We start from the raw sequence: 42,316 nt of genomic DNA, 5'->3' as shown, positions 1-42,316 counted from the left end.
GCGTGAGCTTGTCAAAGATTTACATGAATATACAGGATGGCGCATTGCACTCTGCTTGCGACGTGGTCATGCAGGTTTACCTATGCCTGTCCCGCGTATTTCCTTGTTCGGATCGACGAGTGATCTTCGGGAACAGTTACTGCATATTCAAAGTTTATTTCCTCAAACAGAACTATATGCGGTTGGCTCATCTGCGGGAACTGGATTATTGGTTCGGTACTTGGGAGAACAAGGCTGTGACACACCTTTCAAAGCAGCTTTTGCTATGTGTCCTGGTTACAACACGGAAATTGGATTTAAAAATGTTCACCCATTTTATAGCAGAATGATGACTAAAAAATTATTCAAATATTTTATTCAACCCTATCAAGATATGTGGAATCAGGTTTCTTCAATTCAGAAAGTTCTTGCAACTACGAATTTAGAGGAATTTGAAAAAGTTTATTTTGAAATGGCGGGATATCAAGATTATCAGAGTTATTGCCAAGCCATAAATCCAATCTATGTTTTTGAGAATATCAAAATTCCGTTGATGATTCTAAATGCTGAAGATGATCCTGTGTGTTCAATTAAAAACTTAGAACCTTATAAAGATGCGATTCAGCAGATGGATAATATTGCGGTTGTAACTACGAAGAAAGGTAGTCATTGTGGTTTTTACGAAAGCTTTAGTGCTAAATCTTGGGCTTCGCGTTTAATTGCAGACTTCTTTAAAAGTACAACTTAAGAGAATGAGTGAATAAAAAAGCCAGTTGGAGGCAACTGGCTTTTCAATCTAATGAATAGATTAATTATTTAAAGCAGGTGTTGCTGCCGCAATAGCAGCAGCTACAGCATCATCTTCAGTTTGAGATGGACCAGTAGAGCTTTGAGTTTTTACAGGTTGTTCTACTTTGGCTGGTTTTGGCTGTTCAGTATGTGGAGTTTCTTGAGTAGCTGTTTCATTAGAAGTTTGTGCTGGACGAATTTCAGTCGTTGTCTTTTCAGTTTCTTCACGAGTTGTTTCAATTACAGGAGCAGGAGACTCTTGTGTATCTGCGCTTTCTAAAGCTTGAAACTCTTGAGCTTTTTCTGGTTCAGGTTGTTGAGTTTCTTGAGTCTCAGTCGCCTGTTCTTGCTGCTCTTCGTTTTTAGGTTCTTCTTTTTTCACACAAGCCGTCAATAAAAGACCTGCCGCAAGTGCTGCACAAATTAAAAGTTTTTTATTCGCCATTGCCAAAACAACATATTAAATTAGGACAGCGGAATTATAGCAGTAAAATTATTAGAGTGAATCACTGATCATTATTCAGTTTGTTGATATTTTATAAATGCTTAAAAGATTATCTCCGCTAAAGATCTATCGAGTAGCCTATTTAAGAGATAATTTTCTGACGGATTTAGTGTTTTGGGGGCAAGAAAACTAAATTAAGTATGAAAATTCCACAAATCCCATAAATTTTTATCAAAAATGCTGATAGAATAACCAGTTGTTTATAGTTCTTTGAATTGATGCGGTTTGACTTTGCTTTATAGGGGCAGAGTACAGTAAAATTGCCCAACATTGTAGGCCGATTTCGGCTCGATTGTACGAGAAACTCAATGACCCATTTTATTTTTGTCACTGGTGGTGTTGTTTCATCACTAGGTAAAGGTATTTCTGCTGCTTCTGTTGCTGCACTTTTGGAAGCTCGTGGCTTAAAAGTCACTATGGTAAAAATGGATCCATACATTAATGTCGATCCAGGTACCATGAGCCCATTTCAGCACGGTGAAGTTTTCGTCACAGAGGATGGTGCTGAAACTGACTTAGATTTGGGATATTACGAACGTTTCTTACGTCGTGCAAAAATGACTAAGTTGAATAACTTTACAAGTGGTCGTGTATATCAAGACGTTTTAAATAAAGAACGTCGTGGTGACTATCTTGGTGGAACTGTTCAAGTTATTCCACATATCACAGATAATATTAAAGAGCGTGTGCTTCGTGCAGGCGAAGGTTATGACGTTGCGATTGTAGAGATTGGTGGTACTGTAGGTGATATTGAATCACTTCCATTTATGGAATCAGTACGTCAGTTAATGGTTGAATTAGGTCATAAACGCACAATGCTTATGCATTTAACTTTATTGCCATATATCAAATCTGCGGCAGAGTTAAAAACAAAACCTACACAACATTCTGTGAAAGAACTCCTTTCTATTGGTATTCAACCAGATATTTTGATCTGCCGCACAGAATATGATGTAGATGCTGATACAAAACGTAAAATTGCATTGTTTACGAATGTTGAAGCGCGTGCAGTTGTTGTATGTAAAGATGCAAAAACAATTTATCAAATTCCTCGTAACTTCTCCGAACAAAAGGTTGACGATTTAATTTGTGAACGTTTTGGTTTTAATGATCTTCCTGAAGCAAATCTTGAAGATTGGGACAATGTGGTAGAAGCATTATTAAATCCTGAATATACCGTTCGCGTTGCGATGGTTGGTAAATACGTTGAATTGCCAGATGCATATAAATCTGTCAATGAAGCGCTTTTACATGCAGGTATTCAAAATCGCGTTAAAGTTCAAATTGACTACGTTAATGCTGAAGATCTAGAACAACAAGACATCAATGTTTTGAGTACAGCTGATGCAATTCTTGTACCGGGTGGCTTTGGCGAACGCGGTACAGAAGGGAAAATGCGTGCGATCCAATATGCTCGTGAAAACAAGATTCCTTTCTTAGGTATCTGTTTAGGTATGCAATTGGCTGTAATTGAATATGCTCGTAATGTTGCTGGTATTCCCGAAGCAAGTTCTACTGAGTTTAATCGTTCTACAAAGTCTCCATTAATTGGCTTAATTACTGAATGGTTAGATGAACGTGGTGAATTACAACAGCGTAGTCTTGAATCAGACTTAGGCGGAACGATGCGTTTAGGTGCTCAAAAGTCTGAACTTGTTGAAGGCACAAAAACACGCGAAGTTTATGGTAAAGCTGAAATTACTGAACGCCATCGCCATCGTTATGAAATGAATGATCGTTTCATTCCTACGCTTGAAGAAGCTGGTATGAAAATTTCAGGTTATTCTTCAGTACAACATTTAGTTGAAACTGTAGAAATTTCTGAACATCCGTGGTTTATTGCTGTACAATTCCATCCAGAATTTACAAGTTCACCACGAGATGGACATCCATTATTTGCTGGTTTCATTGACGCTGCAAAAAAACAGCACCAACAGAGTAAATAAGGCAGTTCTTTAAATAAACTGGGAAGTTTAAATGTCACAATTAAAACCACAAGAGGTTGTACGTTTAGGCGATATACAAATGGCAAATCATTTGCCATTTGTATTATTTGGCGGAATGAACGTACTCGAGTCAAAAGATTTAGCATTTGAAATTGCTGAAACTTATATTGATATCTGTAAACGCTTAGAAATCCCTTACGTGTTCAAGGCAAGTTTTGATAAAGCGAACCGTTCAAGCTTAACTTCTTTCCGTGGACCGGGTTTAGAAAAAGGGATTGAATGGCTTGCGGATATTAAAAAACAATTTAATGTTCCAATCATTACTGATGTACATGAACCACATCAAGCTGCGCCAGTTGCTGAGGTAGCTGACATCATTCAGCTTCCAGCATTTCTAAGTCGTCAGACTGATTTAGTTGAAGCAATGGCGAAAACTCAAGCTATCATCAATATTAAAAAAGCACAATTTTTAGCTCCACATGAAATGCGTCATATCTTGCATAAATGTTTAGAGGCTGGAAATGACAAGCTTATCCTTTGTGAACGTGGCTCAGCATTTGGTTATAACAACTTAGTTGTTGATATGCTCGGCTTCGATATCATGAAAGAAATGAATGTTCCTGTATTCTTTGATGTGACTCATGCATTACAAACACCAGGTGGTCGTGCTGATTCAGCAGGTGGTCGTCGTGCTCAAATTACGACTTTAGCCCGTGCTGGTATGGCGACTGGACTTGCTGGTTTGTTCTTAGAAGCACATCCAGATCCTGAAAAAGCGAAATGTGATGGGCCTTGTGCTTTACGTTTATCACAGCTTGAGCCTTTCTTGGCACAATTAAAAGAATTGGATACTTTAGTTAAAGGATTCAAAAAGTTAGACACTCATTGATGCAGCTATTTGCATCTTGTTATTCAATCAACAGAGGAATTGTTCATGAGCCAAATCGTTGACATTCGTGCACGCGAAATTTTGGATTCTCGTGGTAACCCAACCATCGAAGCAGATGTAATTTTAGAATCTGGTGTTGTTGGTCGTGCATGTGCACCATCTGGTGCTTCAACTGGTTCTCGTGAAGCTTTAGAACTTCGTGACGGTGATAAATCTCGTTACCTAGGTAAAGGCGTTCGTACTGCTGTTCAAAATGTAAATAGTTCAATTCATGAATTACTTGTTGGTCAAAATGTTTTTGAGCAAAAATTGCTTGATGACAAAATGATTGCATTGGATGGTACTGAAAACAAAGAGAAATTAGGTGCAAATGCAACTTTAGCAGTATCTTTGGCTGCTGCTCGTGCTGCGGCATCTGAACAAAAACTTCCATTGTTCCAATACATTGCAAACTTACGTGGTCAAACAACTTTGACCATGCCTGTTCCAATGATGAACATCTTAAATGGTGGTGAACACGCTGATAACACTGTTGATATTCAAGAGTTCATGATTGAGCCTGTAGGTTTTACTTCATTTGCTGAAGCATTACGCTCAGGTGCAGAAGTTTTCCATGCTTTAAAATCTGTACTTAAAAAACAAGGTTTAAATACTGCAGTTGGTGATGAGGGTGGTTTCGCACCGAACTTACGTTCTAACGAAGAAGCTATTCAAGTTATTCTTCAAGCGATTGAGTTGACTGGTTATAAAGCTGGTTCAGATATGATGCTTGCTTTAGACTGCGCATCTTCAGAATTCTATAAAAATGGCCAGTACGTTTTAGAAGGTGAAGGTAACCGTGCATTTACAAGCCATCAATTTGCTGATTATTTAGCGGGCCTTGTAAATCAATATCCTATTATCTCAATTGAAGATGGTCTTGATGAGTCTGATTGGGAAGGTTGGAGCTACTTAACATCAATTCTTGGCGATAAAATCCAATTGGTTGGTGACGATTTATTCGTGACGAATCCTAAGATTTTACAACGTGGTATTGATGAGAAAGTAGGTAACTCTATCCTTATCAAATACAACCAAATTGGTACATTAAGCGAAACCTTAGATGCAATTTACCTTGCTAAAGCAAATGGTTATTCAACTGTAATCTCTCATCGTTCTGGTGAGACAGAAGATTCAACAATTGCTGATTTAGCTGTTGGTACAGCAGCGGGTCAAATTAAGACTGGTTCACTTTGCCGTTCTGACCGTGTTGCGAAATATAACCAATTGCTTCGTATTGAAGAATTAACGAAAGCAGCTTACCGCGGTAAGGCTGAATTCAAAGGTCTAAAATAAGGTCAATTTATCTATGTTGAATACTTTTGATCATCTTTCTTTACAAAAGAGAGAAACTCTGCAAATTCATAATCCTATAGAATTTGCGGATAATCTTCCTTTGAGAAAGATGTAGAGAGTTTTTCATGATAGAGATGTTTCGATCTACTTCAAGTAAGTTGATTCTGTTGCTTGTAATCGCATTGGTTACAAGCTTACAGTACCAATTTTGGTTTGGTGAGGGAGGCTATCTTGCTCACCAAGCGCTTACACAGCAAATTACCCAACAATCAGAAATAAATACTGAGCTTAAAGAGCGAAATCGTATTTTAGCGGCCGAAGTTTTTGACTTAAAAAATGGCACAGAAGCGATTGAAGAACATGCTCGTCTTGATTTAGGTTTAGTTAAACCTAATGAAACTTTTGTTCAAATGAGCACAATTAGCACGCATTACAAGCCAATTTATATTGATCCAAATGCAAAAGTAGATACAGCGACTAATGAAAACCCAGACTAAACTGTGGGCGGTTGTACCAGCAGCAGGTTCTGGCAGTCGTTTTTCTAAAACAGAATTAAAGCAATACCAATATATTCATGATCAGACTGTACTTGAACATACAGTTAATCGCCTTAACTCTCTCGATTTAGCTGGTTGCGTGCTTGCGATAGGCGAACAAGATAACTTTGCAAAAACGCTCTCTTTTCAAAAGCAAAACAAAGTACATTTTTGTTTAGGTGGAAAGGAGCGTGTTCATTCGGTTTTAAATGCCTTAATCTATTTATCTGAGATAGCGGCAGATGATGATTGGGTGCTTGTTCATGATGCAGCAAGACCTTGTATAACTCAGCAGAATTTAGAGCAATTGGTTGTATCTGCGATTAATGCAGATCAAAGTACTATTTTAGCAATACCTGTTCGTGATACTTTGAAATTGGTTCAAAGCAATAATCTGATTGCAAAGACTGTAAGCCGTGACTTGTTATGGCAAGCACAAACGCCTCAAATGGCTAAATTAAAAACATTAAAATCTGCAATTGAAACTGCTTTGGCAGACAATGTTTTAATTACTGATGAAGCAAGCGCTCTTGAATATGTAAATGAACCCGTACAAGTTGTACAAGGTCGTTCTGATAATATTAAAATTACTTATAGTGATGATTTAGAGCTTGCTCGTTTAATTCTTCAGTCGCAAAATCCATAGTTAAAGCGTAAATACAGGTCATATCAACCATAGTATCTCAGATAAATAAGTTGAAAATTAAAGCTTTTAACATCAATATAAATGACAACTATTTCACTATTTGTTAAATTTGAAGAACATACTTTATAACGGATCAACAAATGAAAAAATTATTACTTGCAGGTCTTTTTACATTTTCTTTAGTCGGCTGTGCAACGACACCCGACCAACCACAAGATACCATGCAAGAAACTATACGTTATTCTTCTAGTCCTTGTTTTGGCGCTTGCCCAATTTATTCTGTAGAGGTTTCGCCATATGGGGCTGTGCACTTTGATGGTAAGCAATATACGAAAGTTATTGGTACTCAAGATCTTACAGTTGATCCTTCTGTTTATAAAAAGCTCCAACAGGAACTTAAGACATATCGTCCTGAAACTGGTGCGAATGTTAAAACAACAGGTTGTGTGCAAACTGCTACTGATCAACCTAGTGCTTATTTTTGGTGGAAACGCCCAGATGGTACTGTTACGCGTTTAAGCCATTATCAAGGTTGTATTTCTCCAGCAAATGCTGAGTTAAATAAGTTAATTGAGAAATTACCGACATTGATTGGAATTGAAGATTTAGTACGTTAACTGATGCTGTAAAATTAGACAAAATTCGCAGTTATGTTAGTATAACGATACAACGCAATAATGCGGAGGATTCACAAATGACAGCTTTTACAAACATGCAAATGACAATGCAAGAAGAAGATAATCTTCCAAATCTTGCTGTTCAAGCATTTCGTGATGCTTTTAAGCAAGCTAGTGAATCTTCTACTGTCGTTTTCGCAAAAGATCATCAATTAATTGAGAAGTTACCTTCTGGTAAGATTAATGTGATTAAAGATATTTCTGCGGCATATACGTCGATTACAGCAACTCAAAAAGTACTTAAGCGTAAGAGAAAACAGGCTTTTATATAATAAATGCGTCAACCTCGTATTCGTATGTTTGCTGGGCCAAATGGTTCTGGTAAAAGTACAATAAAAGACTATTTATTGCCCCGACATATCGGGGCATATTTAAATGCAGATGAATTAGAAAAAGTCTTAAATCAAACACAAGTTTTAGATTTAGAGAGCTATCATAATCACCTTGAGCCACTAAAACTGCTTGAGTTTTTACGAAGTAAGAAGAAAAAATTAAACCACAATACATTTGCTTTACTTAGTCAAGAACCTCAGCAAATAAGTGAAAAGAAAATACGTTTTGCTCATCAAGATGTTGATTCATATTTAGCGGCTCGAATTATTGATTTTATTCGTTTAGAGTTTCTAAGATTAAAAATAAGCTTTACTTTTGAGACCGTGATGTCTCATATCAGTAAAGTCGAGTTCTTGAAAGAAGCACAAGCTCAAGGATTCAAAACATACTTATATTTTGTCTCTACTGTAGATCCTGAGATTAATATTGCTCGAGTTAAATATCGAGTAAGCACAGGCGGGCACCCTGTACCAGAACAGAAAATTCGTGATCGATATTTTAGAAGTATGGATTTACTTATGCAGGCGGTAGAAGTTACAGACAGAGCATTTTTATTTGATAATTCATCGGATGGACAAAAAGCTGCCTTTTTAGCTGAAATAGAACATGCTGAAATCTTAAGATTAAATCAAGTGGTTACTGAATTTCCAATATGGTTTGCAGATAAAGTTCTTTCAGAGTTTGAATAATTTGTATCAAAATGAATAAATAGCTTTAATGATTATACTTAATAATATATTATAAAAATATATAATGTATTGGGCAAAGCAAATGTCTAGCGTCATCTCAGCTTTAATCGGTGGTGGAATCCTCGGAATCGCAGTCGTAGGCTACCTCTATGTAAACGGTCGGATTGCGGGTATTAGCGGTCTACTCGCACAAGTATTACAACCAAAATCACTTTTAGCGAATCCAGCATTTTGGTTCTTGCTTGGATTATTTCTCACGCCATTTTTGTATGGATTGTTTGTACAACCTGAAATTAAGATTAATGTAGCTCCATTTAGCTTGATCTTTGCAGGTCTTTTAGTTGGCTTTGGTACACGTTTAGGTTCAGGCTGTACAAGTGGGCACGGTATCTGTGGTATGAGCCGTCTATCAATACGCTCAGTGATTGCGACGATGACATTTATGCTTGCTGGCATTGTGACTGTGTATGTGATTCGTCATGTTTTAGGAGCGGTAATATGAAAAATGTATTCGCTTTTATCTTTGGAAGCTTATTTGCTCTAGGTTTAATGGTCTCGGGTATGTCGAATCCAGAAAAAGTTCTAGGATTTTTAGATATTTTCGGTCAGTGGGATATTAGTTTAATGTTTGTGATGGTTGGCGCAATTGCAATTGCGATCATTCCATTCCAAAAAGCAATCCGTAATCCTAAAACCTTGTTTGGTGAAAAAATTTCTTTACCTACAAATACCCAAATCGACAAAAAGTTGATTTTAGGAGCAGTCATATTTGGTGTAGGTTGGGGTATTGCAGGAATTTGTCCAGCACCAGCAATTACTTTAATTGGTTTAGGTTATTCTGAAGCTTGGTATTTTATTGCTTCAATGTTACTGGGTATTTTTATTCACCGTTTATGGGCTGAACGATAGGAGCGTAAACATGCAACATCCTCAAGTTAAAGCTTTCTTTGATGAAAACACCAATACTTTTAGCTATGTGGTCAGTGATCCACAGACATTACAATGTGCCATTATCGATAGTGTGTTGGATTATGATGCAGCATCAGCTTCAACATCGACACACAGCGCTGATCATATTATTAAGTTTATTCAAGAAAATCAGCTTAAAACTGAGTGGATTTTAGAAACACATGTCCATGCGGATCATCTCACAGCATCTCAATATCTAAAATCGCAACTTGGTGGAAAGATTGCCATGAGCGAAAAGATTAGTATTGTTCAAGAAACATTTAGCGCAATTTATAATATTGATATTAAAACGTTGAATAGCCATCAAACATTTGACTATCTTTTTAAAGATCATGAGCATTTTAAAATTGGCGATCTAGATGCATATAACATTCCGACACCAGGACATACGCCTGCGTGTCTAAGTTATGTCATTGGTGATGCAGTTTTTGTTGGAGATACGTTGTTTATGCCCGATTATGGAACTGCACGTTGTGATTTTCCTAAGGGCAGTGCGGATATTTTATTTGAGTCAGTGCATAAGCTTTACGAATTACCCGACCAGATGCGAGTTTTCTTGTGCCATGACTATAAGCCGATCGGACGAAATGAATATCAATATGAAACCAGCATTGCGGCGCAAAAACAGACAAATATTCATCTTAATCTGAATACTCAAAAGCAAGATTTTGTTCGCATGCGTAATGCTAGAGATGCAACGCTATCCATGCCAAAATTGATTTTGCCATCCATTCAAATCAATATGGATGCTGGTCGTTTTCCTGAACCCGAACCGAATGGTATTCGTTATCTGAAACTACCTTTTAACTATTTTAAGCACTAATTTTTTTAATAAATGTCATTTTTCGGAATGGCATTTTTATATTTCTAAAATAGCCTAAGCAAAATTAAGTTTTAATTTTAGAGATTCTCGATACCTCTTAATTAGCAAGAACAAAAAATCTCATTATTAAGAAACCAAAATCTAAGAACTTAAAAAAAAATCTTTGTATTCAATAAAAAAGCTATGCTACAAATAGATCTCATTTTAGAACTCGAAATATTATAAGGTAATTTAATGACCACCATCTATTTAGTCAGACATGGTCAAGCTTCTTTTGGCAAAACAAATTATGATGAGCTTTCAGAAAATGGAGAAGCTCAAGCCAAAATCTTAGGGCAGTACTTTAAAAAAACGATAACTGAACAGCCGCTGATTATTTCTGGAGCAATGAAACGTCACCAACAAACGACTCAAATCGCATTAAATGAGTGTTTTCCTCTGGCTGATTATCAAACTAATGCTTTATGGAATGAGTTTAATCATCAACAAATTTTTTCACGTTATGAACCTAAATTTGAGCAACCAGAGTTATTGAAACAAGAGATTCATAACGAAATAGATCCAAGAACTTATTTAGCACAAATTTTCGATCAAGCGATACAGCGTTGGACAGATGAATCCTATCATCATGAATATGACGAGTCATGGATTGTATTCAAAACTCGTGTAGAAGTTGCATTACAAAATTTATGTACTGAATTGCAGAACACGCCAGTAAAAGAAGCCATCGTATTTACTTCTGCTGGAGTTATTTCAGTGATTGTTGGCAAATTACTTGAGTTAAATGTACAACGTACTTTTGCCTTAAGCTGGTCGATTGCAAATACGAGTATCACAACTTTAAAGCTGTTAAATGATGAACCACAACTTTTTAGTATGAATGAACATCAGTTTATTAAATCACAAAATCCAGATCTTTTGACATGGTTATAATTGAGGTTTAAAGATTTTGATCAAAGTAGAAACACATCCATTAAAGCCATTTTTGCCTTCCAATGCAAAGTTGTTAATGTTGGGAAGTTTTCCTCCACCTCAAAGTCGTTGGAAAATGGACTTTTATTATCCAAATTACCAAAATGACATGTGGCGAATATTTGGTTTGATCTTTTTTAAAGATAAAAATTATTTTTTAGATTTAACCAATAAAAATTTTCAAGAGCAAAAAATTCGTGAATTTTTGACTGAAATTGGTGTGGGGATATTTGATACGGCGTTCCAAGTAAAACGTCTACAAGGTAATGCATCAGATAAGTTCTTAGAGATTGTTACACCAACTAACCTCGCTCAATTGCTTAAACAGATTCCGAAATGTCATACCATTATGACAACAGGAGATAAAGCTACCGATACATTGATGCTACATTTTCCTGAGCAAAGCAATAAGCCCATGATTGGTCAGTCGGTACAAGTGAATTTTGAAAGTCGTGAACTTAATTTATACCGTTTACCATCTTCATCGCGTGCATATCCATTGGCCTTAGAGAAAAAAGCAGAAGCTTATCAGCATTTTTTTGAGCGGATTGGTTTGGTTTAATTATAAAAGCAGGGGAAATTAATGAATGATGTCGCTAGCCCAATTGACTTACGTAATTATAAGGATGCTATGGAATGGCAAGATACGGCGAATGTGAAACGCCCGTGGAGAAAGGATTTCTTTGAGTATTACGCCAGTCTGATTAAGCGTCATGCTTTTGATTCATGTCATATTTTGGAGTTGGGAGCAGGCCCTGGTTTTTTAGCACAGCATTTGCTATCACAATTGTCTGATATTAAATATACAGCTTTTGATTTTTCTGAGGCTATGCATCAGCTTGCACAACAGAAGTTAACCTCTTCTGAACGAGCCAGAGCTAATTATTTGATTGGGAATTTTAAAGAGCCTGATTGGCAAAGCGCTATAAAGCAAAAATATGACTTTATTATTATCCATCAGGCATTGCATGAGCTTCGACATAAAAAATATGCTGCCGATTTCCATATAACAGTAAAAAAATTATTAAAACCTAAAGGTTATTACTTGGTCTGTGACCATTTATGTGCGCCTCATGCCATGCAAAATGATCAACTTTATATGAATAAACAGGAGCATATCGGTGCTTTAAAGGAGGCATCTTTTGAAAATATTAAGATGCCTTTAGAAATAGAAGGATTGTGTTTATTTGAGATGAGTTTAGATTAAATTTTCCATCATTCTTGGATATTTGATCCATCTAAAATCATTGATTTTGATGTCACGGACATGGCTAAAATCAGACCAGATCAGTTGACTGCCTTTTGTCCATTGCAGTGGTTTCATACGCTGTTCTACTGCTAATTTCTCTTGTTCAGTGGCTGGACGTAAATCCCCAATTTCGACATATAAACGAACGCCCGGATAATCACTAAAATTTCCTTGAATCAGTGAGCTTAGCCAGAAAAGCTTTCCGCTATTAACTGCTTGAATACAGGCTTTAGGATTTTGAATTAGATTTTCTGCTAATTTTTCGGTAAATGTATCAAATAAATAAGCAGTTTGATTCTCATTGAGAAAAACGGTGCCGATAGGCGTAATATTGGGTTGACCATATTGATCGACTGTAGCAATTGAAACATGCATTGATGTCTTTTGTTCAAGTTTAAAAATTTTTTGAATATTTCTCCAGTCTTTTTCTAGAATCATGTGCTTGTCCTTATTATTGTTTCTCAAGTTAATTTAGCACAACAAAGTTGAAATAATATCGCTATTTGATCTTTTCTTATTTGTCAATTCGGCAAATTTTACTATGTAGAAAAGTTGATTTACATCATCCATTCCACTGGAAAATAAGACACAAAGTGCATGGTAAAACGCTGAAATTTCGTGCTTTCAGGATCATGATCATGTTTTATCACTTCACCATCTGATCTATGTTCATACCAAACAATATTGCCATTTTCATCAAGTTTAAGTTGGTAAGCGACTTGTAATAAATGTTGATCAAGCAAAGCTGTAATTTGATCTTGTAAATGATCTGACTCAACTACTAAGCCAACTTCAGTATTTAAATGAGCAGAGCGAGGGTCAAAATTAAATGAGCCAATAAAAACTTTACCATCAACATCAAAAAACTTGGCATGTAAGCTAGAACGGTTTTTACCTTTTTTAGGAATTACGCTACCAGTAGCGATTTCGTACCACGTCCGTTTATTGCGTTCAATATTTGGCTTAAATTCATAGAGTTGTATACCATTTTTTAATAATGGTTTACGGTATTTACTATAAAAAGAATGCACAACAGCGACATCATTTGCCACCAAACTATTGGTTAAAACTCTTACTTTGATGCCATTCTGAGAAAGCTCACTGAGATATTGGGTACCACGTTGCGTTGGAACGAAATAAGCAGAGACAAGCTCCATATGCTGTGCAGGTTTGCCCATGATTTTTAAAACTTGAGAATACAATAATTCCTGATCTTTTGCTTTTCCCAAGGCTTTATTGGGATGATCCGCTACAAAATGTGCCTTTGCCCATTGAATAGGGTAGTTCTGTAGACGAATTTTTAAATAATCTTGAGCAGCCTCTAACTTTTCTTCTGTAGGTGTATTCACCTCATCCAAAGCTTGATAGGTTAGTTTCAAACTTTCCAATTGTTGTGGTTTACCATCACCCAAAAGTTGTTCTGTTGAATAACTGAGGGGATCATTCCAAAATTCTTCAAACACTTGTTCAGCACGATCTACGGCTTTGCCGTAGAAGAGAATGTCCATATCACTAAACTGGAACTGATCACTTGCCTCAAAATATTCACTACTAATGTTACGACCACCTGTTACTGCAATAGAAGCATCGGCAATCGTTAATTTATTGTGCATACGATGATTGATACGATTTAGTCTAAAAATATAGTCAATAAAACGTAAATGTCTAAATTTATATGGATTGAAAATTCTAATTTCAAAATTTGGATGTTGTGAAAGGGCTTTCAAGGTTTTATCGAGTTTAATGCCATTCTGGTCATCGATTAACAATCTAACTTTAACGCCTCGATCAGCTGCATTAAGCAATTCATGCAGCATCATGTTACCAATGGCATCGTCATTCCAAATGTAATATTGTAAATCGAGATGATGTTTTGCATTTCTAATGAGATGAATACGCGAGGCAATACTTAAAAAGGCATCATCTAATGCTAAAAAAGCTGTTAAACCGTTTTCAATATTAAGATCGGCTTGAGGATCGTTCATCCATTTTGTTTTTGTTTGCAAGGATTTACTCCGATCATGGATTTGATTGGGAGGCAATGAACAGCCACTTATTCCTAATATGATAACAAGCGTTGTAATCTTAAAATGGTATGAATTGTTTATCATTTTATTTATCAAGCGTATGAATCCAATAGCAATTTGCATGTGATTGATTTTGTTATATATCTAAACGCTTTTTGTTTCCATGGGTTAAATGTAATTGGTAATTTAATCAATGACTTATAGTTTTAATTCAACTAACTAAATAACTAGAATATTAAAGTATATAAATCAATAAATATTGAGGCAAAGTACTATACTGGTGTATAGTATATTTTTAGATTTAATGTGGTCGACATTATGCCTAAACAGATAGAGGATAAAAAAAAGATTCTCACACGTGTAAAACGAATTCAAGGTCAAGTTCAAAGTGTTGAGCGAGCTTTGGAAAATGACACAGAATGTGCTGATATTTTGCAGCAAATCTGTGCAGTTCGTGGAGCATTAAATGGTTTGATGACTGAACTTCTCGAAATTCATTTAAAAGATACATTGGTTGTCGGTGAATCTTCAGAGTTGCAACGCAGTCAAGAGCTAACTCAGGTCAGTAAAATTCTTAAATCTTATTTAAAGTAAAATTCAGGAGTGTCATCGTGATTAAATCTCGTGCAGCCGTTGCTTTTGCCGCTGGTGAACCATTACAAATCGTAGAACTTGATGTTGAACCACCTAAAGCAGGTGAAGTCCTCATTAAGATTAGCCATACTGGTGTATGCCATACGGATGCTTTTACTTTATCTGGTGATGATCCAGAAGGTGTTTTTCCAGCTGTATTGGGACATGAAGGTGCAGGTGTCGTTGTGCAGGTCGGTGAAGGTGTAACCAGTGTTGCTGTTGGTGACCATGTTATTCCACTATATACGGCAGAGTGTAAAGAGTGTTTATTCTGTAAGTCAGGTAAAACTAACCTTTGTGTTGCTGTACGTGCAACTCAAGGTAAAGGTGTGATGCCTGATGGTACAACACGCTTTTCTTATAATGGTCAACCGATCTATCACTACATGGGCTGTTCTACTTTTAGTGAATATACGGTTGTTGCTGAAGTATCTTTGGCCAAAATCAATCCAGAAGCCAATCACGAACAAGTGTGTTTGTTGGGCTGTGGTGTAACGACAGGTATTGGTGCGGTACACAACACAGCTAAAGTACAAGAAGGTGATAGTGTTGCTGTATTTGGTTTAGGCGGTATTGGTCTTGCGGTTGTACAAGGTGCTCGTCAAGCCAAAGCAGGACGAATTATTGTGATTGACACCAACCCTGAAAAGTTTGAACTTGCAAAACAGTTTGGCGCGACTGATTGCCTAAATCCAAAAGATTATGATCAACCAATCCAACAAGTGATTGTTGAAATGACAGGTTGGGGGGTAGATCATTCATTTGAATGTATTGGCAATACCAACGTTATGCGTTCAGCCTTAGAATGCGCACATCGTGGTTGGGGGCAATCTGTGATTATCGGTGTTGCTGGTGCTGGCCAAGAAATATCAACACGTCCATTCCAGTTAGTGACTGGTCGTAAATGGATGGGTACAGCATTTGGTGGCGTTAAAGGGCGTACACAATTACCAAAAATGGTTGAAGATGCAATGAAGGGTGAAATTCAACTTGAACCATTCGTAACGCATACTATGCCATTGGAAAATATCAATGAAGCATTTGACTTAATGCACGAAGGTAAATCGATTCGTACAGTAATTCATTTCTAAATCGTATTATTTAGAATAGATGATGCGCAATGTGTCATCTATTCTTTGGGTTTAAATCAATGTCAAAGCCTCGTTTAAAAATACATGTTCGAATATTGTCTAATGATGAGATTGCATTTGGTCCAGGTAAAGCTGAGTTATTAGAAGCAATTCAACGCACAGGTTCTATTTCTCAAGCAGCAAAGTCGATGAACATGAGTTATCGACGCGCATGGCAGCTTGTAGATACCATGAACCAATGTTTCGACTCAGCACTCGTTGAGACTCAAACGGGCGGAACGCATGGTGGTGGTGCAGTCGTAACTGAATTCGGTCAAACGATCTTAAAAAAATTTAGAGTAATGGAAAATCAAGCTGCGCAAGCGATTCAACAGGATTTTGATGAATTGTCAGGTTTATTAAAACGAAATGAATAACCCAGATATTGAAGATTTATAAAAATAATAATGCACAGTTTAGAAGCCAGTTTGCTTATGTCATTTTAAATTGCTGAATTATGGAGCAAGCAAAATTCATAGAAGCTCTTTTTCGTATCATCGCAAAGCAAAAATTTTTAATAAAAATTATAAAATAAAGATAAATTGTTATTTTTTATAACAAAAATAAGGTTGGCATACTTTCTGCATTTATTAATTCAAACTTGTATACAAGATAGGATTCATAAAGTGCGTGAGATAAAAACTTTAGGCTGGACAGTTTCTGAATGGCAAACAGCTTATTTAAAAAATGAAATCCAGTTAGATAACTTGAAAGAATTAGTGACAGCAATTCATCCACAAGATTGTGCGTGGATTTCAGTAGCAAGTACAGATTTAATTGAACAACAGATCCAAGCACTGAACGCTTTAACTCAAAACGCTGGAGACTTACAAAAACAATTTCCATTGTATGGCGTTCCGTTTGCAGTTAAAGACAATATTGATGTTACAGGCTTTGTGACGACAGCTGCATGTAAGGCATTGACTCAAATTGCCGACCAAGATGCTGAGACAGTTCGTTTGCTCAAACAAGCAGGTGCGATTGTGATTGGTAAAACCAATCTCGATCAATTTGCAACAGGGCTTGTTGGAACACGCTCTCCATTTGGTGCAGTGCCAAATACATTTAAATCTGAATATGTGAGTGGTGGTTCAAGTTCAGGTTCAGCAAGTGTTGTTGCACGAGGCTTTGTTCCTTTTGCTTTAGGAACTGATACGGCTGGCTCTGGTCGTGTTCCAGCGGGATTTAACAACATTGTTGGATTGAAACCAACCAAAGGCCGTTTTTCTAATCGTGGTTTATTGCCTGCATGTAAAACACTAGATTGTATTTCGATCTTCGCATTGACTGTGAGCGATGCTGAGCTTGTCGCCAATGTTGTTGAGGCATACGATGCACTCGATAGCTATTCAAGAAAACATCCTAAAAATGTTCCAGCACGCTTTTCGAGCAAAATGAAATTTGCTGTGCCAGCACAACTTAACTTTTTTGGTGATACTCAAGCCGAAACTGCATTTCAAAAAACAATTCAACTGCTTGAATCACTGAATGCTGAAATCACAAATATTGATTTCTCAGATTTTGAAAAACTTGCTGCTCAACTTTATCAAGGCTCATGGGTCGCGGAACGGACAGCAGCCGTTGAAGACTTACTAAAAACCAATGCTGATGATTTTGATCCAACTGTTTTAGAAATCATTCAACAAGGTGAAAAATATACGGCGATCGATGCATACAATGCTGAATATTTAAAACAAGATTTGGCACGAAAAATTCAAGAAACATTGGCTGAATTTGATGCCTTAATCGTACCAACAACACCGACGATTTATACCATTGAACAAGTACAGCAGCATCCGATCGAGTACAACGCACATTTTGGAACGTATACCAACTTTACCAATCTTGCTGATTTAAGTGCATTGGCTTTACCCGCAGGCTTTAGAGCAGATCATTTACCCTTTGGCATTACCTTGATTGCACCTGCTTGGCACGATGCTGCGCTCGCGCATTTTGGTAAAGCTTGGCAAAACTATTTAGCGCTGAAATTAGGTGCTTTAGACAAAAGTGTACCTTCAAATAGTTCAACTGTTATTTCACCACATCATATTCGCGTTGCCGTGGTTGGTGCACATCTAACGGGCATGCCACTGAATTTCCAACTCACCACGCGTGATGCGGTTCATGTTGAAACCACGAAAACCTCTAAGAATTATGCGCTTTACGCACTCAATGGAACGATTCCGCCTAAACCGGGCTTAGCACGTCAAGAGGATGGGCAAAGCATTATCGTTGAATTGTGGGATGTGCCAACAGCGCGTTTCGGCGAATTTGTAGCAGAAATTCCAACACCTTTAGGCATGGGGAATGTCGAACTAGAAGATGGTCGTTGGGTGAAAGGCTTTATCTGTGAGCCTTATGGCTTAGGTGATGCGGAGAATATTAGTCACTTTGGCGGTTGGAGAGCTTACATCCAGTACCGCAATAGCCAAACAGCAAATACAACACTTTAATTTTTTTGGGGAATCATCATGTTTAAAACAGTACTTATTGCAAACCGTGGTGAAATTGCTGTGAGAGCAATTCGAACGCTTAAAAAATTAGGTATTACCAGTGTAGCTGTATATTCAGACAGTGATCGTTACGCGCAGCATGTTGAAGATGCTGATATTGCTGTTGCTTTAGAGGGTTTGAAACCTGCTGATACCTATTTGAGCATTGAAAAGCTGATACAAGCTGCGAAACAAACAGGAGCAGAAGCCATTTTTCCCGGCTACGGTTTCTTGTCTGAAAGCGCTGATTTTTCACGCGCATGTGAAGAAAATAATATTGCTTTTATGGGGCCAACGGCGGAGCAAATTTTAGAGTTTGGGTTAAAGCATCGTGCGCGTGAGTTGGCGGCCGCTGCAAATGTGCCGATGACACCGGGAACAGGATTGCTGGATAGTTTGCAAGAGGCTTTAGCTTCGGCTGATCGAATTGGTTATCCGATCATGTTAAAAAGTACCGCTGGTGGAGGTGGTATTGGTTTAACACGTTGTGATACACCACAAGCATTAACGGATGCCTATGAAAGTGTAAAACGCTTAGGCGAGCAATTCTTTAAAGATGCGGGCGTATTTATAGAATGCTTTATTGATAAAGCACGTCATGTCGAAGTCCAAATTTTTGGTGATGGTCAAGGTCAAGTGGTTGCATTTGGTGAGCGTGATTGTTCATTGCAACGACGTAACCAAAAGGTAGTCGAAGAAACACCTGCTGCAAATCTACCAGAAGCAACCCGCAAAAAATTGCATCAGGCGGCGGTGGAACTCGGACAATCTGTAAACTACCGCAGCGCGGGTACAGTTGAGTTCATTTATGATGCAAAACGTGATGAATTCTATTTTCTGGAAGTCAATACACGTTTACAAGTTGAGCACCCTGTAACTGAAATGGTGACAGGCTTAGATTTAATCGAATGTATGCTTAAAGTTGCTGCTGGCGATGAACTGGACTGGAATTATTTAAGCAATATTCAGCCGCAAGGTGCCGCAATTGAGGTTCGTGTTTATGCCGAAGACCCAGCGAAAAACTTCCAGCCAAGTCCGGGTGTTTTGACCGAAGTTGCATTCCCTGAAGATATCCGTGTCGATACATGGGTGAAAACAGGAACGGAAATATCGCAATATTTTGATCCGATGATCGCCAAAATTATCGTCCATGCAGATGATCGTGCAGCTGCAATTGAAAAGTTAAAAACAGTATTGGCTGAAACTCGCTTAAATGGTATTAGTACCAACTTAGATTATGCACGTGCTATTGTGTCGGATGAGCGTTTTGAAAGTATGCAAATCTGGACACGGATGCTCGATGATTTTAACTATGCACCGAATGTGATTGAAGTCGTACAAGCAGGTACTTTGAGTTCGATCCAAGATTATCCAGGTCGTACAGGATATTGGGATATTGGCGTGCCGCCATCAGGGCCTATGGATGATTATGCATTTCAGCTTGCCAATCGAATCGTGGGTAATGACGCAAAAGCCGCAGGTTTTGAATTTACTCTTGTCGGGCCAACATTAAAGTTTCACGCAAATACAACGATTGCACTTACGGGCGCAAGCTGTAAGGTATTGCTGGATGAAACTGAAATTGATTTTTGGAAACCCATTACAGTTAAAGCAGGTCAAACTTTAAAAATTGGACAAGTTGAATCAGGTTGCCGTACTTACTTAGCTGTACGTGATGGTTTAGATGTTCCATTGTATTTAGGTAGTCGATCAACATTTGCACTGGGTAATTTTGGTGGTCATGCAGGGCGTACTTTACGCGTTGGTGACATGATCAAGTTAGTTGATCCTGCATTCGCCAGTGCCGAGCTACCTGTTGCAATTGATAGACCGCAAGCATTATCAACTGATTTAATTCCTGAATATGGCAATGAATGGGAAATCGGTGTCTTATATGGACCGCACGGCGCACCTGATTTCTTTAAATCTGAATATATAGAAGAATTTTTTGCATCTGAATGGACAGTACATTTTAACTCAAACCGTTTAGGTGTTCGTCTTTCTGGCCCTACACCAAGCTGGGCACGAGAAAATGGCGGTGAGGCAGGTCTACATCCATCCAATGTGCATGACTGTGAATATGCCATTGGTGCGATCAACTTTACAGGTGATTTTCCTGTCATTTTGGCAAAAGACGGCCCAAGCTTAGGCGGTTTCGTTTGCCCAGTCACTATTGCTAAAGCAGAGCTGTGGAAAGTCGGACAGCTCAAAGCAGATGATAAAATTCGTTTTTATCCGATGTCAGTTGAGCAAGCAAATGCGCTTGAGCTTAAACAAAAAGCCAATATTGAAAACTTTGCAAACGCTGAAAATGCTGCTGAAATTATTGAACCCACTGAAAATGTCAGTACCACCATTTTAGCGCAACGTGATGAAACAGACGTTTCCCCAAAAACAGTTTATCGCCAAGCAGGTGATAGTTATATCTTGCTTGAATACGGTGAAAATGTTCTGGATTTAGCATTGCGATTACGCGTACATCAATTGATTCAAATGATTCGTGATGCTGACATTGCAGGGGTATTGGAACTGTCTCCGGGTGTGCGTTCACTACAAATCAAATATGATGGTCTCGTGATTCTACAAGCTGATTTAATTAGCAAACTTCTTCAGCTTGAAGCAGAAATGGGCGATTTGAGTAACCTTAAAATCCCATCTCGTATCGTTCATTTACCTATGGCATTTGAAGATAGTGCAACACTAGGAGCTGTTGAACGTTATCAAGAAAGCGTATGTGCCAAAGCACCTTGGTTGCCAAATAACGTCGATTTCATCCAACGCATTAATGGTTTAGCACATCGTGATGAAGTCAAAGATATTATCTTTGATGCCAATTATTTAATTTTGGGTTTAGGCGATGTTTATTTAACTGCGCCATGTGCCGTACCAATCGATCCACGCCATCGTTTATTGAGCTCAAAATACAATCCTGCGCGTACTTTTACGGCTGAAGGCACTGTGGGTATTGGTGGGATGTACATGTGTATTTACGGTATGGATTCACCCGGTGGTTATCAATTGGTTGGACGTACTTTGCCAATTTGGAATAAGTTCAAGAAAAATAAACAGTTTGGTGACAAACAATGGTTTTTAAAATTCTTTGACCAAATTAAATATTTCCCAGTCACTGAGGATGAGCTGAATCAATGGCGTGCAGACTTTGAAAATGGTCGTGCTGAAATCAAAATCGAAGAGACTGAGTTTGATTATGCCTCTTATGTAAACTTCTTGGAAAATGAAGCAGAGAGTATCGCTGCATTTAAAGAGAAACAACAACATGCATTTACAACGGAAGTCAGTCGTTGGAAAGAAGAGTTCTCAACTCAAGCCGAGGAGCAAATAGAGCTTCCAAATGACGTGGACTATAGCCATCTTTCCTCACTTAATGCTTCTATGACAGGCAATATCTGGAAAATTTTTGTAGAAAGTGGGCAGGAGGTCAAAAAAGGTGAAACTGTTGCTATTATTGAAGCAATGAAAATGGAACTCCCTGTGTATGCTGAGGAAGATGGCATAGTGAAAGCAATTATTTGTCGCGCAGGGCAAACTGTTCACAGCGGTGAACCGTTGGTGTATATGGAATAGGTGCCAATGAAAGAGACAAAAATAACAACTAAAGGCTCAGACAGTTTGTCTGAGCTAGTTTACCAACGCATCAAGAATGATATCTTCGATTTCAAATTGATGCCCGGTGAACGCTTTACTGAGTCCGAAGTTGCAAAGGCCTATGATGTGAGTCGTACCCCAATCCGACAAGCATTGTATCGTTTGCAACAGGAAGGCTATGTTGATGTGAGTTTTCGCAGCGGTTGGCAAATCCGACCGCTGAATTTTCGTTATTACGAAGAGCTTTATGATGTGCGGATTGTGTTAGAAAAAGATGCTATTCGAAAACTTTGTTATATCGATCATCAAAACTCGGTTGAACTGTCCGTTTTAAAAGATTTTTGGATGGTTGAACCAAGCCAATATTTGAAAGATATCAAGCAACTTTCTCAGCAAGATGAAGATTTTCATTGTGCTTTAGTTCGTGCTGCTGGAAATAATGAAATGGCACGGATTCATCGAGACTTGAGTGAACGCATTCGTATCATTCGTCGCTTAGATTTTTCCAAAGATTATCGTGTTGAGGCAACTTATCAAGAGCATCAAAAAATTTTAGGTTTTATCTTTAATCGAAAAGTCGATGAAGCGATCAATGCAATCGAAGCGCACATCATGCAAAGCCGTGATGAAGTCAAAAAGATTACCTTGCAGATGTTGGATTCGAGTCAGTTTTATTAAACTTTTCCAATTTTCAAAAAGATTTATTTTTACGGAAACTGTTTTTGTTATGCCTAATTCTGCATAAAACTAACAGTTTCCATTGTTTTAATATTTAATAATAAATATCAAATTCTAACTCATCAGATCACCTATGATGAATCAACAACAGCTCATTCCTTTATTCCTTAAACTGGTTCGTAAAGAAGGCTTCTTTGCCACAGCGATTGATGGTATTACCTTGATGCGCGTAGATCACAACACACCTCCAATTTCGGTATTGCAAGAACCAACGCTTGTTTTCGTTTTACAAGGTAAAAAGCGCGGATATATAGCAAAAGAAACTTATTCATTTGAACAAGGTGAATGCTTAATCGTATCTGTTTCAATGCCATTTGATTGTGACACGATTGCAAGTTCAGAACAGCCGATGATTGCTGTTAGCATGAAGTTAGATGCCGATACCGTGAATGAATTGCTTGCTAAAACTTATTTTGAGAATTATCAATTTACCCCACTCACAACTGGGATGAGTGTCATTCAATACGATGAAACAATTTCATCTGTGCTTTTGAGACTATTAAATACCTTAACTTCCGAACAAGACATATTAATTCTCGGAGATCAAATTAAGCGTGAGCTGTTATACCGAGTTATTCAACACTCTGGGGCAGATGCTTTAAAGGGGCTTGTTGTACAGGGAAATCTAAGACCTATTTATAAGATTTGTGAATATATTCAACATCATTTTACTGAAAAATTGACAGTTGAAATGCTTGCTGAACAAGCAAATATGAGTACATCTGCCTTTCACAAAGCATTTAAACAAGTTACTCAACATTCACCATTACAATATTTAAAAGTTGTTCGGTTGCATAAGGCAAAACAATTGTTGCAAAACGCAGACCAAAGTGTTGCCCAAGCCGCTTATGCTGTTGGTTATCAAAGTTCTTCTCAATTTAGTCGAGAGTTTAAAAAACAGTTTGGTTTTTCTCCTAATCAGACTGAAGTAAATATAGATAAGGAATGATTAAATCATGAATCAGAATAGTAGAGAACAAATGCAATATATCGAAATTACTGAAGCAGGCGGTCCTGAAGTTCTAAAAGTTGTACAGGGTGAGAAACCTGAGATTAAAGAAGATGAAGTATTAATTGAAGTTTATGCAACGGGTATAAATCGACCAGATATTTTACAACGGCAAGGACTTTACCCAATGCCTAAAGGCGTAACGTTAATTCCCGGTTTAGAAGTTGCAGGTGTTATTGTCGAAATTGGTTCCAAAGTAGAAAAATTTAAAGTTGGTGACAAAGTCTGTGCGCTGACCAATGGTGGTGGTTATGCAGAATATTGTGCAGTACCCGCTAATCAAACCTTAACTATGCCCAAAAATTTAAGTTTTGTAGAAGCAGCCGCTATTCCAGAAACTTATTTTACAGTTTGGGCAAATTTATTTCAGATTGGTCATTTGAAAAAGAATGAAACAGTGCTTATTCATGGTGGAGCAAGCGGAATTGGCTCAACAGCAATTAGTCTATGTCATGCGATGGGTATCCAATCTTATTCTACAGTTGGACATGATGATAAAGTCGAAAAATTGGCTTCTATGTCAAATGTTATCAATTACAAAACCCAAGATTTTGAAAAGGAAGTTTTAGCATTAACTGATGGAAAAGGGGTTGATGTCATTCTCGATATCATTGGAGCAGCCTATTTCAATCAGAACTTGCGATTGTTAAAACGTGATGGTCGATTGGTCATTATTGGTTTTATGGGTGGTCGAAAAGTAGATGGTTTTGATATTCAAGAATTAATGTTGAAACGAGCTGTCGTGACAGGATCGACCATGCGAGCCAGAACAAATGATGAAAAAGCAAAAATTACTCGAGAGCTTGAGCAATTTGTTTGGCCATTGATTGAAGCAGGACAATGTAAACCAATTATTTATAAAACATTTGCTTTTGAAGACGTTGCTCAGGCACATCAGTGCCTTGAGAGCAGCCAGCATATTGGTAAAGTGGTATTAGAACTTAAATCTTAGTTTATGCCTAATTATGTTCATTCCATGCCTGTTTATATTTAAAACTTGAGCATGGCGAAGCCTTGAAGCAGTATGTGTTTATTAAACAATAACATATGATGAGGAATCTCAAAATGACTACAAATTTAGATGATCGTAATCCAACTCCAGATCTTGCTGAAGATAATGCTTTTTTTCCATCTCCATATTCACTCAGTCAATATACTTCAGCCAAAACAGATTATGACGGCACAACTTATCCTACTCCATATAAAGGCGATAAAAAAATCTTAATGATTGCAACGGATGAACGTTATATCTTGATGCAAAATGAGAAATTCTTTTCAACAGGAAATCATCCTGTAGAAATGTTATTGCCGATGTTTCATCTAGATAATGCAGGCTTTGAATTTGATATTGCTACACTTTCTGGAAATCCTGTAAAACTAGAAATGTGGGCAATGCCAAATGAAGAGCAAGTTGTGTTGGATACTTATAAAAAGTATGAAAAGCAATTAAAAGCACCGCTTAAACTTGCTGATATTTTAGAAAATGCATTAAGTGTTGATTCGCCATATGCAGGCGTATTTATCCCCGGAGGTCATGGTATACTGGCAAAAATACCACATAGCACAGAAGTAAAAGCGTTATTAAAGTGGGCAATGGATCATGATAAATATGTGATTACTTTGTGTCATGGTCCTGCATCTTTACTCGCCGCTGCTCTAGGTGAAGCACCAGAGGATTTTATCTTCAAAGATTATCAGGTTTGTGTATTCCCTGATGCTTTAGATAAAGGGGCAAACATTGATATTGGTTATATGCCAGGACAGCTTCCTTGGTTAGTTGGTGAAAACCTTGAAAAGTTAGGCGTCAAGATTTTGAATAAAGGGATTACAGGTCAGGTACATAAAGATCGAAAGCTTTTAACGGGAGATAGTCCGCTAGCGTCCAATAATTTAGGTAAGCTTGCTGCAACAACGTTATTGGCTGATCCAAATCTTTAATGAATACTACATAGTAAAAAGCTCAACTTAGTGTTGGGCTTTTTTATGAAAATTAAAACTTTGTAAAGTAAATGACAAACTGACCAATAAAAATTGTTTAAATTAATAAAAGTTGGAAATTAGAAGCCGAAGGGAAATGAATGAAAGTTTGTATTTACGGTACAGGGAGTATTGGTTGTTATCTAGGTGGGAGATTGGCTGCGGTAGGAGTTAATGTCGATTTTATCGTTCGTCCTTCAGTAAAACAGCAACTTCAACATCACGGTCTGACTGTCTCAGATTATTTAGGACGAAGACAAACAATTTCATTGGATGCGCTTCAGTTATACGATTCGGCGGATCTTGCTAATCAGGCAGACATCATTTTTGTTTGCGTAAAATCAGCAGCAACTCAACAAGTTGCAACTGAGTTAAATATGATTTTAAAGAAAAGAACCATTATTATTAGTTTCCAAAATGGTTTAAGCAATGTAGGTGTCTTAAAACAGTTTCTAGATGGTCATACAGTGCTAGAGGGTATGGTGCCTTTTAACGTTGCAGCTCTTGGAAATGGTGTATTTCATCAAGGTACTGAAGGAACTTTATCTGTTAAGAAAAATGATGGTTTAACTGAATTAATCCAAGCCTTTCAGCAAGCACATTTAGCAATAAAATTAGAACAAGACATGCAAGCGATTCAATGGGCAAAATTACTATTAAATCTAAATAATTCAATTAATGCATTATCACAATTACCATTAAAACAACAACTCTCTATTCGTGAGTATCGACAGTGTTTAGCAATAGCCCAACTAGAGGCATTAAGTTTGCTAAAAATAGCAAAAATAAAACCCGCCCAGTTAACCACGATACCGGCTCGCTTCATTCCAAATATTTTGAAATTACCAAATCCTATTTTTAATCTTGTCAGTAGGAAAATGTTGGAAATTGATCCCCATGCAAGATCATCAATGGCTGATGACTTACTCTCTGGAAAGAAAACAGAAATTGACTGGATTAATGGTGAAGTTGTAAAACTAGCAGAACAGCTAAATTTAAAAGCACCGATTAATCAGAAGTTAATTGAGTTGATTAAACAAGCTGAATCAACAATACAATCAAAAGCATGGTCAGGAGTAGAGCTTAAATCAGAGTTAATGTCTCTATAATCGCTTTCGCATAAAAAAGCGTATAACTTATATACGCTTATATTTAGATTAATATTGTATGTTTATTGGGCAATTACAGCATCTTTAGCGCTGAATTTAGTAATCAATATTCCAAATATAGTCGCAAAAATATACATGAATATTGAATACACTGCTGCTGGCATAGCAATGGTAGTACTTGCCATAATTGTAAGCGCAATGGTCATTGCTAAAGTACTGTTATGAATACCAATTTCAAATGCACATGCTCGTGCTTGATATGAGCTAATACCCATAATACGTGGTACAAAATATCCAACCATAAGACTGATCGCGCAGAATAGTGCTGTTGCAAGACCAATCTGGCCAAGATAATCAATTAAATTATTTCGCTCTTTAATAATCGCACCTAAAATAATAATTACGAGAAATACTACCGCGAAGATTCGGACAGGACAATTTAGCTTCTCAGCAATTTGTGGCGCATAGTGACGAATAATCATCCCAATACATACAGGCACTAAAATAATCAAAAAAACTTGTAAAACCTTAGTGAATTGTAGACCGACTTGCTGGCCTTCATTCATGAAATGCAAGATTGAAAAGTTCACAATAAAAGGCAGAAAAACGGCTGCAACAATTGCATTTATTGCAGTTAAAGTAATATTCAGTGCGATATCACCTTTATATAAATAGCTAAATAAATTGGCGGTTGTTCCTCCCGGTGAAGCTGCCAACAGCATTAATCCCACTGCTAAAAGTGGGGGAAGTGCTAATATTTTGCAAATTAAAAAAGCAATACCCACCAATAGAATCAACTGGCAGAACAAAGCGATTAAAACTGCTTTGGGATGTTTGCTAACTCTTGCGAAGTCTTTAAGTGTTAATTCTAAACCCATACCTGCCATGACGATCGCTAAAGCAATAGGCAAAAATATTGTGATCAATCCTGAATCCATAACCGTACTTTCCTAAGTCATATTCTTTTGATAAATAATTGCTGTTTTGTTTGATTTGGTCATTACCAAGAAAAATCTTGAATGATCTAAATTTGATTTAGTACTTTAAACATATATTTATTTGAAAAGAAAATCTGTCAACTACACGACAACTGATACTTTTACTGATCTTTTTGATTAAAATAAAAAGGCAAGTACGGCTTATGTACTTGCCTTGGTTTAAATTGACTTACCTAAAAAGTAAAAGCCTTTTAAGTTTTAAAAGAAACCTGCTGGTTTAGTTGAATAACTTACCAAAAGATTCTTAGTTTGTTGATAATGATCTAACATCATACGATGGTTTTCACGACCAATACCTGACTTTTTGTATCCACCAAAAGCTGCATGTGCTGGATAAATGTGATAGCAGTTAGTCCAAACACGACCTGCTTCAATTGCACGGCCTGCACGATATGAAATATGTGCTGAACGTGACCAGACACCTGCACCTAAACCATAAATGGTTTCATTTGCGATTTTGATCGCTTCGTCAAAGTCTTTAAATGTTGTTACTGAAAGTACAGGTCCGAAAATTTCCTCTTGGAAAATTTGCATGCTGTTGTGACCTTTAAAGACAGTCGGCTCGATATAAAAACCTTCACCCACTTCTTGACGAGCACTACCACCCGTGAGAACTTCTGCACCTTCTTCACGACCAGTGCTGATACAACGCAAGATTTTCTCTTGTTGCTCTAAAGATGCTTGAGCACCAATCATGGTTTCCGTATCTAAAGGATGACCTAATTTAATACGTTTAACACGTTCGATGGCTTTTTCTAAAAACTTATCCGCGATACTTTCTTGAACAAGCGCTCGAGAAGGGCATGTGCATACTTCACCTTGGTTTAAGGCGAACATTGCAAAACCTTCAAGTGCTTTATCAAGATAGTCGTCGTCTTGATCCATTACATCTTCAAAGAATAAGTTTGGAGACTTACCACCAAGCTCTAATGTAACAGGGATAATATTTTCAGTTGCGTACTGCATAATTAATTGGCCAACTTGTGTTGAACCAGTAAAGGCAATTTTTGCAATACGTGGGTTTGTTGCTAGTGGGCGGCCAACTTCTGCACCAAAACCATTAACTACGTTAAGTACACCAGCAGGTAGAATGTCTTGGATCAGTTCAAGTACTAATAAAATACCAACAGGCGTTTGTTCAGCAGGTTTTAATACCACACAGTTTCCTGCTGCTAGTGCAGGTGCAAGTTTCCATGCCGCCATGAGGATAGGGAAGTTCCAAGGAATGATTTGCCCCACCACACCTAAAGGCTCATGGAAATGGTATGCAATTGTATCTTCATCAATTTCAGAGATTCCGCCTTCTTGTGCACGAATACATCCTGCAAAATAACGGAAGTGATCGATTGCCAGTGGAATATCAGCTGCCAAAGTTTCACGAACTGGTTTGCCGTTGTCCCAAGTTTCTGCGACAGCAAGAAATTCCAAATTTTGTTCCATACGATCAGCAATTTTTAATAAAATATTTGAACGCGTAGTTGGAGAGCTTTTATTCCATTCTGCTTTCGCTTTATGTGCCGCATCGAGAGCAAGTTCAATGTCTTCAACTGAAGAACGCGGGATTTTTGTAAACACTTTGCCATCGACAGGTGAAACATTATCGAAGTATTCTCCTCTTACAGGAGCTACCCATTGACCGCCAATAAAGTTTTCATATTGAGCTTTAAACTGGACTTTAGAGCCAGCTTGATTAGGATCGATGTAACGCATATTAGATTCCTTTGCTTATAATTGATCTTAAATATCTACAGCTTTGGTATAAGGTACTTTTGTACGCTATTTCATTAGGATATAAATGAGAAGGTTGGAGAAAGGTTGGAAATCAGGGTCATGAGTGAGGGATACACAAATGTTTACAAAACAAGACCTGCTACAACAACGTAAGTCGGTAGATCAGCTAAAACGACAAAATAGTTTATCGCCGCAAAATGCTGAAAAACTTGGACAAAGTATTGCTAGTTCATGGCAGAGATCAGCTTCGTCTGCTATTCCTAAAGAGCGTTTAGCCGCACCTTTGTTGAATCAAAATAGTAAAAATAAAACCAGTTTAGATCTGGCTTTAGAAAGTTGCTCAAATGAACTGAGCCATATTGCTGATCAATCTTCAATGGTGATTGCAGTTGGTGATGTTGGAAGTACAATTATTTGGACAGCTTCGAGTTCGCAAATGCAAAGCGCAGCTGAAAAAGTCCATTTCATTGCTGGCGGACAATGGGCTGAAGATGTTGTGGGAACAAATGCATTGGCATTGTCACTGAAAACACAACAATCTAGCTGTGTATTTTCCAATGAACATTACATGGAATCTGTGCATGATTGGGTATGTTATGCAGCGCCGATCATTGATCCATATTCCAAACAAGTGCTTGGTGTAGTTGATTTATCTACGACTTGGAAAAAGCATAACACTTTGGGCATGTTAGCCGCTGAGCGTTGTGCATCAATTATTCAAACGGCTTTGATTGAGCAACAGCGTCAACGTTTATATATTCGTGCGTTCGCTACGCCACAAATTATTTTTAATCAAAAATCATTAGTTTTAACCCCACGTCAAGTCGAAATTTTGGTCATCCTTGCATTATGCCCAAACGGATTGAATCTTGAGAATCTTCATCAAGCTTTATATGGCGAACGCAAGGTGAGTATTGGCACTTTAAAAGCTGAAATGTCGCAATTAAGAGATATTTTAGGGGGAATGTTAGGTTCTCGACCATATCGATTATTGGCAGATGTTGAAGCAGATTTTTTATCGGCAGAACAAGCACTTGACTCAGGCTATGTAGCTTCTGCTTTGCAATTGTATAAAGGTGTTTTCCTTTCAAAAACTGAAAGCCCATTTTTATGCGCATGGCGAGATTGTTTGGAGTCTCGTTTAAGTGATGCGATTTTTAAGACCAAAGAAACTGATCTTTTACTGAAGCATGTTGCACATTTCCCAGAAGCAATTGATGCTGTAGAACGTTTGATGGAACTATTGCCAGAAGACCATCCAGCACATTTATCTCTGAATAAATTTAAAGATATTTACTAGAATCAGTTCGGGAAAATTTGATATGTGAAAGCTGATTACTTGAAATGAAATCTGAAAAATGATGAAGTTGATTAGTTATTAAATTTTAAACAATAATTCTTAAGATCATAATTTTTATAAATAAAAAAAGTGGGAATATAACCTTTTTAATATTCCCACAAAAAAGTAAGCCAATTTCTCGGAGTTTTGGCTTACTTTTGAGAGGAACTGTTATAACGCAGCTTTGAAAATTTCTACCACTTGAGCATATGTTGCTTTACGAGGGTTAGTCAACATACATGCATCTTTCTGAGCATTTTCAGACATGATTGCAAGATCTTCAGTCTTAACACCTAACTCAGTTAAACCAGATGGAATTCCAATTGATGAAGATAATTCACGGATAGCATCAATCGCGGCAAAAGCAGCTTCAGTTTCAGTGAATCCTTCAACATTAACGCCCATCAACTCAGCAATTTTAGCGTAACGATCTTGGCAAGCAATTAAGTTAAATTCACATACATGAGGTAATAAAACGGCATTACATACACCATGTGGAAGATTGTAGAAGCCACCTAATTGATGTGCCATCGCATGAACATAACCCAATGACGCATTGTTGAATGCCATACCAGCAAGATATTGTGCATAGCTCATTGCATCACGAGCTTCAATATTCTCACCATTGGCGACAGCAGGACGTAACCATTGACTGATCATCGTAATTGCTTTTTCAGCGCATGCATCGGTAATTGGGTTTGCCGCAGTTGATACATAAGCTTCAACAGCATGTGTTAATGCATCCATACCTGTTGCAGCGGTTAAACCAGCTGGTTTTGCAACCATAAGTTTTGGATCATCGATGGCGATCAAAGGCGTACAGCGCCAATCTACAATTGCCATTTTTACGTGAGTATCAGTATTGGTAATAATGCAGAAACGCGTCATTTCTGATGCTGTACCAGCAGTTGTGTTTACAGCAATCAGTGGAGTCATCGGAACAGTACTTTTGTCGATACCTTCATAGTCACGAATATGTCCGCCGCCAGCAGTTACAAGACCAATCCCTTTCGCACAATCGTGTGATGAACCGCCACCTAATGAAACGATAAAATCACATCCATTGTCGTTATAGGCTTTAACACCGTTGTGAACATTAATATCAGTTGGGTTGGGTTCAGCACCTGGGAAAACATGGCTATCTACACCAGCATCTTTTAAGTATGCTGAAATCGTATCTGCTACGCCAAATTTGAATAGACCTTCGTCTGTTACGATTAGTGCTTTCTTTGCACCAAGGTTCTGCGCTTTTATGCCAATCTCTTTAGCACAGCCGGGGCCAAAAAGTGAAACGCAAGGGATATAAAAACCGTTTGTTTGATCTGCAATATTTTTAAAAGCCATGGAGTGATTCCTTCTTCCATATTCCATAATTTGTTATACAGGTGGTCTAGCACCTTGGACTTAGTATGGAGTGCTTTAAAAAATTTCCTACCTACCAAAAACCTACCAAAGAAATTTTGTTTTTAATCATAAGGATATGGGTGCATTAGCACCCATAATTAAACATTTTTCTGAGATTAGAACCGCTTTGTATAGTTCACAAATAGACGATCTTCACCAAAATCATTACCGTGCTCTACATTGTAATCAATACGAATATATTGTAATGCTAAACCTTTAAGAAAGGGTTGTTGAAAAGCATAATTTAAAATAATGTTAGATTCACTTTCATTATTTTCTTTACCATCGGCTGTTTTGAAGCTATCTCCATATACATATTTGACTGCTGCATTGAAGCCCGGAATATAATCTTTAAAATTATATCCATAGATAAAATGATATGATTTTTCATCCTTTTTAAAGAAACCCGTTGCATTCCAGTTTATAAAATAAGTTTCAGGTAAAAAACCATCACTAGGCGATCTAATCAGCGCATATACTCAAATGCTTCAGCCTTATGGCATACAGGCACTGCAAGAAATTTTTAGAGACAATGCAAAAATCTTCTATCGTATCGATATATAACTCATCACTTCGACAAAATATAGATTATGAATAAATAATATTAGTCTATTTACAGAACTGTATTTTGTCGTAATTCTCAATAAACCTTATTATAAGATGAGCAGCTTTCATTAAATAAGTGAATATATTTCATCCGAAAAAACTAATTATATGCATATTAAAAAGTTGATTTAAAGCTTATTTAAATAGTATTATTTATTACAAATATTTTACAAAATAAAAACATACATGTAATAAAATACACAAAGATTTTCTAATAAAAATGTATGCATTGTTCAGAAAATTTTAACTTTAATAAGTATTTATGTTTTCCGCACATTATCTAGTAATGACAAGTTTATTAAAAAGTACGCGTTATATAATTATTTTAAATTATTTTTATGATTGAAATTTAATTGACACAAAATAAAGCTAAGTTAAAAAAATGGTCAATGACAACTTATTTCAACTGGAATGATAATCCACGCCAATTATTACTTTGTAACTTTTTATTCATATAAAACAAGATGAAAAGTTATGTGAAATAAAAGCCTAACTCTTATTAGGTCAAAACAAAAAACTGTGCATTACAATTAAGCGGAAAAAATATGGATAACGTGGCTCAGCTTGAAACTGATACTGATTTCCAAGGTCGAAAGAAAATAACGTGGGCTGTGTTTGCTGCACTGTTATTATTTCTCTTGATTGGTATTTTGTATTATTTCTTCGTATACAGATTTTACCAATCTACTGATAATGCTTATGTTCAGGCTGATGTCACTTGGGTGATGCCTAAGATCTCAGGTGAAGTTGTTGATTTAATCATTCAAGACAACCAAGTGGTAAAAAAAGGTGAAGCCTTAGCGATACTTGACCATCGTGATTATCAAGCTCGTTATGATCAAGCACAATCTGTTGTGACCTTAAAAAAAGCAGCGCTTGATGTTCAACAACAAAATGAAAGGTCTGCTAAATCAACAATTAGCGAAGCGAATAGTGGTGTTATTGCTGCACAAGCAGACTTATCTCGCTTAAAGAAAGATTATGCTCGTTACCAAGATTTACTTAAAGATGGTGTGATTACACGACAGAATTTTGACAATATTCAGTCTCAATACTTATCAGCTCAAGCACAACTAACCAAAGCTCAAGCAACTGTAAATTCTGCTGAAGCTCAGTTAGGAAGTTTGCAGGCAGGTAGAGCACAGTTATTAGCAGATATTCAAAGCGCAAATGCCACGTTAGATCTTTATCGTATCGATTTAGATTCCTCTAAAGTAATCAGTCCTGTATCTGGAAAAGTAGGCAGTCTTGCAATTCAGAAAGGATCACGAGTTTCACCTCAAACACGTCTAATGGCAATCATTCCTGAGGGGAGTTTGTATGTAGAAGCGAACTTCAAAGAAACTCAGATTGAAAAAATGCATATTGGTCAGAAAGTTAAATTAAAAATTGATGCTTATCCAAGCCTCACATACACAGGCAAAATTGAGAGTTTTTCACCAGCATCAGGTGCAACGTTTTCAATGATGCCACCTGATAATGCAACAGGAAACTTCAATAAAGTTGTCCAGCGAATCCCTGTCCGAATTGCCATAGATTCAAGTCCACATATCGATCTTATAAAACCTGGAATGTCGGTTAATGCAACCGTCGATTTAAAAACCTAATAATAAAAATTCTAGGTAGAAAATAATGGATAAGCATTTTGACGGTGAGTGGAAGTTTGCACCAAAAACAGCTTGGGTCATCTTCATCGCAATGATCTTTGGCAACTTCATGGCGATTTTAGATATCCAAATTGTTGCCAGTTCTTTGAATGAAGTTCAAGCAGGAATGAGTGCAAGTCGCTATGAAGTGACGTGGGTACAAACGGTCTATTTGGTCGCTGAAATTATTGCTATTCCAATGTCTAGTATTGTATGTCGCGTCTTATCTACACGGGTTTATTACACCTTGTGTGCGATCGGATTTACCATCAGCTCATTACTTTGTGCGTTGGCATGGAATTTAGAAAGCTTATTGGTCTTTCGTGCCATTCAAGGTTTTATGGGGGGCGGTATGATTCCAACATCGATGACCGCGCTTTATATTTTATTTCCTGAAGCTAAACGCTCTTTGCCTTTGGTGTTATTTGGGATGATCAGTACTCTTGGACCTGCGATTGGGCCAACGATCGGGGGATGGCTTACCAATAATTTTTCATGGCACTGGATGTTTTTGATCAACATCGTGCCAGGAATCATCATTGCAACCATCATATATTCAGGGCCAAGTATTGATCGTGCGAATTACTCACTGATTAGAACAATGGACTGGCTGAGCTTAATTGGCATGGCGATGTTCTTAGGCGGTTTAGAGTATTTCCTTGATGAAGGTGCGCGACATGATTGGTTTGCTGATTCAGGCGTAAGAAATGCGTTCATCATCTGCGTTGTTGGTGGTTTGATCTTCTTTTCTCGAAGTTTTACGCAACCCAAGCCATTACTCGATTTAAGTGTATTTAAAAACAAAAACTTTACCTTGAGTTCTATCACCACCTTTGTGATCGGCATGGCACTGTACGGATTGGGTTATATGATCCCTGTTTTCCTTGGACAAGTCCGTGAAATGAATAGTAGTCAAATCGGTCACATTATGATGGTGACTGGTGTTGTGATGTTCTGTTTTGCACCATTTTTGGCTTGGCTTATTCCAAATTTTGATACCCGAAAAACAGTTTTTGTCGGCATGATTCTAGCGGGATTTGGCGTTTGGCTGAACTCACACCTAAGTATTCATAGCGATTATGACTTTATGTTTTGGCCACAAATTTATCGTGGTATTGGACTCATGATCTGTTTGATCGTTGTCTCCCATCTTGCAATGAGCACCTTACCACTGAGTAAAGTAGCGGATGCCAGCGGTATTTATAACCTCATGCGAAATATCGGCGGTGCAGTGGGATTAGCTCTGATTAACTCATCACTCGATTGGTTAACCGCTCTGCACGTGACTCAATTAAATCAATACATGACACCACAGAATTGGCTTTTCATCGAACGATTAGATCAGCTCACAGCGCAGTATCAAGAAATTGGGGCCAATGCTCAACAGATCGCACTCAGCATTATTTATCGAGATATTCATTATCAAGCATTAACGTCCAGTTTTAATGATTTATTGCGCATGCTCTCAATCATTATGTTCGTTACTGCATTCTTAACATTCTTTATGGATAGGGGGAAAAAGATGGATATGTAGCGTTTAGTTAGAGGGTAATTTTCAAAAAATGAAAAATCAAAAAGGCGTAATTATACAAATACTGCCTTTATAAAAATAACGGTTATATGAGTTTTAAATATTTCATATGAGATAGAGGCTAACTCATGTCTAAAATTAGAGGTTAGAGTCATGATTAATAAAACGTACAAGCTAATTTCAATATTCAATAGTAAGGAAACAACTTATGGTCAGTATATTGAAAAGGAGCAAATCGATATTGATCGATTGAAAGCAATGTATTCTATTTATGAGCAATATTATGAGAATACAAAGTTTTCAATTTTTGCGGATGATTTTAAAAAGAAAAGCGGAGCAATTTTAATTTTCAACTCAGAAACAGATGAAATCGTTGGTTTTTCTACTGTTGCTGTACAACATTTTTATTTAAATGGAAAAGACTATACCGTCTTATTTAGTGGTGACACTGTCATTCTAAAAGCATATTGGGGAACGCGTAAACTACAAAGTTCAATGCTAAAACTGATGATTAAGCTTCGAGTGAAATATCCATTTAATGAGTTGTATTGGTTACTTATTTCTAAGGGCTATAAAACCTATTTGTTATTGGCAAATAACTACTACGTTTATTACCCAAATATCAAAGATGAAAACCAGCATTTATCTACCGTGATCGAACATTACTGTGAGAACTTCTTTGGAGAATATTACGACAAAGAAATTGGCTTATTGAACTTTGGTGATGACTACCAGCCATTGAAAGGAGAGGTTGCTCCGATCACTGAAGAAATGCGCGTCAAAAATCCTAATATTCATTTCTTTGAACAAAAGAATCCAACATGGGTAACAGGAACAGAACTCCCTTGTATCGGACGATTAGGCTGGAAAGATCTTGCTCGTTTTCCAGTGAAGTTGATGAGAAAACCAGTGAGTAAAGGTAAGTACGAAGCGATTGTTAATCAACAAGCACATCGCCAAGGAGTCTTACAATGAAATATGTCGACTGGCTAACATCTGGATCACATATTATTTTGAAGCAATGGTGTGATAGTTCTGATCGAAAATTCAAAAAGCGTTTTTCTGCTTTGGAAGCAACTCAAAGAGAAATTCTAAGTGCAATTTTAGCAACATCAAGCTTAGCAAACAGTAAAGGTGTTCAAGACTATGAGCAATTTGTACAAGCCTTTCCATCAACGCGTTATGCGGCTTGGAGAGAAGAAATCAATTTGTATCGTGATCAGAAACTAGCACTTTCCAGTAGCAAACTTGTACGCTTTCAGCCAACCAGCGGCTCAAGCGAGCAAATCAAATTTATTCCATACACCAAGCAGTTTTTAGATGAACTTGATCATGCCATCGCACCTTGGCTAGCAAGTCTGTATCGCAAATGCCCTGAGCTACAGTCTGGAACGCATTATTGGTCAGTCTCATGGTTACCTGAGAGTCAAAGGGAAGTACTGAAAGATAAAAATCTAAATGATGATAGTGCGTTATTGGGCATAGGCAAACGTGTTTTATCTAAATTTACACAAGCTGTTCCTAGCAATATCGCCTTTGCAGCAAATGCAGATGATGCGCTGTTTGCAACTATTTGTTATTTAGTTGCCAACCGTAATCTAGCCATGATTTCAGTTTGGAGTCCAACCTTCGCTTTGCAATTACTAGACCGTTTAGAAACGATGCAACAGGAAGTTGCCGAAGTATTACAACGAGGAACATGGGGAACAAGACAGCTTTCTCTTAAGCAAGTCGATGCACCACATTGTCCAAAAAGTGCAGATTGTCTCATCAACAGTTCAAATGGACATGAGATTGATTTCAAAAAGCTTTGGCCAAAATTAAGTTTGGTTTCTAGCTGGGATACGGCTGGATCAAAAGCATGGGCCAATAAATTGCAACAACGTTTGCCGCATGTTCAGTTTGAAGGTAAGGGCTTATGGGCAACTGAAGGTGTGGTAACAATTCCTTATGATCAACACTATCCACTTGCTTATCAAAGTCATTTCTATGAGTTTGAATATCTCGAAGGTGAAAAACAGGGGCAAATCATTCCTTCATGGAAGCTGAAAAAAGGAGATGTTGTTAGTCCTATCATTACCTCAGGCAATGGTTTACTTCGTTACTGCTTAGATGATTGTCTACGTGTAACAGATTTCTTAGAGCAAATTCCGTGTTTTGAGTTCCAAGGCCGTCGTTTTGGCGTAGACCTCGTTGGTGAAAAATTAGCGCCTGAAACTGCGCAACAGCTGTTATCTCAACTTAACCAGACAGAATCTAAAGCAATTTCTTTACTGGCAATTGATACAGAACAACAAGTTAAACCTTTTTATTGTGTGCTATTTGAAGGAGACATTCACCACTCAATTGATAGTTCATATATCGATGAGTTGTTACGGAAAAACTTTCATTATGAACTCGCGCGTAACCTTGGACAGCTTGATCAGCCTCAGATTAGACAAGCAAATAACGGTTGGAATGCTTATAAAAAACTAGTCATGTTTGATGGCATTATTGAAGGAAACATAAAGCCAGAACCTTTAAAGAAAGTCAGTTTGAATAGTTTGGAACAGCTATGAAAAAAGGGATCAATGTGTTCAGAAAGCTTGTTTTAAAATATCAGTCTTTTCTATGTTTAGGTGCTTTCAGTATTTGCTTTCCCATTCATGCGATGACGCTAGATGATGCTTTATCTGCGAGTTTAAGGCATGAAAGTCAATTGGAGTTAGGTCGCTTAAATGTTGGTCAGTCTGCTGCAACACTTGAGCAAGCGAAGCAACGTGATGGTCTGAAAGTAAATTTAGTAGGGCAACTTGATTACGAAAAGATAGAGACGCCTTCCGATGTGTTCTTTCCAACAGAGGGTAATCGAAAAGGGAGAAGTCTACAGTTGCAATTAGACTATCCTGTTTATACTTCTGGTCGACATCGTTTAGGAATCGATGTTGCGAAAAACCAGCTTTCTGCACGTTCCCAAGGTCTATCCGATCAACGATCAGAAACCATTTTAAATACTGTGATGGTATATACCGATGTTCTAAAGAAAAAAGCAATTTTAGAACTTAGAAAGAAAACCATGTCTAACTTACAGCGTTCGTTGTACGAATCACAACGACGTTTTGACGTAGGCATGATTACACGTGCAGATTTGGCGCAAGTTTTGGCTCAAGTTGCACAAGGGCAGGCTGATGTCACTCAAGCTCAGTCAAATTTGACCATTAGCGAAGCACAGTTTTATCAAGTCACTGGACTTAGTGCTGAGCAATTAGTACCTATCTCACATTTACCTCAAATTTCGAATAATTTAGATGAAATTTTGACGAAAACAAAAACTCATCCCGCTTTAATGCAAGCAAAATATGAAAAACAGGCAGCTGAAAAGCAATTTGCGCTTACAAAACGAGAGCTGTGGCCAACGGTGATGCTTACCAGTCGTGCAGGTACACAACATGAAGCAAGTTATATCGGTTCAGAAAGTAATAACTATATGGTTGGCGTACAACTGAATGTTCCGCTATATGATGATGGTCTGAATCGGGCAAACATCAAAAAAGCGCGAGCAGATATAGACCTTGCCGAGCAAAAAATTAAAACCCTTGAATTGGATTTAAATCAACGTACACGTACAACTTTCGCTCAACTACAAACAATCCGTCAAAATAAAGATGCGCTTCAAAATGCGATTGATGCGGCTTCGATTGCATTTGTATATACCCGTAAAGAATTCGATTTAGGTACAAAAACTACTTTTGATCTATTGAACACTGAACAAAAGCTATTGGATGTTCAAACACAAAAAACAGTCAATGAACAAGATGAAATTGTGTTTGTTTATCAGCTATTAGATCAAATGGGACGATTGAATGATCTCGTACCAAGTGCAAACCAACAGGTAAATTAAAAATGAACAATAATAATTCAGTGGAAAAGATTGAGAGTAACCTTGTTACTAGAGAAGCCACACATGCTGATGATGCAGCATTGCGTGCATTAATCGCAGTTCCAATGACCACCAAAGGCGTGCAAATTAGTTTCCAGCGTGAACCCAGTTACTTTAAAGCATCTGACATTTTGTACCGCAATAAATTGCATGTTGTGATCGAAGATACCACCACATCGGAAAAAGTGGCTTGTTATAGCAATGGTTATCGCCCTTGTTTTGTAAATCAAAAAATAAGTAACCTTCGTTATGCCAGTGATTTACGTGTTGATCCTAACTATCGTGGCAAATCACTCGTAAAAAAATTAGGGGCGCACGTTAGACAAACAATGTTTGAACCTAATTACAGCCAAATGATTATTTTCGATGATAATCATGCAGCACGCGCTGCCATGCAAACCTCAAAAACAGGTATGCCAGATTATTATGATGAAGGATTAATTGAAACGCTGACATTGACGGATTTAGGCAACATAAAAAATGTCACTTCATTTATAAATAAGAACAACCGAGAACAAGCTTCAAATCAACTTCACTCATGCACTGCGCAAGTCGAACATATTCAGCAAATGAATAATTTTATTGCAGAAATGTCAGCTTACTATAATTTTATTCCAGCATACAATTTCAATGAGTTAGCAGAAAATCATACCTATTTTTCAGGAATCAAATTGTCAGATTTTCAACTCTATTTTCAAAATGATAAATTAGTTGGAATGTTTGGTTTATGGGATCAACACTCAGTCAAGCAAACCAAGATTTTGCACTACAGTTCACTGATCGGTTTTTTTAGACCGATTTATAACTTATCTACGCGAATGACCAAGATGATGCCATTACCAAAACTAGGAGATTCTCTGAAATATCATGTTTTACATACTTTGCTATGTAACCCCGACAAACTTCATTTACATCATCAAATGCTGAAAGATGCACATCAAAAATCTAAGGCTTTAGGTGTAGGAGTAATTAGCTTCACGTTATCGCATAAAGATCCACGTCATCAACTGAACCAATTTTATAAAGGTGAACGTTTAACAGGAATGCACGGATTTATTAGTTTTGAAGGAGATCCTCGCCCTAATTTTGATCAACATTTAATTCCATACTTTGAAGTTGGGCGAATTTAGTTTGAACGTTAAATAAAATTCCTCAAAGAAAACTCAAAAACTCTGAGGAATTTAATCATAACAATTAAATCACATGAATTTTTTAAGTTTTATAAGTCGAAAGTAAAATGCTGGTTTCACTATTATAAATCCCTGAAATATTGCGGATGCGTTCAAGAGCCTTGTCGAAATTTTCTAAACTATCAGACTGTAACTCGACCAAAATATCCCACTTACCATTCGTTGTATGAAGTCGCTCAACCGCTGTTTCAAGACGGAGCTGGCGGATTACGGCCTGAGCTTTTGTGCCTTCAACCATGATATTCATCCATGCGCGGATAATATTTTTCTCAGCGTTTGGACGAAAACGTACCGTATAACCTGTGATAATTCCAGTAGATTCCATGTACTCAATTCGCTTTTGGACAGTCGCTCGAGACACTTTAGCTTTTGCTGCCAAGTCTGTTATTGACATCCGTGCATTGTCTTTGAGTAATCCTAATATTATATGATCAACATTGTTCATTTTGATACTTACTATTAGCAAATTGATAAAAATTAATTCATTTTAATCATAATAAAGAATTTTGTGAATCATTTTGATTCTTAATAATAGTGTCCATACAAAGCCCCAAACATTTTAATTCAAGTAAATGATGCGAAATGTACCTATGGATGGCGGGGTAGATAGCAGCCCTGAAAAGGGAATCTATAAGAAACAGGGACAATTGATTAATTAAGGAATAGATGATGTCTTTATCATATGCGGCTCAAAATAATGGTGCTTGGCAAACATATCTCACTCAAATTGATCGAGTGACACCATATTTAGATGCTGATCTAGGCAATTTTGTTAATACTTTAAAAAGTCCAAAGCGTACATTGATCGTCGATGTACCAATTGTTATGGACGACGGAACAATTCGCCACTTTGAAGGATACCGTGTTCAACACAACCTATCACGTGGTCCAGGA

At 37.3% G+C, this 42,316-nt stretch carries 40 protein-coding genes and 1 pseudogene; 33 read left to right on the top strand and 8 right to left on the bottom strand.

Annotated features, from left to right (window positions below; translation table 11 throughout):
* On the top strand, nt 1–727 hold a 727-nt coding region (locus tag B4237_RS01365; RefSeq protein WP_286940907.1), incomplete at its 5' end, for an alpha/beta fold hydrolase.
* Between the two features lie 60 nt (nt 728–787).
* On the opposite strand, the gene B4237_RS01360 is transcribed toward B4237_RS01365, so the two are convergent.
* Nucleotides 788–1,213 (bottom strand): internalin, encoded by a 426-nt coding sequence (locus B4237_RS01360; protein ID WP_278595185.1) that lies wholly within the window; start codon nt 1,211–1,213, stop codon nt 788–790.
* 368 nt (nt 1,214–1,581) lie between these two features.
* On the opposite strand from B4237_RS01360, the gene B4237_RS01355 reads away from it, so the two are divergent.
* The 14 genes from B4237_RS01355 (at nt 1,582) to B4237_RS01290 (ending at nt 12,295) form a co-directional block, all read left to right on the top strand.
* A complete protein-coding gene (locus tag B4237_RS01355) occupies nt 1,582–3,219 on the top strand; it encodes a CTP synthase (protein ID WP_278595186.1) in 1,638 nt (545 codons plus the stop codon).
* Nucleotides 3,220–3,250: 31 nt separating this feature from the next.
* Nucleotides 3,251–4,108 carry a 3-deoxy-8-phosphooctulonate synthase gene (kdsA, locus tag B4237_RS01350; RefSeq protein WP_007483084.1) on the top strand — a complete coding sequence of 286 codons (858 nt, stop codon included), beginning with the start codon at nt 3,251–3,253 and terminating at the stop codon, nt 4,106–4,108.
* 45 nt (nt 4,109–4,153) lie between these two features.
* Nucleotides 4,154–5,443 (top strand): phosphopyruvate hydratase, encoded by a 1,290-nt coding sequence (gene eno / locus B4237_RS01345; protein WP_004879735.1) that lies wholly within the window; start codon nt 4,154–4,156, stop codon nt 5,441–5,443.
* Nucleotides 5,444–5,568: 125 nt separating this feature from the next.
* A complete protein-coding gene (ftsB, locus tag B4237_RS01340; RefSeq protein WP_004879733.1) occupies nt 5,569–5,940 on the top strand; it encodes a cell division protein FtsB in 372 nt (123 codons plus the stop codon).
* Complete coding sequence (gene ispD, locus B4237_RS01335; RefSeq protein WP_278394353.1) at nt 5,924–6,625, top strand: 2-C-methyl-D-erythritol 4-phosphate cytidylyltransferase; 702 nt, start codon at nt 5,924–5,926, stop codon at nt 6,623–6,625. Before ftsB ends, ispD begins: the two co-directional genes overlap by 17 nt.
* Nucleotides 6,626–6,765: 140 nt before the next feature.
* A complete protein-coding gene (locus B4237_RS01330) occupies nt 6,766–7,242 on the top strand; it encodes a DUF6438 domain-containing protein (protein WP_278595187.1) in 477 nt (158 codons plus the stop codon).
* Nucleotides 7,243–7,319: 77 nt separating this feature from the next.
* Entirely contained in the window at nt 7,320–7,574 is a 255-nt protein-coding gene (locus B4237_RS01325; RefSeq protein ID WP_004879727.1) for a hypothetical protein, read from the top strand.
* A 3-nt stretch (nt 7,575–7,577) separates the two neighbouring features.
* Nucleotides 7,578–8,324, top strand: a complete 747-nt coding sequence (locus B4237_RS01320; RefSeq protein WP_004879724.1) for a hypothetical protein — start codon at nt 7,578–7,580, stop codon at nt 8,322–8,324.
* An 82-nt stretch (nt 8,325–8,406) separates the two neighbouring features.
* Nucleotides 8,407–8,826: a YeeE/YedE family protein gene (locus tag B4237_RS01315; protein ID WP_278394345.1), complete on the top strand. Its 420-nt coding sequence runs from the start codon at nt 8,407–8,409 to the stop codon at nt 8,824–8,826.
* Nucleotides 8,823–9,233, top strand: a complete 411-nt coding sequence (locus B4237_RS01310) for a DUF6691 family protein (RefSeq protein ID WP_257736185.1) — start codon at nt 8,823–8,825, stop codon at nt 9,231–9,233. Before B4237_RS01315 ends, B4237_RS01310 begins: the two co-directional genes overlap by 4 nt.
* A 10-nt stretch (nt 9,234–9,243) precedes the next feature.
* On the top strand, nt 9,244–10,116 hold the full coding sequence (locus tag B4237_RS01305; RefSeq protein ID WP_278595188.1) for an MBL fold metallo-hydrolase: 873 nt from the start codon (nt 9,244–9,246) through the stop codon (nt 10,114–10,116).
* A 234-nt stretch (nt 10,117–10,350) separates the two neighbouring features.
* Entirely contained in the window at nt 10,351–11,049 is a 699-nt protein-coding gene (locus B4237_RS01300) for a histidine phosphatase family protein (protein ID WP_286940895.1), read from the top strand.
* 16 nt (nt 11,050–11,065) lie between these two features.
* Entirely contained in the window at nt 11,066–11,650 is a 585-nt protein-coding gene (locus tag B4237_RS01295) for a uracil-DNA glycosylase family protein (protein WP_278595190.1), read from the top strand.
* Between the two features lie 21 nt (nt 11,651–11,671).
* A complete protein-coding gene (locus B4237_RS01290) occupies nt 11,672–12,295 on the top strand; it encodes a class I SAM-dependent methyltransferase (RefSeq protein WP_278595191.1) in 624 nt (207 codons plus the stop codon).
* Here B4237_RS01290 and B4237_RS01285 read toward each other — a convergent pair.
* On the bottom strand, nt 12,287–12,775 hold the full coding sequence (locus tag B4237_RS01285; protein WP_278595192.1) for a pyridoxamine 5'-phosphate oxidase family protein: 489 nt from the start codon (nt 12,773–12,775) through the stop codon (nt 12,287–12,289). The genes B4237_RS01290 and B4237_RS01285 overlap by 9 nt on opposite strands.
* Before the next feature lie 119 nt (nt 12,776–12,894).
* On the bottom strand, nt 12,895–14,403 hold the full coding sequence (locus tag B4237_RS01280) for a phospholipase D family protein (RefSeq protein WP_278595257.1): 1,509 nt from the start codon (nt 14,401–14,403) through the stop codon (nt 12,895–12,897).
* A gap of 279 nt (nt 14,404–14,682) precedes the next feature.
* On the opposite strand from B4237_RS01280, the gene B4237_RS01275 reads away from it, so the two are divergent.
* From B4237_RS01275 to B4237_RS01230, 10 genes are all read left to right on the top strand, one after another.
* Nucleotides 14,683–14,958: a metal/formaldehyde-sensitive transcriptional repressor gene (locus tag B4237_RS01275; protein WP_007483111.1), complete on the top strand. Its 276-nt coding sequence runs from the start codon at nt 14,683–14,685 to the stop codon at nt 14,956–14,958.
* A 20-nt stretch (nt 14,959–14,978) separates the two neighbouring features.
* Nucleotides 14,979–16,088: an S-(hydroxymethyl)glutathione dehydrogenase/class III alcohol dehydrogenase gene (locus B4237_RS01270; RefSeq protein WP_278595258.1), complete on the top strand. Its 1,110-nt coding sequence runs from the start codon at nt 14,979–14,981 to the stop codon at nt 16,086–16,088.
* Between the two features lie 59 nt (nt 16,089–16,147).
* Nucleotides 16,148–16,504, top strand: coding sequence for a winged helix-turn-helix domain-containing protein (locus tag B4237_RS01265; RefSeq protein ID WP_278595193.1), 357 nt, complete (start codon nt 16,148–16,150; stop codon nt 16,502–16,504).
* Between the two features lie 249 nt (nt 16,505–16,753).
* Nucleotides 16,754–18,580, top strand: coding sequence for an allophanate hydrolase (gene atzF / locus B4237_RS01260; RefSeq protein ID WP_278595194.1), 1,827 nt, complete (start codon nt 16,754–16,756; stop codon nt 18,578–18,580).
* 18 nt (nt 18,581–18,598) lie between these two features.
* A complete protein-coding gene (gene uca, locus B4237_RS01255) occupies nt 18,599–22,204 on the top strand; it encodes an urea carboxylase (protein ID WP_278595195.1) in 3,606 nt (1,201 codons plus the stop codon).
* Between the two features lie 6 nt (nt 22,205–22,210).
* Complete coding sequence (locus B4237_RS01250) at nt 22,211–22,903, top strand: GntR family transcriptional regulator (RefSeq protein WP_278595196.1); 693 nt, start codon at nt 22,211–22,213, stop codon at nt 22,901–22,903.
* A gap of 133 nt (nt 22,904–23,036) precedes the next feature.
* Nucleotides 23,037–23,912, top strand: a complete 876-nt coding sequence (locus tag B4237_RS01245; protein WP_278595197.1) for an AraC family transcriptional regulator — start codon at nt 23,037–23,039, stop codon at nt 23,910–23,912.
* Between the two features lie 7 nt (nt 23,913–23,919).
* Nucleotides 23,920–24,924 (top strand): NAD(P)H-quinone oxidoreductase, encoded by a 1,005-nt coding sequence (locus B4237_RS01240; protein ID WP_278595198.1) that lies wholly within the window; start codon nt 23,920–23,922, stop codon nt 24,922–24,924.
* Between the two features lie 113 nt (nt 24,925–25,037).
* Nucleotides 25,038–25,910 (top strand): glyoxalase III HchA, encoded by an 873-nt coding sequence (gene hchA / locus B4237_RS01235; RefSeq protein ID WP_278595199.1) that lies wholly within the window; start codon nt 25,038–25,040, stop codon nt 25,908–25,910.
* Nucleotides 25,911–26,050: 140 nt separating this feature from the next.
* A complete protein-coding gene (locus tag B4237_RS01230; protein ID WP_278595200.1) occupies nt 26,051–27,058 on the top strand; it encodes a 2-dehydropantoate 2-reductase in 1,008 nt (335 codons plus the stop codon).
* 62 nt (nt 27,059–27,120) lie between these two features.
* On the opposite strand, the gene B4237_RS01225 is transcribed toward B4237_RS01230, so the two are convergent.
* On the bottom strand, nt 27,121–27,996 hold the full coding sequence (locus tag B4237_RS01225; RefSeq protein ID WP_278595201.1) for a bile acid:sodium symporter family protein: 876 nt from the start codon (nt 27,994–27,996) through the stop codon (nt 27,121–27,123).
* Between the two features lie 258 nt (nt 27,997–28,254).
* Nucleotides 28,255–29,766, bottom strand: a complete 1,512-nt coding sequence (locus tag B4237_RS01220) for an aldehyde dehydrogenase family protein (protein ID WP_004879686.1) — start codon at nt 29,764–29,766, stop codon at nt 28,255–28,257.
* A gap of 139 nt (nt 29,767–29,905) precedes the next feature.
* On the opposite strand from B4237_RS01220, the gene B4237_RS01215 reads away from it, so the two are divergent.
* Complete coding sequence (locus B4237_RS01215) at nt 29,906–31,087, top strand: transcriptional regulator (protein ID WP_130134985.1); 1,182 nt, start codon at nt 29,906–29,908, stop codon at nt 31,085–31,087.
* Nucleotides 31,088–31,297: 210 nt separating this feature from the next.
* On the opposite strand, the gene mdh is transcribed toward B4237_RS01215, so the two are convergent.
* Nucleotides 31,298–32,470 (bottom strand): iron-dependent methanol dehydrogenase, encoded by a 1,173-nt coding sequence (gene mdh, locus B4237_RS01210; RefSeq protein WP_278595202.1) that lies wholly within the window; start codon nt 32,468–32,470, stop codon nt 31,298–31,300.
* A 176-nt stretch (nt 32,471–32,646) separates the two neighbouring features.
* A pseudogene (locus tag B4237_RS01205) lies at nt 32,647–32,982 on the bottom strand (OprD family outer membrane porin); the annotation flags it as partial.
* Nucleotides 32,983–33,681: 699 nt separating this feature from the next.
* Here B4237_RS01205 and B4237_RS01195 point away from each other — a divergent pair.
* The 6 genes from B4237_RS01195 (at nt 33,682) to B4237_RS01170 (ending at nt 41,362) form a co-directional block, all read left to right on the top strand.
* Nucleotides 33,682–34,743 (top strand): HlyD family secretion protein, encoded by a 1,062-nt coding sequence (locus tag B4237_RS01195; protein WP_004879642.1) that lies wholly within the window; start codon nt 33,682–33,684, stop codon nt 34,741–34,743.
* Nucleotides 34,744–34,768: 25 nt separating this feature from the next.
* Complete coding sequence (locus B4237_RS01190; protein WP_023013318.1) at nt 34,769–36,316, top strand: DHA2 family efflux MFS transporter permease subunit; 1,548 nt, start codon at nt 34,769–34,771, stop codon at nt 36,314–36,316.
* Nucleotides 36,317–36,466: 150 nt separating this feature from the next.
* Entirely contained in the window at nt 36,467–37,288 is an 822-nt protein-coding gene (locus B4237_RS01185; RefSeq protein ID WP_278595203.1) for a hypothetical protein, read from the top strand.
* The gene (locus B4237_RS01180) at nt 37,285–38,871 is read left to right on the top strand and encodes a GH3 family domain-containing protein (RefSeq protein ID WP_278595204.1); all 1,587 of its coding nucleotides are present in this window, start codon (nt 37,285–37,287) and stop codon (nt 38,869–38,871) included. Before B4237_RS01185 ends, B4237_RS01180 begins: the two co-directional genes overlap by 4 nt.
* Nucleotides 38,868–40,193, top strand: coding sequence for a TolC family protein (locus tag B4237_RS01175; RefSeq protein WP_278595205.1), 1,326 nt, complete (start codon nt 38,868–38,870; stop codon nt 40,191–40,193). The genes B4237_RS01180 and B4237_RS01175 overlap by 4 nt, the downstream gene beginning before the upstream one ends.
* 2 nt (nt 40,194–40,195) lie before the next feature.
* Nucleotides 40,196–41,362: a hypothetical protein gene (locus tag B4237_RS01170; protein WP_278595206.1), complete on the top strand. Its 1,167-nt coding sequence runs from the start codon at nt 40,196–40,198 to the stop codon at nt 41,360–41,362.
* Between the two features lie 82 nt (nt 41,363–41,444).
* On the opposite strand, the gene B4237_RS01165 is transcribed toward B4237_RS01170, so the two are convergent.
* Complete coding sequence (locus B4237_RS01165; protein WP_061391903.1) at nt 41,445–41,867, bottom strand: Lrp/AsnC family transcriptional regulator; 423 nt, start codon at nt 41,865–41,867, stop codon at nt 41,445–41,447.
* Between the two features lie 224 nt (nt 41,868–42,091).
* Here B4237_RS01165 and B4237_RS01160 point away from each other — a divergent pair.
* Nucleotides 42,092–42,316: Glu/Leu/Phe/Val dehydrogenase dimerization domain-containing protein (locus tag B4237_RS01160; protein WP_286940880.1), on the top strand; the 225-nt coding region annotated here is incomplete at its 3' end.

The organism is Acinetobacter sp. UBA6526, from assembly GCF_002434875.1.
GTDB classification, from domain to species: Bacteria; Pseudomonadota; Gammaproteobacteria; order Pseudomonadales; family Moraxellaceae; genus Acinetobacter; species Acinetobacter venetianus.
This window is presented reverse-complemented; position numbering and strand designations above follow the sequence as displayed.

Excerpts from the sequence above, each read along its gene's own strand:
- B4237_RS01225 (WP_278595201.1), bottom strand. The coding sequence starts at position 27,996 with ATGGATTCAGGATTGATCACAATATTTTTGCCTATTGCTTTAGCGATC.
- hchA (WP_278595199.1), top strand. The coding sequence starts at position 25,038 with ATGACTACAAATTTAGATGATCGTAATCCAACTCCAGATCTTGCTGAA.
- B4237_RS01320 (WP_004879724.1), top strand. The coding sequence starts at position 7,578 with ATGCGTCAACCTCGTATTCGTATGTTTGCTGGGCCAAATGGTTCTGGT.
- B4237_RS01220 (WP_004879686.1), bottom strand. The coding sequence starts at position 29,766 with ATGCGTTACATCGATCCTAATCAAGCTGGCTCTAAAGTCCAGTTTAAA.
- B4237_RS01330 (WP_278595187.1), top strand. The coding sequence starts at position 6,766 with ATGAAAAAATTATTACTTGCAGGTCTTTTTACATTTTCTTTAGTCGGC.
- B4237_RS01325 (WP_004879727.1), top strand. The coding sequence starts at position 7,320 with ATGACAGCTTTTACAAACATGCAAATGACAATGCAAGAAGAAGATAAT.
- uca (WP_278595195.1), top strand. The coding sequence starts at position 18,599 with ATGTTTAAAACAGTACTTATTGCAAACCGTGGTGAAATTGCTGTGAGA.
- B4237_RS01275 (WP_007483111.1), top strand. The coding sequence starts at position 14,683 with ATGCCTAAACAGATAGAGGATAAAAAAAAGATTCTCACACGTGTAAAA.
- B4237_RS01250 (WP_278595196.1), top strand. The coding sequence starts at position 22,211 with ATGAAAGAGACAAAAATAACAACTAAAGGCTCAGACAGTTTGTCTGAG.
- B4237_RS01175 (WP_278595205.1), top strand. The coding sequence starts at position 38,868 with ATGAAAAAAGGGATCAATGTGTTCAGAAAGCTTGTTTTAAAATATCAG.
- mdh (WP_278595202.1), bottom strand. The coding sequence starts at position 32,470 with ATGGCTTTTAAAAATATTGCAGATCAAACAAACGGTTTTTATATCCCT.
- B4237_RS01285 (WP_278595192.1), bottom strand. The coding sequence starts at position 12,775 with ATGATTCTAGAAAAAGACTGGAGAAATATTCAAAAAATTTTTAAACTT.
- B4237_RS01195 (WP_004879642.1), top strand. The coding sequence starts at position 33,682 with ATGGATAACGTGGCTCAGCTTGAAACTGATACTGATTTCCAAGGTCGA.
- B4237_RS01170 (WP_278595206.1), top strand. The coding sequence starts at position 40,196 with ATGAACAATAATAATTCAGTGGAAAAGATTGAGAGTAACCTTGTTACT.
- kdsA (WP_007483084.1), top strand. The coding sequence starts at position 3,251 with ATGTCACAATTAAAACCACAAGAGGTTGTACGTTTAGGCGATATACAA.
- B4237_RS01355 (WP_278595186.1), top strand. The coding sequence starts at position 1,582 with ATGACCCATTTTATTTTTGTCACTGGTGGTGTTGTTTCATCACTAGGT.
- B4237_RS01290 (WP_278595191.1), top strand. The coding sequence starts at position 11,672 with ATGAATGATGTCGCTAGCCCAATTGACTTACGTAATTATAAGGATGCT.
- B4237_RS01165 (WP_061391903.1), bottom strand. The coding sequence starts at position 41,867 with ATGAACAATGTTGATCATATAATATTAGGATTACTCAAAGACAATGCA.
- B4237_RS01245 (WP_278595197.1), top strand. The coding sequence starts at position 23,037 with ATGATGAATCAACAACAGCTCATTCCTTTATTCCTTAAACTGGTTCGT.
- ispD (WP_278394353.1), top strand. The coding sequence starts at position 5,924 with ATGAAAACCCAGACTAAACTGTGGGCGGTTGTACCAGCAGCAGGTTCT.
- B4237_RS01265 (WP_278595193.1), top strand. The coding sequence starts at position 16,148 with ATGTCAAAGCCTCGTTTAAAAATACATGTTCGAATATTGTCTAATGAT.
- eno (WP_004879735.1), top strand. The coding sequence starts at position 4,154 with ATGAGCCAAATCGTTGACATTCGTGCACGCGAAATTTTGGATTCTCGT.
- B4237_RS01215 (WP_130134985.1), top strand. The coding sequence starts at position 29,906 with ATGTTTACAAAACAAGACCTGCTACAACAACGTAAGTCGGTAGATCAG.
- B4237_RS01315 (WP_278394345.1), top strand. The coding sequence starts at position 8,407 with ATGTCTAGCGTCATCTCAGCTTTAATCGGTGGTGGAATCCTCGGAATC.
- B4237_RS01180 (WP_278595204.1), top strand. The coding sequence starts at position 37,285 with ATGAAATATGTCGACTGGCTAACATCTGGATCACATATTATTTTGAAG.
- ftsB (WP_004879733.1), top strand. The coding sequence starts at position 5,569 with ATGATAGAGATGTTTCGATCTACTTCAAGTAAGTTGATTCTGTTGCTT.
- B4237_RS01240 (WP_278595198.1), top strand. The coding sequence starts at position 23,920 with ATGAATCAGAATAGTAGAGAACAAATGCAATATATCGAAATTACTGAA.
- B4237_RS01310 (WP_257736185.1), top strand. The coding sequence starts at position 8,823 with ATGAAAAATGTATTCGCTTTTATCTTTGGAAGCTTATTTGCTCTAGGT.
- B4237_RS01360 (WP_278595185.1), bottom strand. The coding sequence starts at position 1,213 with ATGGCGAATAAAAAACTTTTAATTTGTGCAGCACTTGCGGCAGGTCTT.
- B4237_RS01190 (WP_023013318.1), top strand. The coding sequence starts at position 34,769 with ATGGATAAGCATTTTGACGGTGAGTGGAAGTTTGCACCAAAAACAGCT.
- B4237_RS01185 (WP_278595203.1), top strand. The coding sequence starts at position 36,467 with ATGATTAATAAAACGTACAAGCTAATTTCAATATTCAATAGTAAGGAA.
- B4237_RS01300 (WP_286940895.1), top strand. The coding sequence starts at position 10,351 with ATGACCACCATCTATTTAGTCAGACATGGTCAAGCTTCTTTTGGCAAA.
- B4237_RS01230 (WP_278595200.1), top strand. The coding sequence starts at position 26,051 with ATGAAAGTTTGTATTTACGGTACAGGGAGTATTGGTTGTTATCTAGGT.
- B4237_RS01305 (WP_278595188.1), top strand. The coding sequence starts at position 9,244 with ATGCAACATCCTCAAGTTAAAGCTTTCTTTGATGAAAACACCAATACT.